The following is a 56872-nucleotide window of genomic DNA, read 5'->3' on the forward strand; positions in this document are numbered from 1 at the left end:
CAGTTATTTTTACCGCTTAGACCGATAAAGTCAGTACAGGACCGAAAACAAACTATCATGAACCGATAAGTAGTCACGTTTGACCGATATCATGCACCACTAGACCGAAAAATCACAACGGAAATAGACCAAACCCGATAAAAGACAGCGGTAACGAGCAAAAGTACTAAAACTGAACAAAATTAACCTAATTATTTGCAGGAATCAGAACCTCATGTATCGAAACTTTTCAAAATAATGAAAGGAGTTAACTATATGATAATAAAACCATGTGTTAAATCGATTCATCTTGAAAAGTTAGAAGCCTTGGTACGAAGAGTAGATCAAAATCACCCGAGTAGAAGTCAAATAGAAGCAGACTATGCAAAGCGTCTGTCGGGTTTCAGAGGAGAACAATCCTTAGAGTATCATTTAAGTTTCCTTCCTGATGAAGAATTCTACCTTCTATATAATCTGAGGTTATCCGAAAATAACAGATTCTTTCAAATAGATACCCTACTTATTTATCCAAGTGTAATCATAGTTTTAGAGGCGAAAAACTTTAGAAGTATGCTTACCTTTGATCAAAAAGGAAAGCAACTAATCCAAACAATAGAGGAAACTGAAAAAGGTTACCCTTGTCCGTTAATACAAGTAAGTCGTCATAAACTCCAACTCCATAATTGGTTGAACAGCTTTAACTTCAAAAATATACCCATTGAAACAATAGTGGTAATAACCAATCCATCTACTATCCTTAAAACAATCCCACTAAATGCCCCACTTCCGAAAAACGTTATCCGAAATACAATGCTTGCTGAAAAAAAAATCTATTAAAAAAGAGTACCCTCAGGAACTACTATCAATGAAAGATATTAAGAAACTATCAAAACTATTAATTAAGAATAATATCCCATACAATATCGATATCTTAGAACAATATCAAATAGATGAGGATGATATTCATACAGGTGTTTTTTGTCCTAAATGTCAGACGCTATCAATGGTTTGGAAGAGAGGGTCATGGCTTTGTAACTCATGTAATATTACTTCTAAGGACGCTCATTTAACTGCATTAAAAGACTACTCACTATTAATTGGTTCGACCATAACAAATCATCAAATACGAAGATTTCTTCATATATCCTCAGATACAACCGCAAAAAAGCTACTCAAATCAATGAAATTCCCTTACTCCGGAGTAAATAAAGCCAGGGAATACTACTTCCCTAAACCATAGCCCAATCACTTGCCCTAAAACCAGTACACATGAAACAATAATAAAAACACAGAATCAAAGCCCTAATTGCTCTTTGCTTCTGTGTCAAATAAAAATTTATTGCATCATCCCGTTAGAACCATATGGGAATTGGGTAGTTGTGTAATTGTAGAACTGCTGGTGTTTTTGCTGTACTTTTTGTTGGTCTTCTGCCTCAAGTTTATACCAACCATGCTTAAACATTAAATTATATAATTCACGTTGACAATCCTGTGTTTCATTAAATATAGTACGGAGATCCTGATACAATGCTTCGTGGCTAGCTTCATTCAATGCAGTACAGTATGCATCTGTCATATATTTTTCAGTAGCTAGCATATCGTTCATAAAATCTCGATCATTCATTTGTGGGGTTTTTGGTACCTGTGTCTTAGGATTCTTGATTTGATTCGGACTTTGATTTTGTTGGTTCATTCTATTTCCCTCCTTACTGCATCTGTTGGTTTTGTTGTTGATTTTGCTGTTGCTGTTGTTGCATCATCCCTTGTGTTGGCTGATTTGTATTTTGTAGGTGCCCAAGGATTTTTTCATAGTGACGCTGATGCATTTGACCTGCTTTGTCTAATGCTTGACTAAGTTCTGGAATTTGGCATTGACCAGCTAAGAAATGTGCTTTCTTAAGAGCCATTAAATTCCAAGACATCATGTCAGATAAGTAAAGCAAGTCCTTCGTAGTGATGACATTCGGAGCCTGTGACATAACTTGTTGATTCTGGTTCACATTTTGTTGTTGTTGCATTCAATTACCTCCTAGGTGAATAAACTTTAGAAAAAATTGGTTCAAATATACAATACAGACAATATTTTTCCACTTGATTTTGAAACTATACTAAAATTAGCCGACAAAGTTTACAAATTATCGACAAAAGTTTTGTGTAATCATATTCAAAACAGAATAAAGATGATAAAATGATGAAGGATTTAAGCAAGATTTAAATACTATGTATCCGTTTACAGGGGGGAATCAACATGGAACAACTAATGCGTAATTTCTTCTTGTTCCTGTCAAAAAATAAAATGCTAACTAAGTTAGCGAAGAAGTACGGTTTGCGTTTTGGTGCTGCTCGTTTTGTAGCTGGCGAAACTATCAAACTAGCAGTAGACGCCATTAAAGGATTAAACCAAAAGAATCTGTCTGTAACAATCGACTACCTTGGGGAATTTGTGGATAATGAAGCAGAAGCAAATGAAATGGCTGACAACTCAATTGAAGCAATTAAAGCAATTGGGAGAGAGAAATTAGACTCTCAATTATCATTAAAAATGACCTCAATGGGTTTAGATATTTCAGATGAAGTTGTTTTACGCAATATGCGTCGTATTTTAGAGGCTGCGAAAGAGAATGGTGTGTTTGTAACTATTGACATGGAAGACTATTCACGTTGTCAAAAGACGCTTGATATCTTTAAACAGCTAAAGTCTGAATACGATAACATTGGTACAGTGATCCAGGCATATTTATATAGAACCGTGCAAGATATGGAGGATTTGAACCATTATAATCCAAACCTTCGTCTTGTGAAAGGTGCTTATAAAGAGTCACCAGAAGTAGCATTTCCTGATAAAAAAGATGTAGATAATAACTTTAAAAAGATTATTAAAATGCACCTTCTAAATGGAAATTACACAGCGGTTGCAACACATGACGACGCTATGATCGAGTATACAATTGAGGTTGTTAAAGAACACGGTATTCCAAAAGACCAATTTGAGTTCCAAATGCTTTATGGAATTCGTCCTGAAAGACAAGAAGAATTGGTTAAAGAAGGCTACAAAATGCGCGTCTACGTTCCATACGGCAACGACTGGTATGGCTACTTCATGCGTAGATTAGCTGAAAGACCTGCAAACGTGGCTTTTGTTTTAAAAGGTATATTAAAGAAATAAATTTTTAAGGGAGAAGACGATTGTCTTCTCCTTTTTACGTTATTGTGTCCAGCTACAGCGCCTAGCCCCTCGAGGTCAAATAACCTGAGCCCTAAAAAGTCAAATGCGGACTTTTTAGGTCACAGAACATTTGCTTGTCGGGGCTGAGCAAGGCGCTTCCGCATTTCGTTAAAGCTCGCCCTGCGTATTATCAGCACCATACTGTTGATTTGTGGTTTGTGTTCTTCCACTTCTTTTATCAAACTTAGGGCCAGCATTGCCTTTTACGCTTGCAGCACTTACTCCACGTTTAGACGGGTCCTTTTGTTTTCTAGCCATCGTTTTCATCACCTCCATTGCTTAGATTCACCTATCTTGACTTGAACCATTCAGGTCAGGCAAAGAATAAAAAGCTTTCCGAAAAATTCGAAATTATGTTACTTATATATTGCGAAAATTATAAAAATCCTATATATTAGGAAGTAAGAACTTATTCATTTACCGGATTTTTTTTGATGAAAAAATGAATGAGTGTTCATTCAAAAGTTGTAAAGGGGGAAGCAATGAATGGTCCAAAGTATTAAAAAGGCGGCAGTTCTTGGTTCAGGAGTAATGGGATCAGGTATCGCGGCACACTTAGCGAACATTGGGATACCAACTTTATTATTAGATATCGTTCCACGTGAACTAACAGCAGACGAGGTTAAGAAAGGGCTTACATTAGAAGACAAGCAAGTTCGTAACCGCATGAGTAACAGTGCTCTACAAAAACTGCTTAAACAAAAACCAGCACCACTAACATCTAAATCAAACCTTGCGTTACTTGAAGCAGGGAATATGGAAGACGATATGGAGCGATTAGCTGACGTTGACTGGATTATTGAGGTTGTTGTAGAAAACCTTGATATTAAGAAAAAAGTTTTTGCACGAGTTGATGAAGTTAGAAAACCGGGAAGTATTGTTAGCTCAAATACTTCAGGAATTTCAGTAGAATCAATGGCTGAGGGACGTTCTGAAGATTTCCAAAAGAACTTCTTAGGAACACACTTCTTTAACCCACCACGCTATTTAAAATTATTAGAAGTAATACCTACTAAGAACACATGCCCGGATGTTCTTTCATTTATGAAGCAATTTGGTGAAGATGTTCTAGGGAAAGGTGTTGTAGAGGCGAAGGATACTCCAAACTTTATAGCAAACCGTATCGGTACATACGGACTTCTTGTAACCGTACAAGAAATGCTTAAAGGTGGGTACAGCGTTGGAGAAGTTGATTCTGTAACAGGTCCAATCATCGGTCGTCCGAAAAGTGCAACATTCCGTACTCTTGATGTAGTTGGCTTAGATACTTTTGTTCATGTAGCTAATAACGTATATGAATTAGTTGAAGGTGAAGAGAAGAAGGTATTCGAAGTTCCAGCATTCATGAAAACAATGCTTGAAAAAGGCTGGCTAGGTAGTAAATCAGGTCAGGGATTCTTCCTTAAACAAGGTAAAGAAATTTTAGAATTAAACCCTGAATCACTAGAGTATGAACCAAGAAAGAAATTAAAAACAGCATCTATTGAATTAAGCAAACAAGCGAAGAAGTTACCTGAAAAACTACAAACACTTGTTTATGCTGATGATCGTGCTGGTCAATTACTATGGAATATCACAACACCTGCACTACTATATTCTGCAAATTTACTTGGTGAAATTGCTGATGACATTCTTGCAATTGACCAAGCAATGAAGTGGGGCTTTGGTTGGGAACTAGGACCATTTGAGGTTTGGGATGCAATTGGCTTAGAAAACTCAGTGAATAAGCTAGAGGCACAAGGTGCAGTGATCCCTGCGTGGATTAAAGAAATGCTTGCAAAGGGTCATACAAGTTTTTATAAAAATGAAAACGGTTCACGTTTCTTCTATAACAATGGTGAATACAAACTAATTAAAGAAAACCCTAAAAATATTAATCTAAAAAGTATCAAAGAAAAGAATGGGGTTATTAAAAAGAATAGTGGTGCTAGTTTAATAGATATCGGTGATGGGGTTGCACTACTTGAATTCCACTCACAAAGTAATGCTATTGGATTAGACATCGTTCAAATGATCAACTTTGCCATTGAAGAGGTTAACCGTAACTTTAAAGGTCTTGTTATCGGTAATCAGGGGAAAAACTTCTGTGTAGGTGCAAACCTTGCCATGATGTTAATGGAAGCACAGGACGATAACATCTTTGAATTAGATATGGTTATACGCCAATTCCAAAAAGCAATGATGAATATCAAATATAGTCCGAAACCAGTTGTAGCTGCTCCATTTGGTATGACACTGGGTGGCGGAGCTGAAGTTTGTTTACCAGCTGCACACATTCAGGCATCAAGTGAAACATATATGGGCTTAGTTGAGGTAGGCGTCGGATTACTACCAGGCGGTGGAGGAAACAAGGAGCTTTATATTAAGCATCTTGAAAACATGCCGAATGGTGTAGAATTTAACCTTCAAAATGTAGCAAACAAAGTGTTTGAATCAATTGCTATGGCAAAAGTTTCAACATCTGCTCATGAAGCACGTGAAAATAACTTCTTAAATAATGCTGATGGTGTAAGTTTTAATGGAGATCACCTAATTTATGACGCAAAACAAGCGGTTTTAAGACTACACGAAAATGGCTACCACGCACCTGTTCGTAAGAAGGTTCCAGTAGTTGGGGAAACAGGATATGCGACTCTTTTATTAGGCGCTCAAACAATGCTCTACTCAGGCTATATTTCTGAGCATGATTTGAAAATCGCTAAAAAGGTAGCATATGTGATTGCAGGTGGTAAAGTACCATTCGGAACAGAAGTAGATGAGCAGTACTTACTAGATTTAGAAAGAGAAGCATTCTTAAGTTTAATCGCTGAACCAAAATCTCAGCAAAGAATGCAGCATATGCTTGTAAAAGGAAAACCACTACGTAACTAATATTTGAGGCCATTGCCTAATGGCCTTCTACTATAACAGTATACTCATAGAATATTGTTAACATTTGAAATGGGGGGAATATCGTGAGAGAAGCGGTCATCGTAGCAGGAGCTAGAACACCCGTTGGAAGATCTAAAAAAGGAACACTTGCAAGCGTACGTCCAGATGATTTAGGAGCACTAGTTGTTAAAGAGACTTTAAAACGTGCGGGTAACTATGAAGGTAATATTGATGATTTAATCATTGGATGTTCAATGCCAGAAGCAGAGCAAGGTTTAAATATGGCAAGGAATATTGGTGCATTAGCTGGATTAGATCATTCGGTGCCAGCCATTACAATTAATCGTTACTGTTCATCAGGTTTACAAGCCATTGCCTATGGAGCGGAACGTATTATGTTAGGTCATTCAGATACGATTATAGCTGGTGGGGCTGAATCGATGAGTTTAATCCCAATGATGGGGCACACAGTAAGACCAAATCTAAGACTTGCTGAAACACAACCACAATACTATATGGGAATGGGACACACTGCTGAGCAGGTTGCATTAAAATATGGAATTTCCCGTGAAGACCAAGATGCATTTGCAGTTCGAAGTCATGAACGTGCAGCAGCAGCAATTGCGGCAGGTCGGTTTGTTGATGAGATTGTGCCAGTAGAAGTTACGAACCGTTTTGTTGGTGACGACATGAAGGTAAGAGAGCAAAAGCTATTATTCTCTCAAGATGAAGGAGTTCGCCCTGGTACAACGGTTGAAGTATTATCAAAGCTTCGTCCAGCATTTAATGTACAAGGGACAGTAACAGCTGGTAACTCTTCACAAACAAGTGACGGAGCTGCTGCAGTTATGGTTATGGACCGTGAAAAAGCAGAATCGCTTGGGTTAAAGCCAATTGCAAGATTCCGTTCGTTTGCAGTTGCAGGAGTACCACCAGAAATTATGGGAATTGGTCCAGTTGCAGCAATCCCTAAAGCATTAAAGATTGCGGGTCTTGAACTGTCTGATATCGATTTATTTGAATTGAACGAAGCATTTGCTTCACAATCTATTCAGGTTATTCGTGAGTTAGGAATGGACGAAGATAAAGTAAACGTAAATGGTGGTGCAATTGCACTAGGACATCCACTAGGATGCTCTGGAGCTAAACTTACATTAACGTTATTACATGAATTACAACGCCGTAACCAACAATTTGGTATGGTAACAATGTGTATCGGTGGCGGAATGGGCGCTGCTGGCGTATTTGAAATGTTATAAAACAGAGATTCCATAGAAGTATCTAATTACTAAAAAATAAGGGGGAAACGGAAAATGACAAAAGCAACAGATAGCTTGATTAAAGGTGGAGCGTTTTTAATCGAGGACATAGAAGCTGACCGTATTTTTACACCTGAGGATTTTACAGAAGAACATAAATTAATGGCAAAAACAACGGAAGAATTTGTAGTTAACGAAGTTTTACCAGTCATTGAAGATATTGAAGAGCATGACTTTGAAAAATCAGTTGCCTTACTAAAACAAGCTGGTGAACTTGGTTTATTAGCTGTAGATGTACCTGAAGAGTACGGCGGATTAGGTCTTGATAAAATCAGCTCATCTGTTATTACTGAGAAGTTCTCAAGAGCAGGAAGTTTTTCTTTATCTTATGGTGCTCACGTAGGAATCGGGTCTTTACCTATCGTATTATTCGGTAACGAAGAACAAAAGCAAAAATACCTTCCAGGTTTAGCTAGTGGAGAAAAATTAGCTGCTTATGCTTTAACAGAGCCAGGTTCTGGTTCAGATGCACTAGGTGCTAAGACAACTGCTAAATTAAATGCAGAAGGTACTCATTATGTATTAAATGGTGAAAAACAATGGATTACAAATGCAGGTTTTGCAGATGTATTTGTTGTATACGCTAAAATTGATGGAGAGCACTTCTCTGCATTTATCGTAGAGCGTGAATTTACAGGAGTATCAACTGGCCCAGAAGAAAAGAAAATGGGTATTAAAGGTTCTTCAACTCGTACATTAATTCTTGAAGATGTACTAGTACCAAAAGAAAACCTACTTGGTGAACTTGGTAAAGGACATGTAATTGCATTTAATATCTTAAATATCGGTCGTTACAAATTAGCAGTTGGAACAATTGGTGGATCTAAGCGTATGGTTGATGTGGCAGTACAATACGCAAACCAACGTCAACAATTCAAAACACCAATTTCAAATTTCTCTCTAATTCAAGAAAAATTAGCGAACATGGCTACTAAAACATATGCAGTTGAGAGTTCAGTTTACCGTACAGTAGGCCTATATGAAGACCGCCAAGGTAAGCTTACGGATGAAGAGTTGAAAGACGGTAAATCTGTAGCAAATGCGATTGCAGAATATGCAATTGAATGTTCATTAAATAAAGTATTTGCTTCAGAAGTACTTGATTATACAGTTGATGAAGCTGTCCAAATCCACGGTGGTTATGGATTCATGGCTGAATACGAAGTGGAAAAAGCATATAGAAACTCTCGTATTAACAGAATCTTCGAAGGTACAAATGAAATCAACCGTCTATTAGTACCAGGCACATATGTACGTAAGGCAATGAAAGGTGAACTTCCACTATTCCAAAAGGCAATGGCTCTTCAAGAAGAGTTGATGATGCTTATGCCTGAAGAAGTTGGCGATGGTGTACTTGAGCAAGAAAAATATTTAGTACGTAATGCAAAGAAAATTGGATTACTAATTGCTGGTTTAGCTGCTCAGAAATTCGGTAAAGCATTAGAAAAAGAACAAGAAATTCTTGCAAATATTGCTGACATTATCAGTAATGTGTACGCAATGGAATCTGCGCTTCTACGTACTGAAAAAGCAATTAACAAAACTGGCCTTGAAAAGAACAACCAAAAGGTCCTTTATACGCAAGTATTCTGTCAAGAAGCATTTAACGAAATTGAAGCACATGCTAAAGAAACTCTTATTGCTGCAGAAACAGGAGATACTTTACGTATGATGTTATCAGCACTTCGCAAATTCACTCGTTACACTCCAATTAATGTAATTGCGAAGAAACGTGAAATTGCAGCTTCGATTATTGATGCAGAGCGTTATACAGTATAATTTTTTGTGAAGAAGGAGCTCCTAAAGGGGCTTTTTCTTTTGACTCTATTCAACACGGTTTAAAATTTTTGTCGAATTTATTTACCCAGTTAGCAGGAATTAAGATGAAGAAGTCGAAATCTAATTTGGGAAGAGAATCAATTAGTATTTCTTTGTACCTTTATGGTAAAATACAGTACTGTAGGATTTTATTTCTAAAGTAATAAAGAATACATCCAAAGAACGGTGGTGAGTACAGTTTGGCACTAACTTTTTATTGGTATCCGAAATGCGGTACTTGCAGAAATGCTAAAAAATGGTTAGAACAACATAATTTATCGTTTGAAGAAGTACATATTGTTGAACAACCGCCATCAAAAGAAGTATTAGAAAATTTATATCAAAAAAGTGGACTAGAGTTAAAAAAGTTCTTTAACACTAGCGGCCAAAAATACCGTGAACTTGGTGTTAAAGACAAAATGAAAACTGCATCAGAAGATGAATTACTTACATTGTTAGCTTCAGATGGTATGCTTATCAAAAGACCACTTGTAACAGATGGATCAAAAGTGACTGTAGGCTTTAATGAGCAAATGTTTGAAGAAAATTGGAAGTAAGGGTTAGAAGAACCCTATTTGGGAATTCTTTAAAATAGATTTTTAGTTTATGGAGGGAATAAATGATGAACACACCAAAGGAATTACGTTATTCAGAAGAGCACGAGTGGGTTAAAGTTGAAGGCAATGAAGTACGTATCGGAATCACAGATTTTGCACAATCTGAATTAGGTGATATCGTATTCGTTGAACTTCCTGAAGTTGGAGATGAAATTACTGCTGATGAGCCTTTCGGAAGTGTAGAATCAGTAAAAACTGTATCTGAACTATATGCTCCAATTAGTGGTAAAGTAATTGCAATTAACGAAGACTTAGATGACAGCCCAGAATTTGTGAATGAATCTCCATATGAAAAAGCATGGATGATCGTAGTAGAAGCTAGTGACCTAGGCGAGATTGATAAGCTTATGACGGCTGAAGAATATGAAGCAATGACTAAAGAAGACTAAAATAACAAGGAATTAGCAATTGCTAATTCCTATTTTTTTTGAGTAACATCACTCTACATGGACACCCTAACGATAAGTAAGTAAAGAAAGGGTGCTTGAATTGGTACTGGAAAATAAGCGAATGGACATTACTGATCGCATCGTTGGAAAGTTATCTGAAAACCAAGTGAATTTATATGATGAGTCAACCCTTGTTGGACGAATTGTTCTAAATACCCAAGGGAACAAGTATGAGCTAATGGAAGGATACGAACAAGGCAATAACAAAATATACAAATATGTGGATGTAACCACAGGACCTGATCAAAAATATGTAGATTGTGATTATGAAAATGGCTGGTGCTAATATAAGTTTAGAGCGGTGGGTTACTTTCCACTGCTTTTTCTGTTTATTACCAATAAAGAAACATAAACAATCTTATTCCTTTTTCCATACAATAATAGAGGGATATTCGTAAAATTTACGAATAATAGTAAGAAATCTATTGTACAATGAAACTAAGGTGATGGGAAATGACATTAGACTATTTTGAAAAAGTAATTATTGTAGAAGGAAAGTCAGATAAGAAGAAAGTATTAAATGTCATAAATGAAGAAATTGAGATAATATGTACGAATGGTACGATTAGTGTTTCAAGACTAGACGAATTAATCGAACATTTATATAATAAGGATGTCTATATCTTAGTTGATGCAGACGATGCTGGTGAAAAGTTAAGAAAACAATTTATGAGAGAATTGCCAGAAGCTGAACACATTTATATTGATAAAATGTACCGTGAAGTAGCTACATCCCCAGAGCAGCACTTAGCAACCGTTTTATTAGGTGCCAATTTTGATGTGCATGCAGAGTTTTTATTATAGAAAGGCATAGAACATGTTAAATGAATGGTCTGAGCAACAAGTAAATAAATTAATTCAAGAGGAACAATCCTTTTGTTTATACCTCTATACTCCGATGTGTGGTACATGCCAAGTTGCAAGCCGAATGCTGATGGTTGTACAGGAGTTAGTACCTAACAAAACAATGGGAAAATGTGATTTAAACTATATCCCTGTAAAAGCAAGAGAATGGGAAATTGAAAGTGTACCTTGCTTGTTACAATTTGAGAATGGAAAATTAACAGATGCCAGGATTTATGCGTTTAAATCTGTAGAACATTTATATAACACCCTAAAGTAGACACTATCATTATTGGTAGTGTTTTTTCTTGCATTTTTTTGTAAATGAAGTATGATTATTTAGGGTAGCGAAATATTCTGAGGTGTAAAGCATAATGACAACAATCATAGCGGATTGGAAGCATCAATATTTAACTTATAATCGAAACGTAAAACTCTTCATTATTACAAATATTTGTACTCAAATTGCAATGGGTATCTTTATGATCATGTATAATTTCTATATAAGAGAACTAGGTTATACAGAACAAGTTAACGGTACAATCATTTCCATGACTGCCTTAGCGTCTGCAATTATATTAATTCCAGCAGGTATTATAAGTGATAAGCTAGGCCGGAAAAAGGTAATGATTTACGGTATATTCTTTACCACCCTATTATTGTTTTTGCGAAGCTTGTTTGAGTTAGAACATTTTTTAGTCATAACAGCATTCCTAATGGGTTTATCTATGGCATTTCTACAAGTGTCAGCTATCCCTTGGTTAGCTGAAAATTCAACTCAAGCACAAAGGGTCCATTTGTTTAGTTTTCATTTTGCACTCATGATGGTAGCCAATGTTGTCGGAAATTTAATGGGTGGAGTCATAAGTGATGCATTTGTTTTCTTATTTGGGTTAACTCCTTTGATTAGTGTAAGAATTACACTCTTGATTGCGAGTGTAATATTCCTCTTAGGTATATTGCCTATTTTTAAAATGGAAGAAGTAAAAAAAGAGAAAGATTCAAAAAAGAAAGAGAAAGTCCCTTTCAAGACAGTGTTTAAAAATCAGAAGGGACAATTGAAACTTATTGTACTATTTGCTTTTGCACAATTATTAATTGGATTTGGTTCAGGATTGGTCGTTCCTTACTTAAATCTATATTTTGCCGATCGATTTGAGGCTAGTAATAGCGTTATTGGTATTGTTTTGTCTTTAGGTCAAGCGGCAACGGCAGTGGCTATGATTATAGGTCCTATCGTAGTGAAAAAGGTTGGAGAAGTGAAGGCTGTTGTGTTTCTCCAGTTAGCATCCTTGCCATTCTTACTGCTGACAGCCTACACAGAAAATCTTATTATAGCGATCATCGGATTCTTATTCCGTCAGGCTTTAATGAATGCGGGAAATCCGATTCAAGCATCATTAGTGATGGAAAGGGTTAATGATTCAATGAAAGGTCTTGCTAACTCAGTAAATCAGATGGTATTTTCCTTAGGCTGGGCAATGATGGGACCTGTGTCGACATCTTTTGTGTTAATTTATGGGTCATATTGGGGCTATGCTTATGTATTTAGCATAACTGCAGCTCTTTATCTAGTGAGTTCTACGTACTTTTACTTTGTCTTTAAAGGTACATCTTTCGTCAAAATTCAGAAGGCAGTCGCAAAAACATCATAATATTGACATATTTCTCGGGAAATGAACAATTTGTTGGTAATAATGGAGCAAATTGTTCTTTTTTATTCACAAATATTTCTTTTTGTCGAACGATTTATAGAGGAAATAGTACTACTTAATGGAATTAATATATAAGCTAACTGTACGAGGAGGATTCAACGTGGGTTTAGAAAAATTACTAACACATTTTTTAGAAAGACTCTACGGATTGGAACATGTTGTCTTACTATTACCAAAAGAACCACTCGTAATTAAGTTTGAAATTACTAGTATGGAAAATGCTTATTTATACCTTTCAAGTACAAGAAGCTCAGTGACTAATGGTCTTGAAGAACATATAACAATCAAGGGGAATGGGATAACGGATGTTATAAACGGGACTAGTAAACTAACTGACCTCATATATCATGAGAATATTGAGGTTATTGGTAGTTTGAGAAATATATTACTAATCGAATCCATATTCTACTTATCTCATGATAAAGAAATGAGAAAAATTGGATAAATAGGAATTGACAGTAAGTAATTGCGGTGTTATTATTCAGAATAATATCAATTTAATAGTTTACTTATCAAGAGTGGTGGAGGGACTGGCCCTTAGAAACCCGGCAACCGGTAAGATACACGGTGCTAAATCCTGCAGGTATATTTATGCCTGAAAGATAAGAAGAGTCTTATGGAACTCATCCTCTTCTTATGAAGGGGATTTTTTTATTTCACAAAAGAGCGAGGGAGAGATGAAAATGAGTGGAAGTGAGAGAAAGTATCGTCTAGAAACAATTGGGGTGCATGGTGGTTTGCAAGCAGATCCAGTTACTGGAGCACGTGCTGTTCCGATCTATCAATCAAATGCTTTTAAATTCGAGAATACAGAACATGCTGCAAATCTATTTGCTTTAAAGGAACCAGGGTATATCTATTCCCGGATTCACAATCCTACGGTAACTGTTTTTGAAGAAAGAGTTGCTCAATTGGAGGGTGGTGTTGGTAGCTTAGCAGTTGCAAGTGGGATGGCAGCTATTACAACAGCTATTTTAAATCTTGCCAGTTCTGGTGATGAAATTGTCTCTGCATCTACTTTATATGGTGGTACCTATAATTTGTTTGCAAACACGTTACCAAAGTACGGAATAGATACTCATTTTGTGGATCCGTCTGATCCTACTAATTTCAAAAAGGCAATCACTCCTAATACAAAAGCCCTCTTTGCTGAAACAATAGGAAATCCTAGCTTGGATATTTTAAATATAGAAGCAGTTGCTGAAATTGCACATGAAGCTGGTATTCCATTAATCATTGACAACACGTTTGCCACACCATATCTATGCAGGCCAATTGAACATGGTGCAGATATAGTAATTCACTCAGCAACAAAATGGTTGCTTGGGAATGGTACTACTCTTGGAGGGATTATTGTAGATGGAGGGAAATTTGATTGGAACTCGGCAAAGTTTCCTGGATTTACAACACCTGATCCGAGCTATCATAATTTAGTATACTCAGAAGCGTTAGGGCCTGTTGCTTTTATTGTGAAGGCAAGAGTTCAGTTATTAAGGGACTTAGGTCCGGCCATTAGCCCATTTAATGCATTTCAGTTTAACTTAGGACTGGAAACACTGCATGTCCGGATGAAAGAGCATATTCAAAATACGAGAAAGATCGTCTCCTACTTAGATGAGCATCCTGGTGTAGAGTGGGTATTATACCCGGAGCATGAAGAACATCCTGGAAAGGAATTAGCGAAGAAGTACTTACCTAAAGGTGCTGGTGCAGTTGTTGTATTTGGAATCAAAGGTGGCAGGGAAGCTGGAGCAAAAGTCATTAATAATGTAACTCTTTGGTCTCATGTAGCGAATGTAGGGGATGCCAAGAGCTTAATCATCCATCCTGCAAGTACCACTCATCAGCAATTAGGGGCCGAGGATTTAAAGAAATCCGGAGTGACTGATGATTTAATCAGGCTTTCAGTTGGAATTGAACATTGTGAAGATCTTCTTGAAGACTTAGAACAAGCAATTGAAAAGGCAACAGGACTTTCTTCTAAAAAGCCAGTAAGTGCTATTTAAAAATAGTAAAATATAAAAATATTATTTTTGTTGACACTGATTTCTTACCCATGATATACTCACTTTCGTACTCAATTAATACTTAACTGTTTTAAAGCGATAATTGAATAAAGTGTAACTCTTATTGAGAGAGGTGGAGGGATGTGCCCTATGAAGCCCGGCAACCGTCAACTATGTTGAAATGGTGCCAATTCACACAAAGCTATTGCTTTGGGAAATGAGAGGAAGGACTATATTACGTATGCCTTTCTGCTCATTTGAGTAGAAGGGCTTTTTGTTTTTTGTTAGGCTCTTTACGCAATGAAAGTTGCTTATTAGGTAATTATTTGATAGTGGATTGGAGCGGAAGGCATTTGACTCCTGCGGGAAGTAGAGGAAAGGTCGAGACCCGCAGAGGGAACGTCGAGGAGGCTTGACTTCCTCCCCGCGGAAAGCAAATGCCTGTAGCGCAAAGGAACGGTCAAAGTTAAATCTGTAAACAACAATATTTGAGAAAAGAGACATTGATAAACTAAATAAGTCCTGTCCATATTTAAGAATATTTACATTATCCTACGCTTGAAGAACCAAACTAAACAGAAGTAGTTACTTAAAGAAGGTGAGAAATAGATGATTACATTGCAAAATGTAAAAAAGATTTATAAATCGAAAACAGGATCAGTGACTGCTGTTGATGGCGTTAACCTAGACATTAAACAAGGAGAAATCTTTGGAATCATTGGTTACAGTGGAGCTGGGAAAAGCTCATTAATCAGACTATTAAATGGACTTGAAATTCCAACAGAAGGCTCAATATCTGTAGCAGGCCATCAAATTACCAGTGCTAAAGGAAACAAGTTAAGAAAAGCACGACAGGAAATAAGTATGATTTTTCAACATTTTAACTTGTTGTGGTCACGTACAGTTAGCGAGAATATCGAGTTTCCTTTAGAGATTATTGGAGTGCCAAAGAAAGAAAGACTTAGACGCGTTGATGAGTTAGTAAAGTTAGTGGGACTTGAGGGAAGAGAAAAAGCCTATCCTTCACAGCTTAGTGGAGGACAGAAGCAAAGAGTAGGTATTGCAAGGGCACTAGCAAGCAATCCCAAAGTGTTACTTTGTGATGAGGCTACCTCAGCGCTTGACCCACAAACAACAGACTCAATCTTAGATTTGCTGGTAGATATAAATGAGCGCTTAGGTCTAACAATTGTGCTTATCACTCATGAGATGCATGTTATCAGGAAAATTTGCCACCGTGTTGCAGTTATGGAAGATGGAAAGATAGTTGAGCAAGGTCAGGTTTTAGAGGTATTTAGGAAACCTAAGATGCCAATCACCCAAAGATTCGTAAAACAAGTGACGGAGCCAGAGGAAACAAAAGAAACGATTGAGCACTTGCTTGATCAATATCCAAACGGTAAAGTCATCCAACTCACTTTTGTAGGAGATGCTGCTGAACGTCCATTGATGACAAATTTAATTCGAAACTTTAATCTAAACGTTAACATTCTTCAAGGGAAAATCTCACAAACCCAAAGTGGTTCTTACGGTACTCTTTTTATCCATGTTGATGGAGACACTAGCGAAATCGATAAAGCAATTGATTATATTCATAGCGAGCAAGTTGAAGTGGAGGTGATAGCAAATGCTTGAGGAGCTATTACCAAATGTTAAGTGGGAAAAAGTTATAACGGCTACCAATGAAACACTATACATGACTGGAATCTCGGTCATCGCGACATTTATCTTAGGCATTATTTTAGGTTTGTTATTATTTCTTACTTCTAAAGGGAACATATGGGAAAGTAAGGCTATGAATTCAGTTATTGCAGCCATCGTAAATATTTTCCGTTCTATTCCATTTATTATTTTAATTATTTTGCTGATTCCATTTACTAAAACAATAGTTGGTACAATACTAGGTGCAAATGCTGCCCTTCCTGCTCTAATAATCGGAGCAGCTCCGTTCTATGCAAGAATGGTTGAAATTGCTCTTAGAGAAATTGATAAAGGGGTTATTGAAGCAGCCAAATCAATGGGTGCCACAACAACTACAATCATTACAAAGGTTTTACTACCTGAATCTATGCCAGCGTTAGTGTCCGGAATTACTGTAACAGCCATTGCTCTTGTAGGATATACAGCTATGGCTGGAGTAATCGGAGCTGGCGGTCTAGGAAACCTTGCTTATTTAGAAGGGTTTCAAAGAGGCAATAATGATGTAACATTTATTGCCACTGTTTTAATTTTAATTATTGTTTTTATACTTCAGTTTATCGGTGACATTGTCACTTCAAAATTAGATAAAAGATAAGGAGAGATTTAACATGAAAAAAACGTTATATTCACTATCATTATTTATTTTGCTTTTAGCCCTAGCAGCTTGTGGGACAGCAACTAACGAAGATAATAATACTGCAGGGGATGAAGCTGAAGCAGTTAAATTAGTTGTAGGTGCTTCAAATGTTCCACATGCAGAGATTTTAGAAGAAGCAATACCATTGTTAGCAGAAAAGGGAATTGAACTTGAGATTGTACCATTCCAAGATTATATTTTGCCAAACAGAGCATTAGCAGATAAAGAAATTGATGCGAACTACTTTCAACATATTCCGTATTTAGAAGCACAAATTGCTGATAATGGTTATGATTTTGTGAATGCTGGTGGAATTCATATTGAGCCAATTGGTGTTTATTCGAAAAAATATAAAAGTTTAGATGAATTACCTGAAGGTGCGTTAATTATTATGAGTAACTCAGTAGCTGACCATGGTCGTATTTTAACAATGCTTCAAACAGAGGGCTTAATTACGCTAAAAGAAGGTATTGATACAACGACTGCAACAATTGATGACATTGTAGACAACCCGAAAAACCTTGAGTTCAAAGCTGATGTAGATGCGGGATATCTTCCACAGGTTTACAATAATGATGAGGGTGACGCAGTCTTAATTAACACAAACTATGCGATTGACGCTGGATTGAATCCTAAGGAAGACTCCATTGCACTTGAAGGTTCAGAATCACCATATGTTAACATTATTACAGTAAGAACAGGCGATGAAAACCGTTCTGAAATTCAAACGCTAGTTGAAGTACTTCGTTCTGAACAAATTCAAAACTTCATTTTAGAAAAATATGAAGGGGCAGTTGTCCCAGTAAGTGAATAATAATTTGTAGGTGTCTGACACAGATCAGGCACCTTTTTTTGGTGATTTTGAATAAAAGCGAGGAAATGAGAGTATTTTATTCCAATTTTAATCAATTATCATGCCTGATTTGAAGTGTGGCTATAAATAAAGGGGGAGATTATTTTTTACTGAAATTTGCAATTTGTTAGGATGAGATTCAAGGTGTTAGTATTGGCATATGGTTAATTTAACTTTTAAATAAATGAAAGGAATGATTCATTATCAGTGAAAAACTGAATTTGAATTACACAAGCGAAATGGAGAAGGCCATGCACCAGGCTCATGGGATAAGTTATGAGGTGTATAGCTCCAATGTCGAAGCAAGAATGAAAGTTGAACAGAAACGTGAACAGGATTATGTAAAAGGGAAATTATTAATTGCACGATTGGACAGTAAAGTTCATTCAATTTAATATATCGACGAAAAAACCAGAAGTGATTTCTGGTTTTTTCTTATTTATATAGGTATTCCTCAAAAACAGAATGGTTTTTAACTTTAAGTGTAAAAATAGAAAGAATATAAATTTGAGCCTAGGTAAAAAAATAGCACAATGAAGAAATAGAAAACACATAATTCTAAAATTATTGTAGAAAGCTCAAAAGGTTGCTATCACTTTTAATTTGTTATAAGATTAGAATGAGAATAAAATGAGAATAAGGGTAATGACGATAAGTCTAACCTATACAAAATTTTTTTTTGTAAAAATGGAGGTATTGTAATGGCAGGTTCAACTTTAACAATTAAAGATCTTCATGTATCAATTGATGGTAAAGAGATCCTTAAGGGTGTAAACCTTGAGGTTAAGGGTGGAGAAATTCACGCAATCATGGGACCAAATGGTACAGGTAAATCAACTTTATCATCAGCGATCATGGGACATCCAAAATATGAAGTTACAAGTGGCTCAATTACACTTGACGGAGAAGACGTTCTTGAAATGGAAGTAGATGAGCGTGCACGTGCAGGTCTATTCCTTGCAATGCAATATCCGAGTGAAATTAGTGGGGTAACAAATGCAGATTTCTTACGTTCGGCAATGAACGCAAGGCGTGAAGAAGGCGATGAAATCTCACTAATGAAATTTATCCGTACAATGGATAAAAACATGGAATTCCTTGAAATGGATCCAGATATGGCACAACGTTACCTAAATGAAGGATTTTCAGGTGGAGAAAAGAAACGTAATGAAATCCTACAATTAATGATGATCGATCCTAAAATTGCTATTTTAGATGAAATCGATTCAGGACTAGATATAGATGCGCTAAAGGTTGTATCTAAAGGAATTAATGAAAAACGTGGAGAAGACTTTGGTTGCTTAATCATCACTCACTACCAACGTTTACTTAACTACATTACTCCTGATAAGGTACATGTTATGATGCAAGGACGAGTTGTTAAATCTGGTGGTCCTGAATTAGCTCACCGTTTAGAAGCAGAAGGATATGACTGGATTAAGCAAGAATTAGGTATTGAAGATGAAACTGTCGGGCAAGAAGCATAAGCGTTAGGGGGATTAACATGACAATTGATACGAAATCATTCGATCAGGATTATGTCAGCAACTTTTCTAAAGAACTAGGAGAACCTGGATGGCTACTAGACCTTCGCTTACAAGCTCTTGCTAAAGTAGAAGAATTACCTATGCCTAAACCAGATAAAACAAAAATTGATAAATGGAACTTTACACAATTCAAAAATCATGTTGTGAAAAGTGCTCCTTTTGCATCTTTAGATGAACTTCCAGAAGAAGTTAAATCCTTGGTCGATTTAAAAGAAGAAAACAAAAATTTATATATTCAACGTGATAACACACCAGCTTTTCTTGTCTTATCAGACGAATTAAAAGAGCAAGGTGTCATATTCACTGATATTCACACTGCTGCAGCTAAGCATGGTGATCTTTTACAAAAGTATTTCATGCAAAATGGCGTAAAAGTAGATGAGCACAGATTAACAGCTTTACATGCTGCATTGGTTAATGGTGGGGCATTCTTATACGTTCCGAAAAACGTTGAAGTAAAAGCACCAATCCAAGCAATTTACATTCATGAAAATGCAGATGCGACACTTTTCAATCATGTTATTGTTGTCGCGGATGACAATAGTTCAGTAACCTATGTAGAAAACTATATTTCTACTTCTGAAGTAAAAGATTCAGTTGTAAATATTATTTCTGAAGTGATCGCGAACAATAACGCAAAAATCACATATGGTGCAGTAGATACCTTAGCTAAAGGTGTTACTGCTTATGTAAATCGTCGTGGTGTTGCTGGTCGCGATAGTAAAATCGAATGGGCATTAGGCCTAATGAATGATGGGGATACAATCTCTGAGAATATCACGAACCTAATGGGCGACGGTTCTTTCGGAGACACAAAAACAGTTGTTGTAGGTCGTGGTGAGCAAAAACAAAACTTTACAACAAGTGTTGTGCATTTCGGCAAAAATTCTGAAGGTTTTATCTTAAAGCACGGTGTAATGAAAGACAGTGCAAGTTCAATCTTTAATGGAATTGGTAAAATCGAGCATGGCGCTTCGAAGTCAAACGCTGTACAAGAATCTCGTGTTCTTATGTTAAGTGAAAAGGCTCGCGGAGATGCAAATCCGATTCTATTAATCGATGAAGATGATGTTACTGCAGGTCATGCTGCTTCAGTAGGTCGAGTAGACCCTATTCAACTTTACTATCTAATGAGCCGTGGTATTTCTAGGAAAGAAGCAGAGCGTTTAGTAATTCATGGTTTCTTAGCACCTGTTGTTAATGAGCTTCCAATTGAAGGTGTTAAAAAGCAGCTTATTGAGGTTATCGAAAGGAAAGTAAAATAATGAATATCCAAGATATTCGTGAACAGTTTCCAATCCTTCACCAAGAGGTCAATGGTAGACAACTTGTCTACCTTGACAGTGCTGCAACATCACAAAAGCCAATTAAAGTTATTGAAGCTCTTGATAAATATTATAGAGAATACAATTCAAACGTTCACCGCGGTGTTCACACGCTTGGTACTAGAGCGACTGATGGGTATGAAGGTGCTCGTGAAAAAGTCCGTAAATTTATCAATGCGCATTCGATTGAGGAAGTTATCTTTACAAGAGGTACGACTACAGCTATTAATACAGTAGCTGCAAGCTATGGTCGTGACAATGTAAAGCAGGGTGACGAAATCGTTATTACTTACATGGAGCACCATGCAAATATCATTCCTTGGCAACAACTCGCAAAACAAACAGGGGCTACCTTAAAGTATATTCCTCTTCAAGAAGATGGTTCGATATCGCTTAAGGATGCAGAAGAGACTATTACAGAAAACACAAAAATCGTTTCTGTAATGCAAGTTTCAAACGTTCTTGGTGCCATCAATCCTGTAAAAGAAATTGCAAAAATTGCTCATAAACATGGTGCAATAATGATGGTTGACGGCGCACAAGCTGCCCCACATATGAAAATAGATGTACAGGACTTAGATTGTGATTTCCTTGCATTTTCTGGACATAAAATGTGTGGTCCTACAGGAATCGGTGTTCTTTACGGTAAAAAACAATTGCTCGAAAACATGCAGCCTGTTGAAACTGGTGGGGAAATGATTGATTTTGTAGGTTTATATGAATCATCATGGAAGGATCTGCCTTGGAAATTTGAAGCAGGTACACCAATCATTGCAGGAGCAATTGGGCTTGGAGCTGCAATTGATTTTCTTAGCGAAGTTGGACTAGAGAACATTGAAGCACATGAACATAAACTTGCGGAATATGCAATGAATCGAATGTCTCAAATTGATGGATTAACGATTTATGGTCCAAAAGAGCGAGCTGGTCTTGTGACTTTTAATATAACAGATGTACATCCACACGATGTAGCAACTGTATTAGATGCAGAAGGTATTGCAGTGAGAGCGGGTCACCATTGTGCACAGCCGTTGATGAAATGGTTAAACGCATCTGCCACAGCACGTGCAAGTTTTTACCTCTACAATACCGAAGAAGAAATTGATAAACTAGTTGAAGGACTCATCAAAACAAAGGAGTATTTCAGCAATGGCTTTTAATAACAATTTAGACACATTGTATCGACAAGTAATTATGGATCATTATAAAAATCCGCGAAATCGTGGTGTGTTAGATAACGAATCATTGACAATTGATATGAATAATCCAACATGTGGTGATCGCATACAATTAACAATGATAGTAGAAGATGGGAAAGTAATTGATGCGAAGTTTGAAGGGGAAGGCTGTTCCATTTCAATGTCATCGGCTTCCATGATGACACAAGCAATCAAAGGGCAACCAATTGACATTGCTCTTAAACTTTCTCAAATTTTCTCAGATATGATGCAAGGTAAAGACTATGATGATAGCATTGATTTAGGTGATATAGAGGCACTTCAAGGCGTAGCTAAGTTTCCAGCCCGCATCAAATGTGCAACACTTGCATGGAAGGCCATGGAAAAAGGCTTAAACAGCCAAAAACAATAAAGGGTAGAAAGAACTTCTTATCGTTCACATTCTCCCTCTGAAGGAGTGAAACAGATGGCTAAAAAGATGCCTGATATTGGCGATTACAAGTATGGATTTGCAGATAAAGACGTTTCGATTTTCCGTTCAAAACGTGGTCTAACAAAAGAGATTGTTGAAGAAATCTCTCGTATGAAAAAAGAGCCACAATGGATGTTAGAATACCGTCTAAAATCTTTAGAGCATTTCTACAGCATGCCAATGCCGCAATGGGGTGGCGATATGGCGAGCTTAAACTTCGATGAAATTACGTATTATGTAAAACCATCTGAAAAATCTGAGCGTTCTTGGGATGAAGTACCTGAAGAAATCAAAGCTACATTTGATAAATTAGGTATTCCTGAAGCTGAGCAAAAGTATCTTGCAGGGGTTTCAGCACAATATGAATCAGAGGTTGTTTACCATAACATGAAGGAAGACCTTGAAGAATTAGGTATCGTATTTAAAGATACAGATACTGCTTTAAAGGAAAATGAAGATATCTTCCGTGAGCACTTCGGAAAAGTTATTCCTAATACAGATAACAAGTTCTCTGCTCTTAATTCAGCAGTATGGTCTGGTGGTTCATTCATCTATGTTCCAAAAGGTATCAAAGTGGATACACCACTTCAAGCATACTTCCGTATCAACTCTGAGAACATGGGTCAGTTTGAGCGTACACTTATCATCGTTGATGAAGGTGCACATGTACACTATGTTGAAGGCTGTACAGCTCCAGTATACACAACAAACTCTCTACACAGTGCGGTAGTTGAGATTATCATTAAAAAAGATGCATACTGCCGTTATACTACAATTCAAAACTGGGCTAACAACGTATTTAACCTAGTTACGAAGCGTGCGGTTGCAGAAGAAAATGCAACAATGGAATGGATTGATGGTAACATCGGTTCTAAATTAACAATGAAGTATCCAGCAGTTATCCTTAAAGGTGCAGGAGCTCGTGGTATGACTCTTTCTATTGCGATTGCAGGAAAAGGTCAGCACCAAGATGCAGGAGCTAAGATGATTCACTTAGCACCAAATACTTCATCTACGATTGTATCGAAGTCTATTTCTAAACATGGTGGTAAAGTAACGTACCGTGGTATTGTTCACTTCGGTCGTAAAGCTGATGGTGCTCGTGCAAACATTGAATGTGATACATTAATTATGGATAATCAATCTACTTCAGATACAATTCCATACAACGAAATCTTAAATGACAACATTTCATTAGAGCATGAAGCGAAAGTATCAAAGGTATCAGAGGAGCAATTATTCTACCTAATGAGCCGCGGTATTTCAGAGCAAGAAGCAACTGAAATGATCGTTATGGGCTTCATTGAGCCATTCACAAAAGAACTTCCAATGGAATATGCGGTTGAAATGAACCGTTTGATCAAGTTCGAGATGGAAGGTTCAATCGGGTAATGTTATAAACTCGTTCGAGGGGATTCTCGAACGAGTTTTTTTTGTTTTTGAAAAATCCTAATAATTGACTCCTGCGTATGTATGAAGTGGAAACTGGAGTAACCAAAAGGAGTGGATGGTTCCTCTGTATGTAAGAAGTTGGAAACTGGAGTAACCAAAAGGAGTGGATGGTTCCTCTGTATGTAAGAAGTTGGAAACCGGAGTAACCAAAAGGAGTGGATGGTTCCGCTGTATGTAAGTATTTGGAAACCGGAGTAACCAAAAGGCGTGGATGGTTCCTCTGTATGTAATAAGTTGGAAACTGGAGTAACCAAAAGGAGTGAATGGTTCCTCTGTATGTAAGAAGTTGGAAACTTGAGTAACCAAAAGGAGTGAATGGTTCCTCTGTATGTAAAAAGTTGGAAACTGGAGTAACCAAAAGGAGTGGGTGGTTCCGCTGTATGTAATAATTTGGAAACTAGAGTAACCAAAAGGAGTGGATGGTTCCTCTGTATGTAAGAAGTTGGAAACTGGAGTAACCAAAAGGGGGGGATGATTCCTCTGTATGTAAGAAGTTGGAAATCAGAGTAATCAAAAGGAGTAAATGGTTCCTCTAGATGTAATAAAGCGCAAACTAGAGAAACCAAAGTGTTTAGGTGTTTCTTATAAATAAACACAACTTACTCATTAACATAATAAGCAGAGCTACCATGTCCCAATTGTCTAAACTCTTTTTTAAGAATCCTTCTAATTGCTTTTTTTGATGTAATTACTTCGCACCATTCATGAATCGAGTTCATTGTTATTTTTTTATCGGGAAAGAATAACTGATATTCCTCTACACTCCGCATAACAGCTGAAACCACATCCTCGATAAAACCACACTTTGAACATACCAAAGTATTATAAGAACATTTACCAAAAAATGAGTTACAGCCTGCACATATAATTCCTTTCTTAAGCTTATCAAAGCTATAATCCGATAATCTTGAGTAAGGATCATCTTCTCTATGAAAAGTAACTAGTTTTTTTGCAAATTCTATATCTCTAAACCTTAATTTTGCCGTGCTCATATTTAATTTGGTCATGAAACGATTTAGCTGTGAAGGGAAAATAGCAGGAAGTTTCAGAGGTGCTTGATAAAGATGGAACTCGGGGTTTATAAAAATAAGTAAGGACTCAATTTGGGTGCCAAACCCAAGGTCTACAAGAAATTGTCGTAATAATGTCTCGCTACGATTCAATTGAAGTAATGGGTCTTTAATTTCACTACCCGACGGTGAATACCATCTATCAGATTCAATATAAAAATCACCCTCATAATTTTTAACGTTAAACAGATAGATTTTCTTGCTTGAAACTAACAAAGAGTCTATCTGAAAAACGTTTTTGTTATAATTGAGTAATAGATCATTTATTACAATCCATTCACCGATGAGGTACTTTTTCAACCAGTCATCATACTTTTCTTCCCCCTTAAATCCTTTCTCTAAACTTATAAGGTAATTCACCTCTTTATCAGACAGTTTCATGCGGTTGTTTAAATATCGAAGAAGCTTCAATTCAAGTGGTTCTTCACGAGTTTTAATTATCATAGTCCACTTCCTTTCAAAATAATTGTAAGTAAAACCTTCTATATTTTCAACATTCAAAAATATAAGATTAGAAAATTGTCAAACTCCCCATGAAGTGAGATAATAAATGACATTACTTAGACTCTCGGCCATCGCCGGGGGTCTATTTTTCAAAGGAGGAAGACCGATGATATACGTCGGTGTTACCGGCTGGGGTGATCAAGATAGTCTCTATCAAGCTGGTACGAATTCAGGCAGTAAACTAAAACAATATGCGGGTCATTTTCCAATAGTTGAAGTGGATTCAAGCTTTTACGCCATACAACCTCAAAAAAATGTAGAACGTTGGGTGAAAGACACTCCTCCTTCTTTTCAATTTATTGTGAAAGCGTATCAAGGGATGACAGGCCATCAACGCGGAGAAATTCCATTTCAATCAAAGGAAGAGATGTTCATAGCCTTCAGAGAATCCCTTGAGCCTTATCAAACTGCTGATAAACTGGCAATGGTTCTTTTTCAATTTCCCCCTTGGTTTGAATGTACAAGGGAAAATGTCAACTACCTACGATGGTGTAAGGAAGAAATGAAGGGATTACCTTTGGCGTTAGAATTTAGACATCAATCATGGTTTTCGCCCCAGTTTCATGATAAAACAATAAGCTTTATGACAAGCCAAAACTGGATTCATAGTATTTGTGATGAGCCCCAGGCGGGAAGTGGCTCCATTCCTACAGTATTAAAGCCTACCAACAAAGAAGCAACTTTAGTCAGATTTCATGGGCGTAACCTTCATGGATGGCAAAAGCCAAGTGCTGGGAACTGGCGAGAGGTTCGTTACCTTTACAGATATAATGAAAAAGAATTGAGCGAATGGGCAGACCATATAAAAGCTCTACATACACAATCAAAGGATGTCTATGTGTTATTTAATAATAATTCTGGTGGAGATGCTGCTGATAATGCTAAGCAATTTATTCAGTTATTAGATTTAGACTATGAGGGCTTAGCTCCGCGTCAGTTAGACTTTTTTGACCATCTCTAACCCCTTAATGGAGTTGAAACATAGTGGAATGGGTTTTACTTTTAGTAGTTGGAATTGTCGCTGGTACGTTAGGAAGTTTAGTTGGTTTAGGTGGGGGGATTGTTGTTGTTCCTGCTTTGATTTATTTAGGCACCATCATACCTAGCTTTGGGAATATTTCACCTCAAGTAGCGGTAGGTACTTCCCTTATTGTTGTTATTTTCACAGGTCTTTCCTCAACATTAGCTTATATGAAATACAAAACAGTAGATTATAAAAGTGGCTTATTATTTTTTATCGGCAGTGGACCAGGGGGGATCGTTGGTGCATTTGTAAATAAAGCAATGGATGTACAAACCTTTTCTTTGTATTTTGGAATTTTTATGATTTTTATCTCAATCATTTTAATGGTTCGGAACAAAATAAAGCCAATGAAAACATCAGAAACCAGATACCACTATAAACGTTCTTTTACGAACGAGGAAGGAGTGGAATCTTACTACGGATTTAATCCACTTATTGCATTGCCAATTTCATTTCTGGTTGGTTTTATATCGGGATTGTTCGGAGTTGGTGGGGGTTCACTCATGGTGCCTGCAATGATTTTATTATTTATGTTCCCACCTCATATTGCTGTTGCAACTTCAATGTTTATGATCTTTCTATCAGCAATTACAAGTTCGATAGCTCATATCGGATTAGGCAATGTTAATTGGCTCTTAACACTAGTATTAGTGCCAGGAGCATGGGTGGGAGCCATATTAGGAGCAAAAATTAATACAAAACTAAAAGGAAACACGGTAATCAACTTGCTCCGCATTATTCTGATTATCCTTGGTATCCGTTTAATTTTTCAGGGACTTAATTAAAGGAGGAAAAAAGGCCATAAACTATATAAAATTATACACAAATTATATCTCTTTTCATAAATTGATTAGTGAAAGGGGTGTAATTAGTTTATGGTAACGATGACTCCAATAATAATCGATTCACACCAATTTACTGCTATCACGGTAAAACTGCCTAAGACGAATTTTATGGCGGTAACGAATGAAAAAGGGTATATCATGTGTGGAGCTCTAGATGTTGCCCTTTTAAATGAAAAACTAAAGGACCGCGGAATTATTGCGGGTAGGGCTGTAGGAGTTCGAACAATTGATCAACTACTTGATGCTCCGTTAGAATCAGTTACTATAGAAGCTGAAAATATTGGGATTACTGCAGGAATGAAGGGGAAAGATGCCCTTTTAAAAATGATATAAAACAAGTGTAGGAGGTCTTTAAAAAGGCCTCTTCTTATTTTGAAATGAATTGTGAAGTTTTTTAGGATTTACACAATATATGTTTTACAAATAATCAGTTTCAGTATACGATAGCGAAAGAGATATTATTGAAGGGGTACATTATGATATTAGTTTCTACAAAATCACTAGCACCTGGAAAAATCTTGGCTAAAGCAATCTATAATGAAAACGGACAAGTTTTAATTAGTGAAGATGTCCCTCTAACTGAGCGAATGATCGTAAGGCTATTAGAGCTAGGAATTACATTTGTTTACGTTAAAGATAATAGAACTGAGGATATTGAAACGGTTCAACCGATACCTAGGACACTGAGAAAAGAAGCAATTAAGACCATTGAAACTATATTTATTGACTTGCAAAAGGAAAAACATTCTTCTGGATCGTTGTTTTTAGAAAAGAATTCTAAACATCTTTTAAAGGTTATCCGTTCTGTTGTTCATGAAGTTAAAAATAATAAAGATTTAATTACACTCTTGTCAGAAGTATACACATATGACAATTATATTTTCACACATTCGTTAAATGTAACCCTATATACATTAGCTATTGGTACACAGCTTAAAATGTCTGAAAAGCAACTTGAGATTTTAGGTATTGGGGCAATTTTACATGATGTTGGTAAGATGACGGTTCCAATTGATATTTTGATGAAACCAGGTAGACTCACCTTGGAAGAGTTTGAAACGATTAAGCTCCATACTGAACACGGCTTTGAAATTCTTAGAAGAATGCCTACGGTCCCACTTGTTGCGGCGCATTGTGCCTTCCAGCACCATGAGAGGATAGACGGCTCCGGATATCCAAGAGGGATAAAAGGGCCAGAAATACATGAGTTTGCTAAGGTAATGGCAGTTGCAGATGTGTTTGATGCTGTCACTTCAAATCGTGTCTATAGAAGCGCTATGCTTCCACATGAAGGACTAGAAATTCTATACTCAGGTGTTGGAAACCTATTTGACACCAAAATTGTTGAAGCTTTTAGAAAGGCTGTTGTTATATATCCAGTAGGCCTGACAGTCTATTTAAACGATGGTAGAAAAGGGATTGTTTCAAAACAAAATCAAGGCTTAAGTGAAAGACCGGTCATTAGAATATTAGAGGAAAGTGGAAGGGACTTAGAAAACCCTTATGAAGTAGATCTTAAGCAGAAGCTTGATTTAGTTATAACAAAATGTGATACAACACTTGTTGGAGAAAATCTGAGTACGAATCAATAACATGAAGACAACCTATCGTTATGTAGGTTGTTTTATTTTTGAAAAAATTGGCCTAGACCCCTTTCCAAATGCATAAACATAGCTTGTAAAGGGGGGAAAAGTGATGGCAAAATATCGAGGACGCCTTCCCCGAGGAGGACCATTGCCTTTTCGTTATGTATTCTTACTTACATTTGTCTTTTTCATCTTCTCTACTGCTGCTGGATTAATCATGGTTAATAAGGGGATTGAGCCTGTACTAATGGCGTATGCGGAAAACGAAACGAAAAGGATCGCTACATTAGTTATAAAAAATGCAGTTAATAAACAGATTACCGAAGAGGAATTAAGTGCAGAAGAAATTATTAATATTCAACAAGATTCTAATGGAGACATAACCGGTGTTTACTATAATACGAATGCAATTAACCGAGTGGCAACTTTGACAACAGATAAGGTTGAGCAGTACCTTCGCTATGTGGATGAAGGGAATGTAAATGCACTTGAAATACCGGAAGTAGTAATTGAAACCGATGATGATACAAAAAACTCAGGATTTTATTTTGAGGTTCCACTAGGAGCAGCGACGAATAATGCACTATTAGGTAACTTAGGTCCTAAGGTTCCTGTTCGATTTCATTTAATCGGAGATGTAATGCCAGATATTATCACTGAAATTGAGGAGTCGGGAATTAATAATACGATTATAAAGATTGAGGTTAAGCTTAATGTAACAGTGAGGGTAATTCTCCCCTTTGCAACGGATGAAATACATGCTACAGGAACAGTACCAGTAGTTGCTCAATTAGTTAATGGTAAGGTTCCAGATTACTATAATAATGGTGGAGACAGTGCGCCACCCGCTATTCAATTACCACGTAATGGAAACTAGAAAATGATTGATTTTTTGTAGATTAATTACTATAATAATATAGTATTTTTAATAACTTAATAACACCTTATCTGATCGATGAGGTAGAGGTGCAAAAAGAAAGAGTAGTTCATGTGAGGATGACAACGTTGAGCATGAATGAAAGGGCTTTTTGCCGAAGCAAAGATGAGCGTCAAATCATCTTTGTTGGTGTTACCTTTAACAAGGGTATCACTGTCATTATGAGATCCATTCATAATGAGGGGCTACTGATCGTGATGGAGGATAACATATCTACTAAGAGTAGTGATAGTTATTTTCTATCATTACTCTTTTTTTTGTGCCTTTTTTTACATCATGGTAGGAATGCCCCAGAAACACCTTGTGTTAATTTTTTTACAATAATAGGAGGTTATCATGACTGGAACAATTTATTCTTTAATCCCTCCTTTGGTTGCAATCTTAATGGTTATTTTAACTAGAAAAGTTTTGCTTTCATTAGGAGTAGGGATCGTATCAGCAGCACTAGTTTTACAATGGAACGCTGTAAAAGAAGGTGGGATACTGTTTTTCTTATCAGAGGCATTCAACTCCATTTGGAGTAGTTTTAAAGCCATCTTTGTATCGGAGGGTTCTCTAAACACTTGGAATATGTATATTGTCTTCTTTTTATTACTCTTAGGAGTAATTACTGCTTTCATATCAGTAACAGGAGGTAGTCGTGCATTTGGAGAGTGGGCAGGGAGACGAATAAAGTCTAGAGTCGGTGCTCAATTACTTGCTGCAATTCTTGGAATTATAATCTTTATCGATGATTATTTTAATGCTTTAGCTGTTGGTCAGGTAAGTAAACCATTAACTGATCGTTATAGAGTCTCACGCGCAAAACTTGCGTACATTATTGACTCAACTTCTGCGCCAATCTGTGTAGTTTCTCCAATTTCTAGCTGGGGTGCATATATCATTGCCATTATAGGGACAATTCTGGCAACTCATGGAATTAGTGAATATACTGCATTGTCTGCCTTCATTCAGATGATTCCAATGAATTTATATGTTATTACAGCTATTTTGATGGTTTTTGTAACGACCATTTTTAACATTAATCTTGGTAGTATGAAGGGTCATGAGGAAAGGGCTGTTAAATTAGGAGAAATGATTGATCCAGCCAAACCTGTTATCGGAGACTTAAAACAGGATTTACCTCAAAGTGACAGAGGAACGATTGGTGATTTAATATGGCCAATTATCGCTTTAGTAATTGGGACTGTCGGTTCAATGATTTGGACAGGCTTTACCGCTACGGAAGAGAATAGAACGCTACTAGCTATCTTTGAAAATACCGATGTTGCAGCTTCTCTTTTATATGGTGGTCTTTTAGGTTTACTTGTTGTGTTTATCTTATTCTTTAATCAAGTTATGACGAAAAAGTCAATTTCGGCAGGTTTATTCTTCAAGGGAATTATTGAAGGAATAAAATCTATGCTTCCTGCAATCTACATCCTGTTATTAGCATGGATGGTTGTTGATTTAATTGGTCAGTTAGAAACTGGAGCATACCTTGCTTCATTAGTTGAAAAGGCCAATCTTAATATTGCTTATCTACCTGTAATTTTATTTATTGTTGCGGGTTTAATGGCCTTTTCAACAGGTACTTCATGGGGAACATTTGGAATTATGTTACCAATTGCAGGAGAAATTATGGCTTCAACTGATGTTTCAATGTTATTACCTGCACTAGCAGCAGTACTAGCTGGTTCAGTATTTGGGGATCATTGTTCACCAATTTCAGATACGACAATTCTTTCATCCACAGGTGCAGGAAGTCACCATATTGATCATGTATTAACTCAACTTCCGTATGCACTTACTTCTGCAATCATTGCAACAGTTGGTTTTATTGTAATGGGTATGACGGGCAGTACAATTTTAGGAATTATGGTAGTGCTATTATCATTGCTAGTTTTTACATTTGTTTTTAGACAACAAAAGACAACGGTATTAGTATAAACCTTTAAAGAATGAATAGTATTTTCCTATAAAGTTACTAGTGAAAATCTGTAAATAAAAGGAAAGAGCATAGCTCTTTCCTTTTTATATTAGCTGGAAAATATTTTTTGAATAATGTTTTGACAATTTAGACAAGTCTAGCTATACTAACTTTAGATTAAAAAATCAGAAAATATAAAAAGTTCCGATTCTTAATGTAGGACATAGTTCATACATATAGAAGGAACAAGCTAAGGGGAGGTATTTATATGGATAATCGTCCACAATGGGGAACACGATTAGGTTTTATTTTAGCCGCAGTTGGTTCAGCAGTAGGACTAGGGAACATTTGGCGTTTCCCTGCAGTCGCATATGATAATGGAGGGGGAGCATTCTTCATTCCTTATCTATTCGCTTTATTAACAGCTGGTATACCAATCTTAATATTGGAGTTTACAATGGGTCATAAGTACAAAGGATCTGCTCCTTTGACTTATGCACGAATGAATAAGAAAGCAGAATGGATTGGTTGGTGGCAAGTAGCTGTATCATTCGTCATTTCAACTTATTATGCAGTGATTATCGCATGGGCAATGTCATACTCTGTATTCGCGTTAAACCTAAAGTGGGGGGACGATCCAAATGGATTCCTATTTGGTGAATACTTAAAGCTTGCTGAAGCTCCAGGTCAGGTTGGTGGAATTGTTCCAGGTGTATTTATTCCATTAATATTAGTATGGCTTATTACTCTAGGGGTTTTATTTAAAGGGGTTAAGAAGGGGATTGAGGTTGCAAATAAAATCTTTATTCCAACTTTGTTGGTATTATTCTTCATCATAGTCGTTCGTGCTCTAACTCTAGACGGGGCAATGGATGGATTAAATGCATTCTTCAAGCCTAATTGGGATTCAATTCTAGATGGTAAGGTTTGGGTTGCTGCTTATGGACAAATTTTCTTCAGTTTATCAATTGCATTTGCTATTATGATTACTTATTCAAGTTATTTACCAAAGAAAACAGATATTACAAACAATGCATTTATTACTGGATTTGGAAACTCAGCATTTGAGCTTTTAGCTGGTATTGGAGTATTCAGTATTTTAGGATTTATGGCTGCACAACAAAATGTAGCTGTATCAGAAGTTGTTACAGCTGGTGTCGGTCTTGCGTTTGTCGTGTTTCCGCAGATTATCAATGAATTTCCAGCGTTTAATCAATTCTTTGGTTTCTTATTCTTTGGAAGCTTAGTATTGGCTGGTTTATCATCATTAATTTCGATTGTTGAAACGTTTGTTGCTGGTGTTCAAGATAAATTCAAAGTTTCTAGAACAAAATCAGTACTAATTGGTGGAGGATTATCTGCCTTAATTTCAATTCTCTTTGCAACTAAGGGTGGATTATACTTCCTAGATGCTGCAGATTACTTTATTAATAACTTTGGTGTTGCTCTTGCAGGATTAGTTCAAGTAATTGTTGTAACTTGGTTCCTGAAAGAAGTTGATTCATTAAAAGAGCATGCAAACTCAATGTCTGACATCATGTTAGGTGCTTGGTGGAAAATCTGCTTAGGCTTTGTAACACCAATCGTTCTTGGATATATGATGTTTGATAACATTAGAACGAATATCGCAGAAAACTATGAAGGTTATCCAACTTCATTCTTACTTTACACAGGTTGGTCAGTAGCAATTGGAGCAATTCTTGTTGGAGTTATTTTCTCATTAGTAAAATGGGAAAAAGGAAAATTAGCTGTACCTACTGATAAGGAGGTATCACAATAATGGAATTAAGTGCTGTTGTAATGATGCTAGTAGGAATGGTTATTATTTGGGGCGGTTTGGCTGCTAGTATTATCAATGCAGTTAAAAAAGCAAAACAAAATTAATTTGACAAGATATTGGTGGTCAGTTTTTTAACTGACCACCATTTCTTTATTTTTTCTTCCTTCGTTCTGCTCTTTCCCATTTCTTTAAGTGAGGAAAAGGGTCAAACGACCATTCCGTGTATCCATTATCTTTATACATTCCATAGTGAAGATGAGGAGGGAACTTTCCGGATGTACCAGGAGGTCCATAACCAGAGCTGCCGACTGAACCAATAATCATACCGGGTTCTACAATTTGCCCTTCCTTTAAATCCTTTGCAAACCCATTTAAATGGGCAAAGTAGTGGTAGGTATTATTAATGTCACGGATACCAACACGCCAACCACCATATTTATTCCAACCTTTAATCTCTACAATTCCATAACCAGTCGATCGTACGGGAGTACCATATCCTGCAAATATATCTGTTCCTTCATGAATCCGTCGGCCGCCCCAACCTCTCGCGTCTCCCCACGTATTCTTATAACTGTAATTGAATCGAAGAGGAACTGGAAAGGCATTTTTGTCCAGGTCAAGAGTATTGTACGCTTTATAAATTTTTACTTTTCCTAGAATGATTTCAACCGTTTTGTCTCGTTGGTAATAATCCCATAAAGCAATTTTTAAATTTTCATGATCATATCCATACCTGGATAGGTAGTTAGCCATTGTATACAATACATCTTCGTCATTGTTTCGATCAGCAATTCCATCCCCATTTCCATCAAGCCCAAGTCCCCCAAAAATACTAATACTCAAAGGGTTTGTATCCTCAGTATCTGGGTTTAACGTACCTGACCAAATTTCGGGTTTAAAATAAATAGCGATAAGCCCTTCAGCTTTTGGTAAGTCCTTTCGAGAGCGGCGTAAGCTTCTTTCATATTGGTCAACCGCTGCAAAATAGTACCATGGAATATGGGTAACCGTCTCTGCGTTTTTATATAATAGCATTCGCTCTTCATAGATCTGTTGCTGGTCCATTTCAGAATTTGCAAATGCAGTTGATATCAATAATGGAAGTATAAGTGATATGATTAAAAAAGAGAGAATGAACTTTCTCATAAGTAGCTCCTTTCGATGTTTTCATAGTATTAGTTTGTTGAATAGAGCCATTTTAATAAATACTAAATGATGGAAATTGCCAAAAATCAATTTCTTGAGGTTCTAGATTTGGTATGATAAAGTGACTAAAGACACGGAACAATGTTGGATTCATCTGATATTATCGATATAATGAATTAAGAAATAATATTTGGAGTTGATTATTTTGGCAAAAAAAGAACAACATTTACGGAAACCGGAATGGCTTAAAATAAAATTAAACACCAATGAAAACTATACTGGCTTAAAAAAAATGATGAGAGAGAAGCAGCTACATACTGTATGTGAAGAAGCTAAATGCCCTAACATACATGAATGTTGGGCTGTGAGAAAAACCGCTACGTTCATGATACTAGGTGATGTGTGTACAAGAGCATGTCGTTTCTGTGCGGTAAAAACAGGATTACCAAATGAGCTAGATTGGCAAGAACCAGAACGTGTAGCAGATTCAGTTGTACTTATGGGTTTAAAGCACGTTGTAGTTACAGCAGTTGCCCGTGACGATTTAAAGGATGGTGGAGCTGCTGTTTTTGCAGAAACGGTACGAGCTATCAGAAGAAAAAGTCCACTAACCTCTATTGAAGTTTTACCTTCAGATATGGGTGGGGTCCTTGATAATTTAAAAACATTGATGGATGCTAAACCAGATATTATGAATCATAATATTGAAACAGTCCGAAGCCTGTCTGACAGAGTAAGAGCAAGAGCAAAATATGATCGCTCTTTAGAGTTTTTAAAACGTGCTAAGGAATTGAACGATACAATCCCGACTAAATCAAGCATCATGATTGGTTTAGGAGAAACAAAAGAAGAAATCATCGAAACAATGGATGACTTACGTGCAAATGATGTAGATATTCTTACATTAGGTCAATATCTTCAACCTTCGACAAAACATCTTAAAGTACAAAAATATTACCACCCCGATGAATTTGCAGAATTAAAAGAAATCGCATTATCAAAAGGATTTAGTCATTGTGAAGCTGGACCATTAGTACGCTCTTCATACCACGCAGATGAGCAAGTAAATTCAGCTCAGCAAAATAAAAAAGCTAAGCTTGAAGCACTAGAAGTAGAAGCAAAAGAAGCATAAAAAGGGGCGAAAAGCCCCTTTTTTGTGTCTGAATTGTGCACAGCTCGCTATCCATGTGCTGATTCTATTTTTTATCCACGATTATCATTGGTTCTATATAAATTTTCATTTTCTTCGGGTTTGTAGATGTCATAATCCCCTAATCCACCTAATCCGTGCGGTGTTGTATGACCATCATCTATCATTTTGTTGTTACCGTTTTGTTGCATGATATTGTGTTTATCAGCATCTTCTTCCCCTGCACGCTTCTCATATTCATCATTCATGCCGCCAGTGATTTCTCCATTCTCATTTTCCCCTGTACTTATTTTTCTACCTTGTGGAGACTCGAGCATTCTTGAGATTGTTGATTCAAGAATTTGGTCCACATCACGAGCATTTGTATCGAGTAATCCAAATCGTTCTATGTCTCTTATTAATACGGGATTATCTGAAACGTAAACGTGATACCATCTAGGAACAACAGATAAAGCAGATTTTTTTACTTGGTCTGCTGTTTCAAAGCGATTTTCTGAATCAGTCTCATATACAACAAGTACTTCTTCATCTGTAACTAAAGTGGCTGCTTCATTTACATTTGGTAACGTTGTACTAATTTTACTTATTAAATCTGCTACCACTTCTCTGTTTAACGTTGGCAAGTTGTTATATGTTCTTGTCTCTCCAGGAACAGGGCTCTTTTGGTGACGGACATAACCAAAATTTGATTGCTCATCACCGCTATTTAAAATACCATCATCATTGTATATTTCATTTCTATCCTGTTGATTTATTGTATATCCACTTTCCTCATATACTTCTGCTTCATTCGGATTCATACAACCAGTCAATGCTGCCATACAACATAAACCAGTTATGAAAAATGTCTTCTTCAATTTGAGCACCCCCTCAATCTTATAATGACCGATTTTTGATTTTTTTCTCTTAGCAATTGATGGTGAATAGGATATAATTTATGGTAAAGTAATGGTAAGCTTGTATTGGATAGGATTAGAGCTCTTAAAGAGGTGAGAATCATTTGATTTGTATAAATAATATTTGTTATGAATTACTTGAAGATACTAAAAATGGATTTAATGAAGAAGCTTTTAAAGCGAGGTACAGTGAAATTCTTAATAAGTATGATTACATAGTAGGTGACTGGGGTTATAGTCAATTGAGGCTTCGTGGATTTTATGAAGATCAAAATCAAAAGGCTAGCTATGATACCAAAATCAGTACGCTGTCGGAATATTTATATGAATACTGTAATTTTGGTTGTGCTTACTTTGTTTTACGAAGAGTTAAAAAGTAAAAAACTGATGCGAGAAGATGAATGTCTTCTGGTGCATCAGTTTTTTACTTTTTATGTTACTTACTGTTTGTCCACATATGGTTGCTCTAGGCTAACATCTGGGTCATCGTGTGTAGGGTGAGCACCTGGAAATTGACGTGGCAAGTTCTCGTGAAATGCTTTAGCCTCATAGTTAAATGCGCTATAATACCGTTGTCCTTCTTCCCAAGGTTCACTTTTATTAAAGACAGGTTCATGAAGCCCTCTTGGTGAGCCATACGGTCCTTCTGGTAAATCTTCAACGGTTAAAAAATTGTGCATCGTTTCAACATTTGAAAAGTCAGTATAAGCTTCTTCCTCTTTGTCCTTCCTAGCCATCAATGCCCCTCCTTCTTCACCTAGTATTAATTAGGTTATCCGAAAAGAAGGACATCTTTAGTGGTATTTTTAGTTAGACATTAAACTACTTCATATAAAAAGGATTTTAACTCTTCAGCTTCCTCTTCTGACAAATTATAGGCATGCTCAATATAACCAGGCTCATCAAGGTCATCGGTTCCAATAATGGCAAACCTATTGCTTTGAATATCAAGAACAAGTGACTTACCATAGTATCGATCAGACTTTATAATTGCTAAGTCAAAGCGTTGTGTATCTCCCATAAAGCTAATAAATCTTGTTTTTGTCTCAACTGTATCATCATATAGAAAGAATCTTTCACCCATGTTTTTAAACCCCTTTATGTGCAATCAATTTTATTCTCACCTTTTATCATAACAAAGTGGCTCCTAAAGTTAAATTGTAAACAGTGATACAACTATATTTTGAAAAATATAACAATTATAGAAATTTTTTTTGGAGAAAAAAATCGAAATTACTCATTTTATGATAAAATAAGAGAAGAAGCGGCTTTGTCAGAAGGGGTGGATAGATATTCCATGTTTACATCAACATATACTGTTCGTTCTCACATCAAAAAGTGGAGTAAAATCGTACTTCCACATCGTTACTTAAGATATTATCCACCCGTTTTTACTCTTAGAAACCCTTTAGTTTCTGGGATAAAACGTGCGTTTAAGCAGGATGACCAAGTGGTAGTTATTGCCTTCAATTTAGCTAATTTACATGAATTGGCTGATTTATTAGGATACAAGCAAATAAATAAATGTAAGAATTCGATAAAAGTAATATTTAAAAAAGTTGTACAGGAGTTAGTACATCGAGATGATGTTATTGCTTTAAGCAATTTTAATAATGAAGATATAGGTCTTCTTCTAAAAGTAGATCCGAAAAAAACAAGTGTATCGGATATAGAAACCCTTGTCCATAAATTGAAAAAGACTGTTAATCGTCGTTTAGGGGAACAATATCCCCAATTAAAAATTATCTACCATACTGGCTACATGTTTATTGAAAAGAAGTATGAAGTAGAAGCATCTTTCCAAAAAGCATGGCAACTAGCCATTGCAATGGCTGAAAAAAGAGTAACTTCAGAATACAACGAAATGCTTTTTGACATTAATAAAATAATAGAAGAAAAAGGGTTATCATTATTAGCGCAACCTATTATTGATGTGTCAACAAATGAAATTCAAGCTTGGGAAATGCTTACACGTGGACCCAAAGGGACTTCCCTAGAAAACCCATTATCGTTATTTTCCGTGGCTAGACAAACTGGAAAGCTTTTTGAACTTGAAATGATTGTGCTTGAAAAAGCATTCAAACAAGTGGTAGATACAGGGTGTAGACAAAATATCTTTATTAATTTTACTCCTGTTACTTTAGGCAACCCGAGACTCATTCGTGAAGTGAATAAATTCTTAATAAAATACAGTGAAATTAATCCAAAGAGAATTATTCTTGAAATAACCGAGAGAGATTCAATTGAAGGTGAGACCTTTTTTACTGGAAATATTAAAAAACTTCGTGCCTTAGGATTTAGATTGGCAATTGATGATACTGGTGCTGGGTATGCAAGCTTGCACACCATTAGTGAAATTATGCCAGAGATTATTAAAATTGATCGTTCTGTTATTCAAAATATCGATACGAACAAAGTGAAAGAATCGATGCTTAAGGGACTGTTACTCATTGCAAAAGAAACCGGAGCCTTAGTGGTAGCTGAAGGTATTGAAAATGAGAGTGAAGCTGCAGTACTAACAAGAAACAAAGTTGATCTTGCACAAGGCTATTTTTATGCTCGGCCAGGAAATTTACTAGAGAAAATATCCTAGGCATTGAGTGACAGAGAAAGTGGAGGGTTTTTAAAGATATGTATTTTGTAGATAGGGAAAAAATTGAACAAACTTTACTATGTCTTGAAAGTCATTTAGACCTCTATCATCAACAGCCTGAATGGGTTAGTTCGATTGAAAGAAAAGCTCTTGAACGAATAACACATATTGTTATTGAAGCAATATTGGACGTAGGAAATTCAATGATTGACGGGTTTATCATGCGTGATCCAGGCAGTTATGAGGATATCATCGATATATTAGAGGATGAGAAGGTTGTTAATACTACACATGCTTCTCAATTAAAACAAGTCATTAAAATGAGAAAAAACATTGTTCAAGAGTATTTAGAAATCGATCATAGTGAGGTTTCACAGATTATTAAGGACAATGAGTCTGCTTTAAGCTCTTTTTCGGCTAATATTAGATCCTATTTAGAAAATGAGCTCGGTCCAGTTTCTGCCTTTAAAAACTAACCATAAGACATTAAATAACAACATCGGATTACAATAAGGTTATCATTTTGGAGGTAAGATACATGGTAAAACAATATAAAGGCTATTTAATTGATTTAGACGGCACAATGTACCGTGGTAAAGAACGAATTGAAGCAGCTAGTGACTTTGTTAAAGCACTAAAAGAAAAAGGAGTTCCATACCTTTTTGTTACGAATAATTCGTCAAAAATGCCATCTCAAGTTGCGACTATTCTTGAAGGCTTTGATATTCCAGTTACAGAGGAGCAAGTGTTCACGACAAGCCTTGCAACGGCAAACTATATTTATGAGCAAGATCAAAATGCCTCTGCATATGTAATTGGAGGAGACGGTATACGTCATGCACTAAAAGAAAAAGGGATTACCACTCAGGAGACCAATCCAGATTATGTAATAGTTGGACTAGACCAATCAATTACATATGAGAAGTTAGCAACAGCTTGTTTGGCGGTAAGGGCTGGTGCAACGTTTATATCAACAAATGGTGATATAGCTATTCCTACTGAACGGGGCTTGTTACCAGGAAACGGTTCATTAACGTCAGTCATTACAGTATCTACTGAAACGAACCCTATCTTTATAGGTAAACCAGAAAAAATTATTATGGAACAAGCATTAAAGGTCCTTGGCACAACTAAAGAAGAGACATTGATGGTTGGCGATAACTATGCAACGGATATCTTAGCCGGAATAAATACTGGCCTAGATACTCTACTTGTTCATACAGGTGTAACAACAAAAGCACACCTACAAGGTTATGACAAGCAACCTACATATGTTATCGACTCACTAGAGGAATGGATAAATAAAATATAGATGGAACAGAGGGTGAGTCAATTATGACTCACCCTCTATTACTACTTTACTCTTCATTCGCAGCTCTATGTGCAAGACGGCTGGATGCTGCTGCTGCAATTGCACCCACAATATCATCAAGGAAAGTATGACAATCTCCTGTATCTTTATTGTTTAACTTCTCTAATATTCCAGGTTTCTGTTTATCTATAAATCCATAGTTTGTAAAACCAATTGAACCATATACATTGACGATTGAAAAGGCTAAAATCTCATCTACTCCATAAAGGCCTTCATCTGATTTTAGAGTAGATAATAGCGGCTCTTCAATTAGTCCTTTTTCTGTTAATACATCAAGCTGAATACCCGTCAGTATTGCGTTTTGGACCTCTCGCTTAGACAAAACCCGATCGACATTCTCTAAGCAATCTTCCATTCGTAAACTAGGATGGTACTTTTCTTGAAGAAAAAAGACTAGATCTGCGATATCTTGAATGGTTACTCCTCTTTCTTCTAACCATTCTCTTGCTTTACGCTCTATTTCACTCATATTTCTTTTCGTCAAAAGCAATCACCCATTTCGTAGTATTTTTACCATTACTCTTTTTAAGACTTAAATCATCCTTATTCAATTTTTATCAAGTTTAGCACAAGTTACCAAACATTGTCACATATAGATGGTTGTAGGTATTTAATATTCAATGTGGAAAGGTGGATCTCTATGGACAAACACCTGCAGGAACATTATAGGCTAAAGATTGATGAGAAAATGTCTATAGGAAGCTATGAGGCATTTCGCTTTCGAAATGTAGTATATACTATTGTACCGATTACTAATATGGAACATGAAGAAATTGTTGAGTTAAAACAGATGAGTGATTATTTAATTAGTACAGGAGAAAGAAATATAGCTTCTATAGTTCCGACAGCTTCCAACAGCTTACTTACTTCTATTGATGATCAGGGAAATATTCTTCTTCTACAAATGCCTACACAACAGCAAGGTATGAGAGGGAACTACTCTCTCGGGAGTCAGCTCGCCGGATTCCATGAAAAGGGGAGGAGATTTCCATATCAGGTTAATCGAAGCAATAGAATAGGGCAATGGAAAAAGTTATGGGAGCAACGCCTTGATCAAATGGAAATCTTCTGTGATGAAAAAGTAAGACAACACCCTTCATCTTATTTTGAGAAGCTTCTGGTGGAATCATTCCCATATTATATAGGGTTGACAGAAAATGCTATTCAATATCTGGTGGATACTGAACTGGATGATCAGCCTATTCACACTGACTCTGCAACGATTTGTCATCATCGATTTACTAGAAATACATGGTTAAATGAAAGAACAGTATTTCCGATTGATTGGGTGTACGACCATGCAAGCCGTGATTTAGCAGAATGGATAAGGGGCGAGTTTACTAATCAATATAAAATCGATTACAATGAAGTGTTTAAATTTACGCGAGATTATGAGCGGGTCACTAGATTATCAACATTCTCATGGAGATTATTATATTCAAGATTATTGTTTCCGGTTCACTACTTTGAATCAATCGAAGGCTATTATTTATCAAGTTCAGAAGCTGAAAAAAAGCAATATGAGATCAGGCTAAGTGAACATTTGAAGCGTTCTACTGACTATGAGTTGTTCCTAAAAGAAATAAATCATCTAATACGTCAAAGTAGAAATAATACTTCAAAAGTACCACAAGTAGGTTGGTTATAAAGCTGCTACAGTTATGAAACTGTAGTTTTTTTTATTGAGATTTAACAAGGACTTAAGCGTTTACATTTCATGAGCTAAAAATTGGTTATTGTAAAAGGAAAGAGAACTCTCTATAATGTCCATTATACAAATACATTTGTTCATTGTAGAAAAACAAAAATAAGGTGGGGAAAGCTATGAAAAAGATATCTGTAGGACTGTTAGGGTTAGGTACAGTCGGGACAGGAGTGGTTACAATCCTGACAAATCATCAAGACAAACTAATGCATCAGGTGGGTTGTCCAATTGAATTAAGAAAGGTATTAGTTCAAGACATAAATAAAGATAGACTAGTAGAAGTTGACCAATCCCTACTAACGTTAGAAGTAGATGATGTCGTTTGTAATCCAGAGATCGACATCGTGATTGAGGTAATGGGTGGAGTAGAAGAAACAAGAAAGCATATTTTAGCTGCTTTAAAAAATAAAAAACATGTTGTAACTGCAAATAAAGATTTAATGGCTTTATACGGACCAGAATTGCTCATGGAAGCAACTAACAACGGCTGTGATCTCTTTTATGAAGCGAGTGTAGCAGGAGGAATTCCTATTCTAAGGAGTTTAGTTGATGGGCTAGCTTCAGACAGAATTACAAAAATGATGGGTATAGTCAATGGGACAACAAATTTTATACTTACAAAAATGAGTAAAGATAAACGGACATATGAGGATGTGTTATCAGAGGCACAGCGATTAGGTTATGCAGAATCTGACCCTACCTCAGACGTTGAAGGCATTGACGCTGCTAGAAAGATGGCCATATTAGCTACACTTGGATTTTCGATGAATATTGCCTTAGATGATGTTAGAATCAAGGGGATTTCAACGATTTCAGAAGAAGATCTAGATTACAGCAAAAGATTTGGGTACACGATGAAGCTTATCGGAATGGCTGCACGTGATGGAGATAGAGTTGAGGTAAGTGTTGAGCCAACTCTCATTTCTGATCACCATCCATTGGCTTCAGTTAATGACGAATATAATGCGGTTTATGTGCTCGGTGAAGCGGTTGGTGAGACAATGTTTTACGGACCAGGTGCAGGGAGCTTACCTACTGCAACTGCCGTTGTATCAGATTTAGTTGCAGTGATGAAAAATATGAGGCTTGGGGTTAATGGTCGCAGTGCTGTTTCTCCTCAATTTGAAAAGAAATTAAAGGTTGCTTCTGAAATAAAATCAAAATACTTTTTAAGAATTCATGTTCAGGATCAAGTTGGAGCATTTTCAAAAATAACAACAGTCTTTACCAACCATGGGGTTAGCTTCGAAAAAATCCTTCAATTACCTTTAAATGATAAGAATATAGCTGAAATTGTAGTTGTAACACATAAAGCTTCACTAAAAGATTATGAAGAAATTTTACAAGAACTTGAAGCATTGGAAGTCATTCATCAGGTTAAGAGTTCGTACAGAGTTGAGGGAGAGGGAATGTAATGCTATGGCAAGGGTTATTAAAGCAGTATGCTAAGTATTTACCGATAAATGATAATACTCCTGTATTATCACTGAACGAAGGAAACACCCCACTTGTTTTTCTTGAGAAGCTATCAGAGAGACTTGGTATTGAACTGCACGTAAAAACGGAGGGAGCCAACCCTACTGGTTCCTTCAAGGACAGAGGAATGGTAATGGCAGTAGCCAAGGCGAAGGAAGAAGGCAGTGATACGGTCATTTGCGCATCTACAGGAAATACATCTGCATCAGCTGCTGCATATGCTGCAAGAGCAGGAATGAAAAGTATTATCGTCATACCAGATGGGAAAATTGCAATGGGGAAGTTAGCTCAAGCAGTTATGTATGGAGCAGAAATCGTTGCAATTCAGGGCAACTTTGATCAAGCTCTTAAAATGGTTAAGAATATAAGCGAAACTGAACCAATCACTCTAGTGAATTCGGTAAATCCATACCGATTAGAAGGGCAGAAGACAGCAGCTTTTGAACTTTGTGACCAATTAGGTAAGGCTCCTGATGTGTTAGCCATTCCTGTAGGAAATGCAGGGAATATATCTGCTTACTGGAAAGGTTTTAAAGAATACCATGACTTAAAACAATCCGGCTTGCCTAAAATGCATGGATTCGAAGCAGAGGGAGCCGCAGCAATAGTTAGAAATAAAATAATTGAAGATCCAGAGACAATTGCTACGGCAATTAGAATAGGTAATCCAGCTAGTTGGGATAAAGCAGTGGATGCTGCAAAATCATCGGGCGGTAAAATTGATGAAGTAACAGATGAAGAGATTCTTTATGCTTATAAGCTTTTAGCAAGAGAAGAAGGTATTTTCGCTGAACCTGCTTCTTGTGCCTCCATCGCAGGGGTTATGAAGCAAGTGAGAAGTGGTGTGATAAGTAAGGGAAGTTTAGTTGTTGCAGTGCTCACTGGAAATGGTTTAAAGGATCCTAACATAGCGATTGATTCAACGAATTTTAAACCAATCGTACTGCCAAATGAAGAAAAGGTAGTATATAGGCATATTAGGGGAGTTGTCCCACAATGCTAAAAATAACAGTGCCAGGTAGTACGGCAAATCTTGGACCAGGGTTTGACTCAATCGGACTGGCTATAACAAAATATTTAAAACTGAACGTTAGCTTCAATGATAAATGGTGCTTTATCCCACAAACGAAAGAGGTAGTAGGAATTCCATCTGGTAAAGAGAACTTAATCTATATCATTGCTTCAAATATAGCCAAACAATTTAATAAGAGCTTACCACCCTGTTCAATTGAAGTCTGGAGTGATATACCTTTAGCAAGAGGTCTTGGAAGCAGTGCAGCTGCAATAGCTGCTGGGATTGAGTTAGCTAATGCATTATGTGGATTAGACCTCACGCAAGAGCAAAAGGTTCATATTGGCAGCTTAAGTGAGGGGCACCCAGATAATATAGGTGCTTCCTTAATGGGAGGCCTTGTGGTTGGTAAGCATAATGAGGAAAGTACATTCGTTGTTAAACTTGGGGACGTTGATGTTGATTTGAATGTGGTTATTCCACCTTATAAGGTTATGACAAAGGATGCTAGAAAGGTACTACCAAAGACATTCACTTTCCAAGATGCAGTCCAGGCAAGCTCCGTTAGTAATGTACTATTGGCTGCACTCTTTACGAAAAATTGGGATTATGTAGGGCGTATGATGGAACAGGATATGTTTCATGAGAGGTATAGGTTAGGACTTATACCAGAAATTGAGGATATACGTGCAATTGCACTTGAGGCAGGTGCTTTTGGAGTTGCGTTAAGTGGAGCGGGCCCAACTGTCATTTGTTTTTCGGAAAAAGGGAGAGGTAAGGACGTTGAGAATAGCCTTCGTGAACAATTTCCGAAATATAAGGTGGAACAGCTGTCGATTGACTATATTGGGAGCAGGGTTGAAATGTAGTTAAAATGATTTATCGGCATAAAAAGTGGTGAAGTGCTGAAAACATAGACCGATAAAATGATTTATTGACCTAAAAAATGGGGAGGTCTTGAAAAATAGACCGATAAAATGATTTATCTGCCAAAAAAAGTGGAGAGGTCCTGAAAAATAGACCGATAAAATGATTTATCGACCTAAAAAGTGGTGAAGTCCCAAAATATTAGCCGATAATAATGATGTTAATCTGTAATTCACAAAAAGCTCTAATAAAAAAGCGATTTCCAAAAGGAAATCGCTTTAAATCATTTAGAAAACTTGCTCTACTTCTACAACACCAGGTACCTCTTCTAATAATGCACGCTCGATACCAGCTTTTAATGTGATTGTTGAACTTGGGCAGCTTCCACAAGCCCCTAGAAGGCGTAATTTAACAACACCATCTTCTATATCAACTAATTCGCAGTCTCCACCATCACGTAATAGGAATGGACGAAGTTTATCTAATACTTCCTGAACTTGTTCAACCATACTTGCTTCTACAGACATTTAACTCGACTCCTTTCTTTCTATATACCTCTATTATAATCAATAATGCCTGAAAAATCTATTCAACTGTTTTGTGTCTAAAAGTCTTTATATTGTCTATGTTACCATATATTATGTAAAATAGAAGTAAGTAAAATTGTATGAGGAGCTTATACTATGCCAACAAAAGAAGTCGAAATTATCGTATATGGTGCAGAGGTTTTATGTCCAAGTTGTGTAAATTTACCATCTTCCAAAGAAACATATGAATGGCTAGATGCTGCGATTGCAAGAAAGTTTCCTGAACAGGCCTTTACTATATCTTATGTTGATATTTATAATCCACCTGAAGATTCTACAAAAAAAGAATTTGCTGTTAGGGTTATTGAAGAGGATATGTTTTATCCGGTCGTTGTGATTGAGGATGAAATTGTTGGAGAAGGAAGTCCCAAATTAAAAACTATATACAAAGAACTTGAGAAATATGGTTACGTTCAAGCTGGAATCTAAAGAAAAAAGCCCACATCCATGGGCTTTTTCTCATCCGTTATGATATTTGTACATCCATAATACCCCGGACTTTAATAACCTCGGAACACGTCCTGTAATTGCTCGCTCAGCAACTAGTCCGAAACCGTGTTTTTTCCCTAATGAGCCAAGAACACCTTTTAATTTTATTGCTGGGAATTCACTAGGTGGCTCTTCGTTTTTCCAGCGTTTAACAAGTACTTGAACGATTTGTTCAGCCTGACCCTCAGCTAATTGAGCACTAGGTGCATGAGGTAAGCTCGCACAGTCACCAACTACATAAACATTTTCATTACCCGGAATATTGTGCTGTGGGGTTAAAACTACACGTCCACTAACATCCTTCTCAACCTCTAAGTCCCTTACAACCTTGCTAGGTTGTATTCCAGCTGTCCATACAATAACATCAACAGGAACTGCTTCATCCTGATTAAAAAGTTGTTTTTCTTCAACTTTTGTTATATTTGCATGATTAATGATTTCAACTCCGCGCTCAATAAACCAATTTTCTACATAATTACTAAGACGTTCTGGGAACATTGAAAGGATACGGCTCCCACGATCAAAAAGTTTAACCTGTAAGTCCGGTCGGCTCTCATTTAATTCACTAGCTAACTCAACTCCGCTTAGTCCACCGCCTACAATCGCTACAACTGCTCCTGGACCAAGATTGTTTAACTTTTGGTAGGTTGTACGTGAACTATCGATGGTTTGAATACTGTGAGTAAACTCTTCAGCTCCAGGTACATTATGATATTTGTCGTTACAACCCAGGCCAATCACTAGGTCATCGTATTTAACTGCTTCTTGTTCTTTTAAGTGTACTTTTTTAGTGTCTAAATCAACCTTAGTTACTTCCGCATATTTGACGTTCAGACGCGGGTGTTCAGGGAAAGTTACGCGAATGTGTTGGTCTGAAATTGTACCAGCTGCAAGTGCATAATATTCCGTTTTTAAACAATGATATGGTACTCTATCAATAAGGGTAATTTCGATATCTTCTGGTAGCTGATTTGGTAGAAGGCGTTGTAGCATTCTCATTCCACCATATCCTCCACCGAGTATGACTAGATTTTTCATGATGGGTGTTTCTCCTTTTTTATCGCTCGATTTATCAATAAAATAAGTATTGATCGCAATTTCAAAATGACATTAAAAGTATAGCTAAAATGTAGCGAAATAACAACATGTATATAGTAAATAATTCACCGATATAACAATAAAGATTGACGATTTCTTCTAAAAGCGATAGGATTATTAGTTAGTGGTGAGGTGAAAAACAATGATGCCAATAATAGAGTTTTGTGTTAGTAATTTAGCAAGTGGGGCACAAAGGGCACTGGAAAAACTAGAAAAAGATCCTAATCTTGATATTATTGAATATGGTTGCCTTAGCTACTGTGGAAAATGTGCTAGCACATTGTTTGCTTTAGTAAATGGAGAAGTTGTTACTGGTGATGATCCTGATTCATTAGTAGATAATATATATAAGTTTTTAGAAGAGAATGATATGTATTAAAAGGCTGGCTCATGTTGAGTCAGCCTTAATTGTTTATTATTACACCTTCATTTTTTGCTCTTCTCGCAATTCCTGCCAACGGTCTCTAGCCATTTGAACAATTCCTTTTTCGATTGTTTCGTTTTGTTTCTGGATCACTTTTGAGAAGTAAAGGGTAGCTTGTTTATATTTTTTTGTTCTGCGACTTAACTCTCCGATGAGGTATAAAAGTCTAATCTCTGACATATGTGTATTGTGATAATCATCTTCCATATAGGATTTTATGTAAGCATCCAATGCCAAGTCTGTAAAACGAATTTCCTGTTCAGTATGGTTATAGGTTCTTAATAACCAGGCCAACCTCATATATAAACCTGCAATAGTAATATACTTCTCTTTTTTTATCGAGGCAGAATAGATTCCTAACTTATATGTATTCATTGCTTCTTCGATAGTACGAGGTTCACAATAATTTACTTTAGACCAGTTATTACAGATTTTAGAATGAATTTCCTCAAGTGTATTTGCCGGAAAGTAGGAAGTAAATTCTTCCGACGAGGAGAAGCCGCAATGTGGACAAACACTTACATAATACAGTAGAGGATTTAAATCTTCTTTATGATAATAGGAGCAAAAATCTGTGTCATGCTTTACCGCTTTTACAAAACGTGATCTGATCTTTTTGGTCATATACGTTTTTTTGCAGCAAAGGCAAGTTATTTTACGATCATATAGAGGTTCTAGCTCCATACCCTCATCTCCTATCTAAGAATATATGGTATTAATTATACATTAATTGTGATAAATGGACTATATCTAAAAGTTTTTTATAGGATAATTAACCTATTAAATTGGAAAAACATTTGTTTTTTCCTGTCAAAAACAGATATAGTACATGAATTACGCAATTTGGGAAATCACAATGATATAACTATTATCATGAGGTGAACAAATATGAATTTCCTTTGGGGACTTGGTGGGATCGTGTCCATTTTTTTAATCGCTTTTTTGCTTTCAGAAAATAAAAAGAAAATTAAGTGGAGAACAATTTTAGGGGGACTAGGAATTCAGCTTCTTTTTGGATTCATTGTCTTAGAATTCCGCCCTGGGCAGATTGCCTTTCAGGAATTAACCACTGCCGTCCAGCATGTGATTAGCTATGCAAATGATGGGATACAGTTTTTGTTTGGTAGCTTAGCCAGTCCAGAACAGCCTACTGGTTTTATTTTTGCATTTCATGTGTTAACTATTATTATCTTCTTTTCATCACTCATTTCTGTTCTCTATTATCTAGGTATTATGCAAATTATCATCAAGCTTCTTGGTGGGGGACTTTCGTATCTTCTTGGAACAAGTAGAGCGGAATCTCTTTCAGCTGCAGCAAACATTTTTGTAGGTCAGACCGAGGCACCGCTTGTGATCAGACCTTATATTGAGCGAATGACGAAGTCTGAATTATTTGCTGTTATGACAGGAGGACTTGCATCAGTAGCGGGTTCAGTATTATTTGGTTATGCTGCTTTAGGTGTTCCTTTAAAATATTTATTAGCTGCAAGCTTTATGGCAGCACCAGCTGGTCTTGTTATGGCTAAAATGCTAATCCCTGAAACAGAAGTACCGAAGCATCTAATGAACAAAGGAAGTAATGATGAGGAACGAGCTGTTAACGTAATTGATGCAGCAGCAAGAGGTGCAAGTGATGGATTAAGATTAGCTGTAAATGTTGGTGCTATGCTATTAGCATTTATTGCAATTATTTCATTACTGAATGGGATTTTAGGTGGAATTGGAAGCTTGGTAGGATTCGAAGAGCTTTCCTTAAATTTGGTTTTTGGTTACCTTTTTGCTCCATTAGCTTTTGTTATAGGGGTACCATGGGAAGAAGCAATCGTGGCAGGTAGTTTTATCGGTGAAAAAATAATTTTAAATGAATTTGTAGCCTACTCTTCTTTTTCTACCTATTTGGATCAATTATCGGACAAGACGATTGCAGTCATCAGTTTTGCTTTATGCGGTTTTGCTAACCTATCATCTCTAGCAATCCTTTTAGGTGGTTTAGGTGGGCTTGCTCCTAGTAGAAGGCCTGATATTGCAAGACTTGGGATTCGAGCAATTGCAGCAGGTACATTAGCAAATCTACTTAGTGCTGCAATAGCAGGAATGTTTATCTAATAGTTAATCATAACAATACAAAAACTCCTCATGCTAGATGAGGAGTTTTTTATTAAGAAAAACGGGGGATGTTCATATTGTGTTCAAAATAAATTCATTTTATACTTAGTGCAACAATTTTTTTTGGAGGAACTCATCATTATGGATTACTTTACATTTACCAAAATGCATGCTTTAGGAAACAACTATATATATGTCGATATGTTTAATGAAAATCTGCCGGAAGATCTTCTTTCGAAATTAGCAGTTCGTGTATCAAATGTTCACACTGGAATAGGTTCAGACGGAATGATATTAATATGTCCATCAGATATAGCGCCAGTTAAAATGAGAATTTTTAACAATGATGGATCAGAAGGGAAAAATTGTGGAAATGGCTTACGTTGTGTTGCAAAGTATGCTTACGAGAATAAAATAGTATCAGAAAAGAACTTTAAAATTGAAACTCTATCTGGCCTCGTTGAAGCTGAAATCCATGAGGAAGCCGGAGAAGTTTATAGTGTGACTGTGAATATGGGCAACCCAAGGCTTCGGAGAAAGGATCTACCGATGATTGGCTTGGATTCAGAAATGGTGGTAAATGAACAGGTTGAATTTTCAAATCAAACTCTGTATATGACAGGGGTGTCCATGGGAAATCCACATGCAATCTTCTACGTTGATTCTATTGAAGATGCTCCTTTAACTACATTGGGACCTATAATTGAGAAGGATAGCCGCTTTCCTGAAGGTGTCAATGTTGAGTTTTTAGAGGTCTTAAATGAGAACGAAATTAACTTTAGAGTGTGGGAGCGTGGCTCTGGAATTACCCAGGCTTGTGGAACTGGCGCTTGTGCTGCAGTCGTCGCTTCTGTGCTTAACGGAAAAACAAAAAGAAATGAACAAACCACAGTCCACTTAGCTGGAGGAGACTTATTTATTACTTGGACAGACCAAGGACATGTATTAATGACTGGACCAGCAGAGGTAGTCTGCACTGGGACGTACTACTATAATAAATAAGCATCTTTTGATACTTGCTACAAGCTCAATCATTTGAGTGTTAATAACATAAACATTATAATAATTGTTAAAAGACTATAAAAGGTGGGTGACGATAATGACTGGAGTAGTTACAATAACTGAAGCAGCTAGTTATCAAATTCAGGACATGATGAAAGAAGGTGGCGAAGAGGGTTCTTTTCTTCGTGTTGCTGTAAAAGGTGGCGGTTGTAGTGGTCTTTCTTATGGTATGGGGTTTGAACAAGAAATGAACGAAGATGATATTCAATTCGAACAACATGGAATTAAAGTTCTTATAGATAAAGAAAGTGAACCTATTTTAAAAGGTGTTGTCATAGACTTTAAGCAATCGATGATGGGTGGAGGATTTACAATTGATAATCCAAATGCCATTGCATCATGTGGATGTGGCTCATCATTTAGAACAGCATCCAATGCAGGGAAACCAGAAGATTGTTAAATCGACAAAAGAGTTGAGGGACTAATGACCTCAACTCTTTTGTCTTATATTAGAACATACTAGAACTATGCATTGGTTGTATCCTTGCTTTAGGATCAATATAGGCTTTGGCATTATTTACTGCAGTTGGTGCTTCACCAAACCCACAAGCAATTAACTTAACTTTGCCTTCATACGTACAAATATCTCCTGCAGCATATATGCCTTCAATTGAAGTTTCCATTTTTGAATTAACGACAATAGAGTTCTTTTCAATCTCGAGACCCCAGTCTTTTATCGGGCCAAGTGAAGAAACAAAACCATAATTAACGATAACAGCATCAACTTCAAGATTCTCTCTTCGCTCACCTTTAGCATCCTGCAATTCAACTTGAGAGATATAGTCATCTCCAATTAGTTCAACCGGAACAAAGGGTGTCTTAACCTCTACTTTGGAATTTAACAATTTTTCTACACTATGCTCATGTGCGCGAAATTTACTACGACGGTGGATCAGCATGACTTTCTCTGCGATAGGCTCTAGCATTAAGGCCCAATCCACTGCTGAATCACCTCCGCCAAATACCGCGACCCTTTTTCCAGAAAACTGACTTAAATCATCAATGAAATAATGAAGATTTTTCTGTTCGAATTTAGTGGAATTTTTAAGATCAAGACGACGTGGTTGAAAAGCACCATTCCCAGCGGTTATTATAATTGTTTTCGAGTAATGTGTTTCTCGGTTGGTAGATATTTTAAAAACACCGTTATCCTGCTTTTGCACTGTTTTAACAGATTGATCAAGAGTAATCGTCGGTTCAAATTTTGACATTTGTTCTTTTAGATTATCAATTAGATCTTGTGCCCGGATTTTAGGAAAGCCAGCAACATCATAAATGTATTTTTCAGGATAAAGAGCAGAGAGCTGTCCGCCTAAATGTGGTAAACTTTCAATGATTTTTACACTTGCTTGCCTCATGCCTCCATAAAATGCAGTAAACAAGCCAGCGGGACCTCCACCAATTATTGTTATGTCATAAACCTTTTGATCTTCTTTCATCCAAATCCCCCCAATATGTTTTGTATCATATTTGGTTATAGGTGGCTTTTTACTACATTATGTTAGAGGGTAAACAGATATTATTTAATCTTTTCTACCAAACATTTGTTTAAATATTTTTAAGTTTCAAAAAGTGTTGATATGGCTTGAAATAAAGAGACAAAAGGAATAATATGATAAAGGAGATATAATTGTTAAGATTTAATGACAAATTTCGTACAGTTATATGTACTTAATTGTGATATTGTTAGTGAAGAATATCACAAACTTTTGGGCGGCTGAATCTTAAGCAAATGCGCCAAGTTTTTCTAACCATAAATAAAACATATCGGTAGATGATAAGAGTAAAGAAAAGTATCTATCGTGAAAACAAATTAATGAAGGTGGAGTTGATACGGTTGAGAAAGCCAAAGGTTGTTATTTTAGGAGCAGGATACGGTGGATTAATGACTGCTGTACGTTTGCAAAAAGCATTAGGGGTAAATGAAGCTGATATTACCCTTATTAACAAGAATGATTACCATTATGAAACGACTTGGTTACATGAAGCATCTGCTGGTACTATGCACCACGATCGTGTCCGTTATAGTATTTCAGATGTTATAGATAGTAGTAAGGTCCATTTAATTAAAGGGACTGTTTCAACAATTAATCGTGAAGAAAAGCGTGTTATCCTCGAAGAAGGCGAAGTTGAATATGATTATTTAGTAGTAGCTCTTGGAGGAGAGTCTGAAACATTCGGTATTAAAGGGTTAAAGGAATACGCATTCTCTATTACAAATGTAAATACTGCACGCCAAATAAAAGAACATATTGAATATCAGTTTGCAACATATAATACAGAAGAAGAAAAGAATGATGCTCGCTTAACAATCGTTGTTGGTGGAGCTGGTTTTACAGGCATCGAATTCTTAGGTGAGCTAGGTAACCGAATTCCTGAGCTATGCAGAGAATATGATGTTGATCAAAACAAAGTTCGTGTAATTTGTGTAGAGGCTGCACCTACAGTGTTACCAGGTTTTGAACCAGAACTTGTAGAATATGCTGTAAATCACTTAGAGCGTAAGGGAATAGAATTCAAAATTGGGACAGCTATTAAAGAAGCTAATCAAGAAGGAATTCTTGTCGCAAAAGGTGAAGAGGTAGAAGAAATCAAAGCGGGTACTGTAGTTTGGGCTGCTGGTGTACGTGGTAACAGTGTGATTGAACAAGCTGGATTTGAATCAATGCGTGGACGTGTGAAGGTTGACCCTCAGTTACGTGCCCCTGGTCATGAAGATGTATTCATCGTAGGTGATTGTGCATTAATGATTAATGAAGAGATAAACCGCCCTTATCCACCAACTGCACAAATCGCGATGCAGATGGGGGAAAATTGTGCAAAAAATTTAGCTGTTCTAGTTCGAGGACAGGGAGAATTAGAATCATTTACACCTGACCTAAAAGGATCTGTATGTTCACTTGGTGAAGATGACGCGATCGGGGTTGTATTTGGTAAGAAAATTTGGGGCTCAAAAGCATCATTTATGAAAAAGATGGTTGATAACCGTGCATTATTTATGATTGGTGGAGCTTCAACAGTATTGAAAAAAGGAAAGTTTAACCTTTTATAAGAATTGAAAGAGAGTGTGAACACACCTCTCTTTTTTTTGAAGTTTTTTTATAAGAAAAATGAAAAGGGTGATTGTTTGGGTACTAAAAGGGGAAATGTATGGTTGGCAGTCTCAGGACTGGTTACAAATAGACAGGGAGAATGGCTAGTGGTTAAGAAAAAGTATGGTGGATTAAAAGGAAAATGGTCATTGCCTGCTGGTTTTGTAGAGTCATTTGAAACTGTAGATGAAGCTGTGATTCGAGAGGTTAAAGAAGAAACAGGTATTATTGGAAGTATTAAAGGGATCGTAGGTGTACGATCCGGTGTAATCCGAAATGAGATTAGTGATAATATGATTATTTTTTCACTGACAACTGAAGATGAGAAGATTACAATTCAGGAATCTGAATTACTAGAAGCAAGATTTGTCCATCCAAGTGAACTAGCAAAAGATCCCACATCATCTGTAATCATAAACTATCTCCTTGAAAAGGGTACATCAGAACCACACAAATCTCATGACGGCATCAACCCAGGTGATCAATTTGGATACACAGCTTATAAGTTATTTTTTTAAAATAAACTATAATTATTAGAATAATAAGAAAAATACAGATTGTAAAAGCATTACTTGCATGTATTCGCTTACATGGGGTTTTTTAGGTTTTTTTGAATCTTTTCTTTTTTGATTAAAACTGATATATTATCAGAAAATTAAAACATTTTACAAAAGGAGAGATTCGAGATGAAAAGTCAGCAAACAGAAAGAGTAGAATGTGTATATTGTTCTGGGAAGGGTTACTTTCAATTGGTGCTAGGTGGATCTGAAACTTGTACATCATGTGGCGGTAGTGGTAAAAAATAAGTTAATTCATTCGTTTTAGATTGACTAGCCATTTACTCCTTTAGTACACTATTCAGGTGAGTTGTACTGGAGGTGAAGGTTACATATGCCAATGAGCATACCGGTTTTAATTATTTCAATGTTACTCTTCTTTGTTTTATTTTTCGGAATCGGATTTTTACTAAATATGCTACTACGTATGTCATGGATAATGGCGATTCTCTATCCAATTATTGCAATATTTATTATTGATGATATAAGATTTATTAATTACTTTAAATCACCGTCTGAATCTTTTTCTGCACTAATTAATAATACAATCGCACTTGCACCAGCCGATATATTAATTTTACTATGTGGTTTTATTGGGGCAATTTTCTCAGGAATTGTGATTCGCATGCTTAGATCAAAAGGTTATCAAATGTTCTAAATACATTCTGTTAAAAGACTCTTACGATTTGTAAGGGTCTTTTTTTTGTTTATTTTTTATGAAAAAAAAGCATACTAATCTCACCTTAATTTATACAAATTTCAGGGAAAAGGTGAAGATTTAATTGTGAATTGTTTTAAAATTATAAATTATTTTTTCCAACTTACGAATAATTTTCAATTGTTTTGGAAAGAAATAGATTCGTGAGAGGAGTGGAAAAAATGAATATACTAAAAAACACGACAAGACGAATAGTAATGGCTCTACTTTTTATTTTTGCTTTCTTTACTACATTTCAATCATTCTCTGGTGTCGAGGCAAAGGATTTATCGGATTGGTTTGACGATTATCGAGTGAAGCTGCAACAACAAGAATATAGTGGATATACGTACAATGTAAATTCAAAAAAGCGAGTTAGCCTTTTTCATAAATTTATAAGAAGGTCAGCTCCAGTCTCTTACTCGATCTCATCGAGTGAAGAGGTAAAAAGCTCATTAAAGCTTGAAGATGCAATTGATTGGACAAGATATCCAAGCCATACTGTTGTTGCAACTGGGTATACAGCTGGTGTAGAATCAACTGGAAAAACAGAAAGTCACCCTCAATATGGAATAACATATTCTGGTGTGAAAGTTAAGCGTGATTTATATTCGACTGTAGCTGCAGATTTAAGAGTATTTCCACTAGGTACAATACTGTTCATACCAGGATATGGATATGGGGTAGTAGCAGATAAAGGTGGAGCAATTAAAGGAAATAAAATAGATTTGTACTATGAAACAGTAGCTGATGTTTATGAGCAGTGGGGTAAAAAGAAGGTCGAAGTTTACGTTGTTAAAATGGGTAAAGGGAAGTTAACTGAAGAAGAATTAGCTAGTCTAAATGAAGATGAGACTATGCAGGTATTTCGTCAGCAATA

The 56872-nt window shown here is 36.4% G+C and carries 63 protein-coding genes and 3 riboswitches (1 of these 66 cut by a window edge); of the genes, 50 read left to right on the forward strand and 13 right to left on the reverse strand.

Annotated elements, in window-relative coordinates:
• The first annotated feature begins 255 nt into the window (after positions 1–255).
• Positions 256–816: a nuclease-related domain-containing protein gene (locus J2Z26_RS19150; protein ID WP_193534854.1), complete on the forward strand. Its 561-nt coding sequence runs from the start codon at positions 256–258 to the stop codon at positions 814–816.
• A gap of 28 nt (positions 817–844) precedes the next feature.
• The gene (locus J2Z26_RS19155) at positions 845–1219 is read left to right on the forward strand and encodes a hypothetical protein (RefSeq protein ID WP_193534855.1); all 375 of its coding nucleotides are present in this window, start codon (positions 845–847) and stop codon (positions 1217–1219) included.
• A gap of 96 nt (positions 1220–1315) precedes the next feature.
• Here J2Z26_RS19155 and J2Z26_RS19160 read toward each other — a convergent pair whose 3' ends face one another.
• Positions 1316–1672, reverse strand: a complete 357-nt coding sequence (locus tag J2Z26_RS19160) for a spore coat protein (protein ID WP_193470314.1) — start codon at positions 1670–1672, stop codon at positions 1316–1318.
• A gap of 13 nt (positions 1673–1685) precedes the next feature.
• A complete protein-coding gene (locus tag J2Z26_RS19165) occupies positions 1686–1997 on the reverse strand; it encodes a hypothetical protein (RefSeq protein ID WP_193534856.1) in 312 nt (103 codons plus the stop codon).
• A 230-nt stretch (positions 1998–2227) separates the two neighbouring features.
• Here J2Z26_RS19165 and J2Z26_RS19170 point away from each other — a divergent pair, with 230 nt between their 5' ends.
• Positions 2228–3145, forward strand: coding sequence for a proline dehydrogenase family protein (locus J2Z26_RS19170; protein WP_193534857.1), 918 nt, complete (start codon positions 2228–2230; stop codon positions 3143–3145).
• A gap of 168 nt (positions 3146–3313) precedes the next feature.
• On the opposite strand, the gene J2Z26_RS19175 is transcribed toward J2Z26_RS19170, so the two are convergent.
• A complete protein-coding gene (locus J2Z26_RS19175) occupies positions 3314–3463 on the reverse strand; it encodes a YuzL family protein (protein ID WP_193534858.1) in 150 nt (49 codons plus the stop codon).
• Positions 3464–3691: 228 nt separating this feature from the next.
• Between J2Z26_RS19175 and J2Z26_RS19180 the strand changes: the two genes are divergently transcribed.
• The 20 genes from J2Z26_RS19180 (at position 3692) to sufB (ending at position 23948) form a co-directional block, all read left to right on the forward strand.
• Positions 3692–6076, forward strand: coding sequence for a 3-hydroxyacyl-CoA dehydrogenase/enoyl-CoA hydratase family protein (locus J2Z26_RS19180; RefSeq protein ID WP_193534859.1), 2385 nt, complete (start codon positions 3692–3694; stop codon positions 6074–6076).
• Positions 6077–6159: 83 nt separating this feature from the next.
• Entirely contained in the window at positions 6160–7335 is a 1176-nt protein-coding gene (locus J2Z26_RS19185; RefSeq protein ID WP_193534860.1) for an acetyl-CoA C-acetyltransferase, read from the forward strand.
• 54 nt (positions 7336–7389) lie between these two features.
• Positions 7390–9174, forward strand: a complete 1785-nt coding sequence (locus J2Z26_RS19190) for an acyl-CoA dehydrogenase family protein (RefSeq protein WP_193534861.1) — start codon at positions 7390–7392, stop codon at positions 9172–9174.
• 239 nt (positions 9175–9413) lie between these two features.
• Complete coding sequence (locus tag J2Z26_RS19195; RefSeq protein WP_193534862.1) at positions 9414–9770, forward strand: arsenate reductase family protein; 357 nt, start codon at positions 9414–9416, stop codon at positions 9768–9770.
• A 65-nt stretch (positions 9771–9835) separates the two neighbouring features.
• Complete coding sequence (gcvH, locus tag J2Z26_RS19200; RefSeq protein ID WP_193534968.1) at positions 9836–10219, forward strand: glycine cleavage system protein GcvH; 384 nt, start codon at positions 9836–9838, stop codon at positions 10217–10219.
• A gap of 91 nt (positions 10220–10310) precedes the next feature.
• Complete coding sequence (locus J2Z26_RS19205; protein ID WP_325168898.1) at positions 10311–10565, forward strand: YusG family protein; 255 nt, start codon at positions 10311–10313, stop codon at positions 10563–10565.
• Between the two features lie 167 nt (positions 10566–10732).
• Positions 10733–11083 carry a toprim domain-containing protein gene (locus J2Z26_RS19210; protein WP_193534864.1) on the forward strand — a complete coding sequence of 117 codons (351 nt, stop codon included), beginning with the start codon at positions 10733–10735 and terminating at the stop codon, positions 11081–11083.
• Positions 11084–11096: 13 nt separating this feature from the next.
• Positions 11097–11402 carry a thioredoxin family protein gene (locus J2Z26_RS19215; RefSeq protein WP_193534865.1) on the forward strand — a complete coding sequence of 102 codons (306 nt, stop codon included), beginning with the start codon at positions 11097–11099 and terminating at the stop codon, positions 11400–11402.
• A 94-nt stretch (positions 11403–11496) separates the two neighbouring features.
• Positions 11497–12777, forward strand: coding sequence for an MFS transporter (locus J2Z26_RS19220; RefSeq protein WP_193534866.1), 1281 nt, complete (start codon positions 11497–11499; stop codon positions 12775–12777).
• A gap of 160 nt (positions 12778–12937) precedes the next feature.
• Positions 12938–13282, forward strand: coding sequence for a hypothetical protein (locus J2Z26_RS19225; RefSeq protein ID WP_193534867.1), 345 nt, complete (start codon positions 12938–12940; stop codon positions 13280–13282).
• 61 nt (positions 13283–13343) lie between these two features.
• A riboswitch (SAM riboswitch) is annotated at positions 13344–13446 on the forward strand.
• Between the two features lie 74 nt (positions 13447–13520).
• Complete coding sequence (locus J2Z26_RS19230; protein WP_193534868.1) at positions 13521–14843, forward strand: O-acetylhomoserine aminocarboxypropyltransferase/cysteine synthase family protein; 1323 nt, start codon at positions 13521–13523, stop codon at positions 14841–14843.
• A gap of 118 nt (positions 14844–14961) precedes the next feature.
• A riboswitch (SAM riboswitch) is annotated at positions 14962–15067 on the forward strand.
• Between the two features lie 385 nt (positions 15068–15452).
• Positions 15453–16478, forward strand: a complete 1026-nt coding sequence (locus tag J2Z26_RS19235) for a methionine ABC transporter ATP-binding protein (RefSeq protein ID WP_193534869.1) — start codon at positions 15453–15455, stop codon at positions 16476–16478.
• Positions 16471–17139, forward strand: coding sequence for a methionine ABC transporter permease (locus J2Z26_RS19240; RefSeq protein ID WP_193534870.1), 669 nt, complete (start codon positions 16471–16473; stop codon positions 17137–17139). Before J2Z26_RS19235 ends, J2Z26_RS19240 begins: the two co-directional genes overlap by 8 nt.
• 13 nt (positions 17140–17152) lie before the next feature.
• Positions 17153–17995 (forward strand): MetQ/NlpA family ABC transporter substrate-binding protein, encoded by an 843-nt coding sequence (locus J2Z26_RS19245; RefSeq protein ID WP_193534871.1) that lies wholly within the window; start codon positions 17153–17155, stop codon positions 17993–17995.
• Positions 17996–18285: 290 nt separating this feature from the next.
• Entirely contained in the window at positions 18286–18429 is a 144-nt protein-coding gene (locus tag J2Z26_RS19250; protein WP_209794416.1) for a YuzK family famiily protein, read from the forward strand.
• A gap of 306 nt (positions 18430–18735) precedes the next feature.
• A complete protein-coding gene (gene sufC, locus J2Z26_RS19255; RefSeq protein ID WP_193470298.1) occupies positions 18736–19521 on the forward strand; it encodes a Fe-S cluster assembly ATPase SufC in 786 nt (261 codons plus the stop codon).
• A 17-nt stretch (positions 19522–19538) separates the two neighbouring features.
• Positions 19539–20846: a Fe-S cluster assembly protein SufD gene (gene sufD / locus J2Z26_RS19260; protein ID WP_193534872.1), complete on the forward strand. Its 1308-nt coding sequence runs from the start codon at positions 19539–19541 to the stop codon at positions 20844–20846.
• Positions 20846–22066, forward strand: coding sequence for a cysteine desulfurase (locus J2Z26_RS19265; RefSeq protein WP_193534873.1), 1221 nt, complete (start codon positions 20846–20848; stop codon positions 22064–22066). The genes sufD and J2Z26_RS19265 overlap by 1 nt, the downstream gene beginning before the upstream one ends.
• Positions 22056–22496 carry a Fe-S cluster assembly sulfur transfer protein SufU gene (gene sufU, locus J2Z26_RS19270; protein WP_193534874.1) on the forward strand — a complete coding sequence of 147 codons (441 nt, stop codon included), beginning with the start codon at positions 22056–22058 and terminating at the stop codon, positions 22494–22496. Before J2Z26_RS19265 ends, sufU begins: the two co-directional genes overlap by 11 nt.
• Before the next feature lie 54 nt (positions 22497–22550).
• A complete protein-coding gene (gene sufB / locus J2Z26_RS19275; protein WP_193534875.1) occupies positions 22551–23948 on the forward strand; it encodes a Fe-S cluster assembly protein SufB in 1398 nt (465 codons plus the stop codon).
• A gap of 659 nt (positions 23949–24607) precedes the next feature.
• On the opposite strand, the gene J2Z26_RS19280 is transcribed toward sufB, so the two are convergent.
• A complete protein-coding gene (locus tag J2Z26_RS19280; RefSeq protein ID WP_193534876.1) occupies positions 24608–25522 on the reverse strand; it encodes a nuclease-related domain-containing protein in 915 nt (304 codons plus the stop codon).
• A 166-nt stretch (positions 25523–25688) separates the two neighbouring features.
• Here J2Z26_RS19280 and J2Z26_RS19285 point away from each other — a divergent pair, with 166 nt between their 5' ends.
• The 8 genes from J2Z26_RS19285 to J2Z26_RS19320 all read left to right on the forward strand — a co-directional run bounded on the left by J2Z26_RS19285 (position 25689) and on the right by J2Z26_RS19320 (position 33767).
• Positions 25689–26543 carry a DUF72 domain-containing protein gene (locus J2Z26_RS19285; RefSeq protein ID WP_193534877.1) on the forward strand — a complete coding sequence of 285 codons (855 nt, stop codon included), beginning with the start codon at positions 25689–25691 and terminating at the stop codon, positions 26541–26543.
• Positions 26544–26566: 23 nt separating this feature from the next.
• Positions 26567–27391 (forward strand): sulfite exporter TauE/SafE family protein, encoded by an 825-nt coding sequence (locus J2Z26_RS19290; protein ID WP_193534878.1) that lies wholly within the window; start codon positions 26567–26569, stop codon positions 27389–27391.
• A gap of 90 nt (positions 27392–27481) precedes the next feature.
• Positions 27482–27784, forward strand: a complete 303-nt coding sequence (locus J2Z26_RS19295; protein ID WP_193534879.1) for a YunC family protein — start codon at positions 27482–27484, stop codon at positions 27782–27784.
• Positions 27785–27927: 143 nt separating this feature from the next.
• On the forward strand, positions 27928–29043 hold the full coding sequence (locus J2Z26_RS19300; protein ID WP_193534880.1) for an HD-GYP domain-containing protein: 1116 nt from the start codon (positions 27928–27930) through the stop codon (positions 29041–29043).
• Positions 29044–29146: 103 nt separating this feature from the next.
• Positions 29147–29914, forward strand: coding sequence for a sporulation protein YunB (gene yunB, locus J2Z26_RS19305; protein ID WP_227413625.1), 768 nt, complete (start codon positions 29147–29149; stop codon positions 29912–29914).
• 76 nt (positions 29915–29990) lie between these two features.
• Positions 29991–30170, forward strand: a riboswitch (Lysine riboswitch).
• A 140-nt stretch (positions 30171–30310) separates the two neighbouring features.
• On the forward strand, positions 30311–31903 hold the full coding sequence (locus J2Z26_RS19310) for a Na+/H+ antiporter NhaC family protein (protein ID WP_193534882.1): 1593 nt from the start codon (positions 30311–30313) through the stop codon (positions 31901–31903).
• A gap of 248 nt (positions 31904–32151) precedes the next feature.
• A complete protein-coding gene (locus tag J2Z26_RS19315) occupies positions 32152–33663 on the forward strand; it encodes a sodium-dependent transporter (protein WP_193534883.1) in 1512 nt (503 codons plus the stop codon).
• Positions 33663–33767, forward strand: a complete 105-nt coding sequence (locus tag J2Z26_RS19320; RefSeq protein WP_193534884.1) for a methionine/alanine import family NSS transporter small subunit — start codon at positions 33663–33665, stop codon at positions 33765–33767. The genes J2Z26_RS19315 and J2Z26_RS19320 overlap by 1 nt, the downstream gene beginning before the upstream one ends.
• A 46-nt stretch (positions 33768–33813) precedes the next feature.
• Here the strand turns inward: J2Z26_RS19320 and J2Z26_RS19325 are convergent, their stop codons facing one another.
• Positions 33814–34809, reverse strand: a complete 996-nt coding sequence (locus tag J2Z26_RS19325; RefSeq protein WP_193534885.1) for a M23 family metallopeptidase — start codon at positions 34807–34809, stop codon at positions 33814–33816.
• Positions 34810–35014: 205 nt separating this feature from the next.
• Between J2Z26_RS19325 and lipA the strand changes: the two genes are divergently transcribed.
• Positions 35015–35941, forward strand: coding sequence for a lipoyl synthase (gene lipA, locus J2Z26_RS19330; protein ID WP_193534886.1), 927 nt, complete (start codon positions 35015–35017; stop codon positions 35939–35941).
• Positions 35942–36012: 71 nt separating this feature from the next.
• Here lipA and J2Z26_RS19335 read toward each other — a convergent pair whose 3' ends face one another.
• Positions 36013–36816, reverse strand: coding sequence for a YhcN/YlaJ family sporulation lipoprotein (locus J2Z26_RS19335; protein WP_319638025.1), 804 nt, complete (start codon positions 36814–36816; stop codon positions 36013–36015).
• Positions 36817–36959: 143 nt separating this feature from the next.
• Between J2Z26_RS19335 and J2Z26_RS19340 the strand changes: the two genes are divergently transcribed.
• Positions 36960–37235 carry a YutD family protein gene (locus J2Z26_RS19340; protein WP_193534887.1) on the forward strand — a complete coding sequence of 92 codons (276 nt, stop codon included), beginning with the start codon at positions 36960–36962 and terminating at the stop codon, positions 37233–37235.
• A 60-nt stretch (positions 37236–37295) separates the two neighbouring features.
• Here the strand turns inward: J2Z26_RS19340 and J2Z26_RS19345 are convergent, their stop codons facing one another.
• Together J2Z26_RS19345 and J2Z26_RS19350 are read right to left on the reverse strand one after the other, a co-directional pair.
• A complete protein-coding gene (locus J2Z26_RS19345) occupies positions 37296–37592 on the reverse strand; it encodes a cytosolic protein (RefSeq protein ID WP_193534888.1) in 297 nt (98 codons plus the stop codon).
• A gap of 80 nt (positions 37593–37672) precedes the next feature.
• Complete coding sequence (locus J2Z26_RS19350) at positions 37673–37939, reverse strand: DUF3055 domain-containing protein (protein ID WP_193470280.1); 267 nt, start codon at positions 37937–37939, stop codon at positions 37673–37675.
• 213 nt (positions 37940–38152) lie between these two features.
• Between J2Z26_RS19350 and J2Z26_RS19355 the strand changes: the two genes are divergently transcribed.
• The 3 genes from J2Z26_RS19355 (at position 38153) to J2Z26_RS19365 (ending at position 40760) form a co-directional block, all read left to right on the forward strand.
• On the forward strand, positions 38153–39448 hold the full coding sequence (locus J2Z26_RS19355; RefSeq protein WP_193534890.1) for an EAL domain-containing protein: 1296 nt from the start codon (positions 38153–38155) through the stop codon (positions 39446–39448).
• Between the two features lie 38 nt (positions 39449–39486).
• A complete protein-coding gene (locus tag J2Z26_RS19360; protein WP_193534891.1) occupies positions 39487–39924 on the forward strand; it encodes a DUF86 domain-containing protein in 438 nt (145 codons plus the stop codon).
• 62 nt (positions 39925–39986) lie between these two features.
• A complete protein-coding gene (locus J2Z26_RS19365; protein WP_193534892.1) occupies positions 39987–40760 on the forward strand; it encodes a TIGR01457 family HAD-type hydrolase in 774 nt (257 codons plus the stop codon).
• 46 nt (positions 40761–40806) lie between these two features.
• Here J2Z26_RS19365 and J2Z26_RS19370 read toward each other — a convergent pair whose 3' ends face one another.
• Positions 40807–41289 (reverse strand): phosphatidylglycerophosphatase A family protein, encoded by a 483-nt coding sequence (locus J2Z26_RS19370; protein WP_193534970.1) that lies wholly within the window; start codon positions 41287–41289, stop codon positions 40807–40809.
• 171 nt (positions 41290–41460) lie between these two features.
• Between J2Z26_RS19370 and yutH the strand changes: the two genes are divergently transcribed.
• The 4 genes from yutH (at position 41461) to thrB (ending at position 45882) form a co-directional block, all read left to right on the forward strand.
• Positions 41461–42468: a spore coat putative kinase YutH gene (gene yutH, locus J2Z26_RS19375; RefSeq protein ID WP_193534893.1), complete on the forward strand. Its 1008-nt coding sequence runs from the start codon at positions 41461–41463 to the stop codon at positions 42466–42468.
• Positions 42469–42644: 176 nt separating this feature from the next.
• Positions 42645–43940 carry a homoserine dehydrogenase gene (locus J2Z26_RS19380; RefSeq protein WP_193534894.1) on the forward strand — a complete coding sequence of 432 codons (1296 nt, stop codon included), beginning with the start codon at positions 42645–42647 and terminating at the stop codon, positions 43938–43940.
• The gene (gene thrC / locus J2Z26_RS19385; RefSeq protein ID WP_193534895.1) at positions 43940–45004 is read left to right on the forward strand and encodes a threonine synthase; all 1065 of its coding nucleotides are present in this window, start codon (positions 43940–43942) and stop codon (positions 45002–45004) included. The genes J2Z26_RS19380 and thrC overlap by 1 nt, the downstream gene beginning before the upstream one ends.
• Positions 44998–45882 (forward strand): homoserine kinase, encoded by an 885-nt coding sequence (gene thrB, locus J2Z26_RS19390; RefSeq protein ID WP_193534896.1) that lies wholly within the window; start codon positions 44998–45000, stop codon positions 45880–45882. The genes thrC and thrB overlap by 7 nt, the downstream gene beginning before the upstream one ends.
• 285 nt (positions 45883–46167) lie before the next feature.
• On the opposite strand, the gene J2Z26_RS19395 is transcribed toward thrB, so the two are convergent.
• Entirely contained in the window at positions 46168–46407 is a 240-nt protein-coding gene (locus tag J2Z26_RS19395; RefSeq protein ID WP_193534897.1) for a NifU family protein, read from the reverse strand.
• 156 nt (positions 46408–46563) lie between these two features.
• Here J2Z26_RS19395 and J2Z26_RS19400 point away from each other — a divergent pair, with 156 nt between their 5' ends.
• Positions 46564–46896 (forward strand): YuzD family protein, encoded by a 333-nt coding sequence (locus J2Z26_RS19400; RefSeq protein WP_193534898.1) that lies wholly within the window; start codon positions 46564–46566, stop codon positions 46894–46896.
• A gap of 30 nt (positions 46897–46926) precedes the next feature.
• On the opposite strand, the gene J2Z26_RS19405 is transcribed toward J2Z26_RS19400, so the two are convergent.
• Positions 46927–47994 (reverse strand): NAD(P)/FAD-dependent oxidoreductase, encoded by a 1068-nt coding sequence (locus J2Z26_RS19405; RefSeq protein ID WP_193534899.1) that lies wholly within the window; start codon positions 47992–47994, stop codon positions 46927–46929.
• A 202-nt stretch (positions 47995–48196) separates the two neighbouring features.
• On the opposite strand from J2Z26_RS19405, the gene J2Z26_RS19410 reads away from it, so the two are divergent.
• Positions 48197–48433 (forward strand): YuzB family protein, encoded by a 237-nt coding sequence (locus J2Z26_RS19410; protein WP_193534900.1) that lies wholly within the window; start codon positions 48197–48199, stop codon positions 48431–48433.
• A 39-nt stretch (positions 48434–48472) separates the two neighbouring features.
• On the opposite strand, the gene J2Z26_RS19415 is transcribed toward J2Z26_RS19410, so the two are convergent.
• A complete protein-coding gene (locus J2Z26_RS19415; RefSeq protein WP_193534901.1) occupies positions 48473–49162 on the reverse strand; it encodes a DUF2225 domain-containing protein in 690 nt (229 codons plus the stop codon).
• Between the two features lie 204 nt (positions 49163–49366).
• Here J2Z26_RS19415 and J2Z26_RS19420 point away from each other — a divergent pair, with 204 nt between their 5' ends.
• The 3 genes from J2Z26_RS19420 (at position 49367) to J2Z26_RS19430 (ending at position 52046) form a co-directional block, all read left to right on the forward strand.
• The gene (locus tag J2Z26_RS19420; RefSeq protein ID WP_193534902.1) at positions 49367–50584 is read left to right on the forward strand and encodes a NupC/NupG family nucleoside CNT transporter; all 1218 of its coding nucleotides are present in this window, start codon (positions 49367–49369) and stop codon (positions 50582–50584) included.
• A 141-nt stretch (positions 50585–50725) separates the two neighbouring features.
• Positions 50726–51586, forward strand: coding sequence for a diaminopimelate epimerase (gene dapF / locus J2Z26_RS19425; protein ID WP_193534903.1), 861 nt, complete (start codon positions 50726–50728; stop codon positions 51584–51586).
• A gap of 97 nt (positions 51587–51683) precedes the next feature.
• Positions 51684–52046 carry a HesB/IscA family protein gene (locus J2Z26_RS19430; RefSeq protein WP_193534904.1) on the forward strand — a complete coding sequence of 121 codons (363 nt, stop codon included), beginning with the start codon at positions 51684–51686 and terminating at the stop codon, positions 52044–52046.
• A gap of 49 nt (positions 52047–52095) precedes the next feature.
• Here the strand turns inward: J2Z26_RS19430 and J2Z26_RS19435 are convergent, their stop codons facing one another.
• The gene (locus J2Z26_RS19435; RefSeq protein ID WP_193534905.1) at positions 52096–53085 is read right to left on the reverse strand and encodes an NAD(P)/FAD-dependent oxidoreductase; all 990 of its coding nucleotides are present in this window, start codon (positions 53083–53085) and stop codon (positions 52096–52098) included.
• 377 nt (positions 53086–53462) lie between these two features.
• On the opposite strand from J2Z26_RS19435, the gene J2Z26_RS19440 reads away from it, so the two are divergent.
• The 5 genes from J2Z26_RS19440 to J2Z26_RS19460 all read left to right on the forward strand — a co-directional run.
• Positions 53463–54698 carry an NAD(P)/FAD-dependent oxidoreductase gene (locus J2Z26_RS19440; RefSeq protein ID WP_227413631.1) on the forward strand — a complete coding sequence of 412 codons (1236 nt, stop codon included), beginning with the start codon at positions 53463–53465 and terminating at the stop codon, positions 54696–54698.
• Between the two features lie 75 nt (positions 54699–54773).
• Positions 54774–55256 (forward strand): NUDIX domain-containing protein, encoded by a 483-nt coding sequence (locus J2Z26_RS19445; RefSeq protein ID WP_193534906.1) that lies wholly within the window; start codon positions 54774–54776, stop codon positions 55254–55256.
• A gap of 168 nt (positions 55257–55424) precedes the next feature.
• Positions 55425–55544 carry a YuiA family protein gene (locus J2Z26_RS19450; protein WP_193534907.1) on the forward strand — a complete coding sequence of 40 codons (120 nt, stop codon included), beginning with the start codon at positions 55425–55427 and terminating at the stop codon, positions 55542–55544.
• 85 nt (positions 55545–55629) lie between these two features.
• Complete coding sequence (locus J2Z26_RS19455; protein WP_193534908.1) at positions 55630–55953, forward strand: YuiB family protein; 324 nt, start codon at positions 55630–55632, stop codon at positions 55951–55953.
• Positions 55954–56174: 221 nt separating this feature from the next.
• On the forward strand, positions 56175–56872 hold the 5' portion of the coding sequence (locus tag J2Z26_RS19460) for a 3D domain-containing protein (RefSeq protein ID WP_227413626.1). Its footprint extends 22 nt past the window's final position; the window shows 698 of its 720 coding nt (coding positions 1–698); its start codon is at positions 56175–56177; its stop codon lies off the right edge, out of view.

The organism is Cytobacillus luteolus, from assembly GCF_017873715.1.
Lineage (GTDB): Bacteria > Bacillota > Bacilli > Bacillales > Bacillaceae_L > Bacillus_BV > Bacillus_BV luteola.

What these genes read in the sequence shown, in the direction of transcription:
- J2Z26_RS19150 (WP_193534854.1), top strand. Translation starts at nt 256, where the DNA reads ATGATAATAAAACCATGTGTTAAATCGATTCATCTTGAAAAGTTAGAA.
- J2Z26_RS19155 (WP_193534855.1), top strand. Translation starts at nt 845, where the DNA reads ATGAAAGATATTAAGAAACTATCAAAACTATTAATTAAGAATAATATC.
- J2Z26_RS19160 (WP_193470314.1), bottom strand. Translation starts at nt 1,672, where the DNA reads ATGAACCAACAAAATCAAAGTCCGAATCAAATCAAGAATCCTAAGACA.
- J2Z26_RS19165 (WP_193534856.1), bottom strand. Translation starts at nt 1,997, where the DNA reads ATGCAACAACAACAAAATGTGAACCAGAATCAACAAGTTATGTCACAG.
- J2Z26_RS19170 (WP_193534857.1), top strand. Translation starts at nt 2,228, where the DNA reads ATGGAACAACTAATGCGTAATTTCTTCTTGTTCCTGTCAAAAAATAAA.
- J2Z26_RS19175 (WP_193534858.1), bottom strand. Translation starts at nt 3,463, where the DNA reads ATGGCTAGAAAACAAAAGGACCCGTCTAAACGTGGAGTAAGTGCTGCA.
- J2Z26_RS19180 (WP_193534859.1), top strand. Translation starts at nt 3,692, where the DNA reads ATGGTCCAAAGTATTAAAAAGGCGGCAGTTCTTGGTTCAGGAGTAATG.
- J2Z26_RS19190 (WP_193534861.1), top strand. Translation starts at nt 7,390, where the DNA reads ATGACAAAAGCAACAGATAGCTTGATTAAAGGTGGAGCGTTTTTAATC.
- gcvH (WP_193534968.1), top strand. Translation starts at nt 9,836, where the DNA reads ATGAACACACCAAAGGAATTACGTTATTCAGAAGAGCACGAGTGGGTT.
- J2Z26_RS19210 (WP_193534864.1), top strand. Translation starts at nt 10,733, where the DNA reads ATGACATTAGACTATTTTGAAAAAGTAATTATTGTAGAAGGAAAGTCA.
- J2Z26_RS19215 (WP_193534865.1), top strand. Translation starts at nt 11,097, where the DNA reads ATGTTAAATGAATGGTCTGAGCAACAAGTAAATAAATTAATTCAAGAG.
- J2Z26_RS19220 (WP_193534866.1), top strand. Translation starts at nt 11,497, where the DNA reads ATGACAACAATCATAGCGGATTGGAAGCATCAATATTTAACTTATAAT.
- J2Z26_RS19230 (WP_193534868.1), top strand. Translation starts at nt 13,521, where the DNA reads ATGAGTGGAAGTGAGAGAAAGTATCGTCTAGAAACAATTGGGGTGCAT.
- J2Z26_RS19235 (WP_193534869.1), top strand. Translation starts at nt 15,453, where the DNA reads ATGATTACATTGCAAAATGTAAAAAAGATTTATAAATCGAAAACAGGA.
- J2Z26_RS19240 (WP_193534870.1), top strand. Translation starts at nt 16,471, where the DNA reads ATGCTTGAGGAGCTATTACCAAATGTTAAGTGGGAAAAAGTTATAACG.
- J2Z26_RS19245 (WP_193534871.1), top strand. Translation starts at nt 17,153, where the DNA reads ATGAAAAAAACGTTATATTCACTATCATTATTTATTTTGCTTTTAGCC.
- J2Z26_RS19250 (WP_209794416.1), top strand. Translation starts at nt 18,286, where the DNA reads ATGCACCAGGCTCATGGGATAAGTTATGAGGTGTATAGCTCCAATGTC.
- sufC (WP_193470298.1), top strand. Translation starts at nt 18,736, where the DNA reads ATGGCAGGTTCAACTTTAACAATTAAAGATCTTCATGTATCAATTGAT.
- sufD (WP_193534872.1), top strand. Translation starts at nt 19,539, where the DNA reads ATGACAATTGATACGAAATCATTCGATCAGGATTATGTCAGCAACTTT.
- J2Z26_RS19265 (WP_193534873.1), top strand. Translation starts at nt 20,846, where the DNA reads ATGAATATCCAAGATATTCGTGAACAGTTTCCAATCCTTCACCAAGAG.
- sufU (WP_193534874.1), top strand. Translation starts at nt 22,056, where the DNA reads ATGGCTTTTAATAACAATTTAGACACATTGTATCGACAAGTAATTATG.
- sufB (WP_193534875.1), top strand. Translation starts at nt 22,551, where the DNA reads ATGGCTAAAAAGATGCCTGATATTGGCGATTACAAGTATGGATTTGCA.
- J2Z26_RS19280 (WP_193534876.1), bottom strand. Translation starts at nt 25,522, where the DNA reads ATGATAATTAAAACTCGTGAAGAACCACTTGAATTGAAGCTTCTTCGA.
- J2Z26_RS19285 (WP_193534877.1), top strand. Translation starts at nt 25,689, where the DNA reads ATGATATACGTCGGTGTTACCGGCTGGGGTGATCAAGATAGTCTCTAT.
- J2Z26_RS19295 (WP_193534879.1), top strand. Translation starts at nt 27,482, where the DNA reads ATGGTAACGATGACTCCAATAATAATCGATTCACACCAATTTACTGCT.
- J2Z26_RS19300 (WP_193534880.1), top strand. Translation starts at nt 27,928, where the DNA reads ATGATATTAGTTTCTACAAAATCACTAGCACCTGGAAAAATCTTGGCT.
- yunB (WP_227413625.1), top strand. Translation starts at nt 29,147, where the DNA reads ATGGCAAAATATCGAGGACGCCTTCCCCGAGGAGGACCATTGCCTTTT.
- J2Z26_RS19310 (WP_193534882.1), top strand. Translation starts at nt 30,311, where the DNA reads ATGACTGGAACAATTTATTCTTTAATCCCTCCTTTGGTTGCAATCTTA.
- J2Z26_RS19315 (WP_193534883.1), top strand. Translation starts at nt 32,152, where the DNA reads ATGGATAATCGTCCACAATGGGGAACACGATTAGGTTTTATTTTAGCC.
- J2Z26_RS19320 (WP_193534884.1), top strand. Translation starts at nt 33,663, where the DNA reads ATGGAATTAAGTGCTGTTGTAATGATGCTAGTAGGAATGGTTATTATT.
- J2Z26_RS19325 (WP_193534885.1), bottom strand. Translation starts at nt 34,809, where the DNA reads ATGAGAAAGTTCATTCTCTCTTTTTTAATCATATCACTTATACTTCCA.
- J2Z26_RS19345 (WP_193534888.1), bottom strand. Translation starts at nt 37,592, where the DNA reads ATGGCTAGGAAGGACAAAGAGGAAGAAGCTTATACTGACTTTTCAAAT.
- J2Z26_RS19350 (WP_193470280.1), bottom strand. Translation starts at nt 37,939, where the DNA reads ATGGGTGAAAGATTCTTTCTATATGATGATACAGTTGAGACAAAAACA.
- J2Z26_RS19355 (WP_193534890.1), top strand. Translation starts at nt 38,153, where the DNA reads ATGTTTACATCAACATATACTGTTCGTTCTCACATCAAAAAGTGGAGT.
- J2Z26_RS19360 (WP_193534891.1), top strand. Translation starts at nt 39,487, where the DNA reads ATGTATTTTGTAGATAGGGAAAAAATTGAACAAACTTTACTATGTCTT.
- J2Z26_RS19365 (WP_193534892.1), top strand. Translation starts at nt 39,987, where the DNA reads ATGGTAAAACAATATAAAGGCTATTTAATTGATTTAGACGGCACAATG.
- J2Z26_RS19370 (WP_193534970.1), bottom strand. Translation starts at nt 41,289, where the DNA reads ATGAGTGAAATAGAGCGTAAAGCAAGAGAATGGTTAGAAGAAAGAGGA.
- yutH (WP_193534893.1), top strand. Translation starts at nt 41,461, where the DNA reads ATGGACAAACACCTGCAGGAACATTATAGGCTAAAGATTGATGAGAAA.
- J2Z26_RS19380 (WP_193534894.1), top strand. Translation starts at nt 42,645, where the DNA reads ATGAAAAAGATATCTGTAGGACTGTTAGGGTTAGGTACAGTCGGGACA.
- thrC (WP_193534895.1), top strand. Translation starts at nt 43,940, where the DNA reads ATGCTATGGCAAGGGTTATTAAAGCAGTATGCTAAGTATTTACCGATA.
- thrB (WP_193534896.1), top strand. Translation starts at nt 44,998, where the DNA reads ATGCTAAAAATAACAGTGCCAGGTAGTACGGCAAATCTTGGACCAGGG.
- J2Z26_RS19395 (WP_193534897.1), bottom strand. Translation starts at nt 46,407, where the DNA reads ATGTCTGTAGAAGCAAGTATGGTTGAACAAGTTCAGGAAGTATTAGAT.
- J2Z26_RS19400 (WP_193534898.1), top strand. Translation starts at nt 46,564, where the DNA reads ATGCCAACAAAAGAAGTCGAAATTATCGTATATGGTGCAGAGGTTTTA.
- J2Z26_RS19405 (WP_193534899.1), bottom strand. Translation starts at nt 47,994, where the DNA reads ATGAAAAATCTAGTCATACTCGGTGGAGGATATGGTGGAATGAGAATG.
- J2Z26_RS19410 (WP_193534900.1), top strand. Translation starts at nt 48,197, where the DNA reads ATGATGCCAATAATAGAGTTTTGTGTTAGTAATTTAGCAAGTGGGGCA.
- J2Z26_RS19415 (WP_193534901.1), bottom strand. Translation starts at nt 49,162, where the DNA reads ATGGAGCTAGAACCTCTATATGATCGTAAAATAACTTGCCTTTGCTGC.
- J2Z26_RS19420 (WP_193534902.1), top strand. Translation starts at nt 49,367, where the DNA reads ATGAATTTCCTTTGGGGACTTGGTGGGATCGTGTCCATTTTTTTAATC.
- dapF (WP_193534903.1), top strand. Translation starts at nt 50,726, where the DNA reads ATGGATTACTTTACATTTACCAAAATGCATGCTTTAGGAAACAACTAT.
- J2Z26_RS19430 (WP_193534904.1), top strand. Translation starts at nt 51,684, where the DNA reads ATGACTGGAGTAGTTACAATAACTGAAGCAGCTAGTTATCAAATTCAG.
- J2Z26_RS19435 (WP_193534905.1), bottom strand. Translation starts at nt 53,085, where the DNA reads ATGAAAGAAGATCAAAAGGTTTATGACATAACAATAATTGGTGGAGGT.
- J2Z26_RS19440 (WP_227413631.1), top strand. Translation starts at nt 53,463, where the DNA reads ATGAAGGTGGAGTTGATACGGTTGAGAAAGCCAAAGGTTGTTATTTTA.
- J2Z26_RS19450 (WP_193534907.1), top strand. Translation starts at nt 55,425, where the DNA reads ATGAAAAGTCAGCAAACAGAAAGAGTAGAATGTGTATATTGTTCTGGG.
- J2Z26_RS19455 (WP_193534908.1), top strand. Translation starts at nt 55,630, where the DNA reads ATGCCAATGAGCATACCGGTTTTAATTATTTCAATGTTACTCTTCTTT.